Annotated in this window: 47 protein-coding genes and 1 pseudogene (1 of these 48 running past the window's edge); 23 read left to right on the top strand and 25 right to left on the bottom strand. The window is 43.9% G+C overall.

Features of this window, described 5'->3' with window-relative positions; all coding sequences use genetic code 11:
• The coding region (locus PSI23_RS04890; protein ID WP_273554023.1) for a helix-turn-helix domain-containing protein at positions 1-260 on the bottom strand (260 nt) is incomplete at its 3' end.
• Positions 261-1,884: 1,624 nt separating this feature from the next.
• Between PSI23_RS04890 and asd the strand changes: the two genes are divergently transcribed.
• Complete coding sequence (gene asd, locus PSI23_RS04885) at positions 1,885-3,003, top strand: aspartate-semialdehyde dehydrogenase (protein ID WP_273554028.1); 1,119 nt, start codon at positions 1,885-1,887, stop codon at positions 3,001-3,003.
• A gap of 115 nt (positions 3,004-3,118) precedes the next feature.
• Here asd and PSI23_RS04880 read toward each other — a convergent pair whose 3' ends face one another.
• From PSI23_RS04880 to dnaA, 5 genes are all read right to left on the bottom strand, one after another.
• On the bottom strand, positions 3,119-3,907 hold the full coding sequence (locus tag PSI23_RS04880) for a GNAT family N-acetyltransferase (RefSeq protein WP_273554022.1): 789 nt from the start codon (positions 3,905-3,907) through the stop codon (positions 3,119-3,121).
• Between the two features lie 406 nt (positions 3,908-4,313).
• On the bottom strand, positions 4,314-6,728 hold the full coding sequence (gene gyrB, locus PSI23_RS04875; protein WP_273554021.1) for a DNA topoisomerase (ATP-hydrolyzing) subunit B: 2,415 nt from the start codon (positions 6,726-6,728) through the stop codon (positions 4,314-4,316).
• A gap of 18 nt (positions 6,729-6,746) precedes the next feature.
• On the bottom strand, positions 6,747-7,838 hold the full coding sequence (recF, locus tag PSI23_RS04870) for a DNA replication/repair protein RecF (RefSeq protein WP_273554020.1): 1,092 nt from the start codon (positions 7,836-7,838) through the stop codon (positions 6,747-6,749).
• Positions 7,839-7,871: 33 nt separating this feature from the next.
• A complete protein-coding gene (dnaN, locus tag PSI23_RS04865) occupies positions 7,872-8,972 on the bottom strand; it encodes a DNA polymerase III subunit beta (protein ID WP_273554019.1) in 1,101 nt (366 codons plus the stop codon).
• 4 nt (positions 8,973-8,976) lie between these two features.
• Positions 8,977-10,365, bottom strand: a complete 1,389-nt coding sequence (gene dnaA / locus PSI23_RS04860; protein WP_273554018.1) for a chromosomal replication initiator protein DnaA — start codon at positions 10,363-10,365, stop codon at positions 8,977-8,979.
• Between the two features lie 729 nt (positions 10,366-11,094).
• Here dnaA and rpmH point away from each other — a divergent pair.
• The 5 genes from rpmH to mnmE all read left to right on the top strand — a co-directional run bounded on the left by rpmH (position 11,095) and on the right by mnmE (position 15,008).
• Positions 11,095-11,235 carry a 50S ribosomal protein L34 gene (gene rpmH / locus PSI23_RS04855; RefSeq protein ID WP_273554017.1) on the top strand — a complete coding sequence of 47 codons (141 nt, stop codon included), beginning with the start codon at positions 11,095-11,097 and terminating at the stop codon, positions 11,233-11,235.
• Positions 11,236-11,253: 18 nt separating this feature from the next.
• Positions 11,254-11,613, top strand: coding sequence for a ribonuclease P protein component (gene rnpA / locus PSI23_RS04850; RefSeq protein ID WP_273554016.1), 360 nt, complete (start codon positions 11,254-11,256; stop codon positions 11,611-11,613).
• Entirely contained in the window at positions 11,577-11,837 is a 261-nt protein-coding gene (gene yidD / locus PSI23_RS04845; RefSeq protein WP_193851887.1) for a membrane protein insertion efficiency factor YidD, read from the top strand. The genes rnpA and yidD overlap by 37 nt, the downstream gene beginning before the upstream one ends.
• A 2-nt stretch (positions 11,838-11,839) precedes the next feature.
• The gene (gene yidC / locus PSI23_RS04840) at positions 11,840-13,456 is read left to right on the top strand and encodes a membrane protein insertase YidC (protein ID WP_273554015.1); all 1,617 of its coding nucleotides are present in this window, start codon (positions 11,840-11,842) and stop codon (positions 13,454-13,456) included.
• Positions 13,457-13,643: 187 nt separating this feature from the next.
• Positions 13,644-15,008, top strand: a complete 1,365-nt coding sequence (mnmE, locus tag PSI23_RS04835; RefSeq protein WP_273554014.1) for a tRNA uridine-5-carboxymethylaminomethyl(34) synthesis GTPase MnmE — start codon at positions 13,644-13,646, stop codon at positions 15,006-15,008.
• 10 nt (positions 15,009-15,018) lie between these two features.
• On the opposite strand, the gene PSI23_RS04830 is transcribed toward mnmE, so the two are convergent.
• The 4 genes from PSI23_RS04830 to PSI23_RS04815 form a co-directional block, all read right to left on the bottom strand.
• Positions 15,019-15,846, bottom strand: a complete 828-nt coding sequence (locus PSI23_RS04830; protein ID WP_273554013.1) for an energy transducer TonB — start codon at positions 15,844-15,846, stop codon at positions 15,019-15,021.
• Positions 15,847-15,870: 24 nt separating this feature from the next.
• The gene (locus tag PSI23_RS04825) at positions 15,871-18,852 is read right to left on the bottom strand and encodes a TonB-dependent receptor domain-containing protein (RefSeq protein ID WP_273554012.1); all 2,982 of its coding nucleotides are present in this window, start codon (positions 18,850-18,852) and stop codon (positions 15,871-15,873) included.
• Positions 18,853-18,912: 60 nt separating this feature from the next.
• Positions 18,913-20,385, bottom strand: a complete 1,473-nt coding sequence (locus tag PSI23_RS04820; protein WP_273554011.1) for a porin family protein — start codon at positions 20,383-20,385, stop codon at positions 18,913-18,915.
• Positions 20,386-20,474: 89 nt separating this feature from the next.
• Positions 20,475-21,218: a Slam-dependent surface lipoprotein gene (locus PSI23_RS04815; RefSeq protein ID WP_273554010.1), complete on the bottom strand. Its 744-nt coding sequence runs from the start codon at positions 21,216-21,218 to the stop codon at positions 20,475-20,477.
• 340 nt (positions 21,219-21,558) lie between these two features.
• Between PSI23_RS04815 and PSI23_RS04810 the strand changes: the two genes are divergently transcribed.
• Complete coding sequence (locus tag PSI23_RS04810) at positions 21,559-22,323, top strand: GNAT family protein (RefSeq protein ID WP_273554009.1); 765 nt, start codon at positions 21,559-21,561, stop codon at positions 22,321-22,323.
• Here the strand turns inward: PSI23_RS04810 and PSI23_RS04805 are convergent.
• From PSI23_RS04805 to fdhD, 3 genes are all read right to left on the bottom strand, one after another.
• A complete protein-coding gene (locus PSI23_RS04805) occupies positions 22,320-23,834 on the bottom strand; it encodes a surface lipoprotein assembly modifier (RefSeq protein WP_273554008.1) in 1,515 nt (504 codons plus the stop codon). The genes PSI23_RS04810 and PSI23_RS04805 overlap by 4 nt on opposite strands.
• A 128-nt stretch (positions 23,835-23,962) precedes the next feature.
• The gene (locus tag PSI23_RS04800) at positions 23,963-24,688 is read right to left on the bottom strand and encodes a Slam-dependent surface lipoprotein (protein WP_273554007.1); all 726 of its coding nucleotides are present in this window, start codon (positions 24,686-24,688) and stop codon (positions 23,963-23,965) included.
• Between the two features lie 257 nt (positions 24,689-24,945).
• Positions 24,946-25,791: a formate dehydrogenase accessory sulfurtransferase FdhD gene (fdhD, locus tag PSI23_RS04795; protein ID WP_273554006.1), complete on the bottom strand. Its 846-nt coding sequence runs from the start codon at positions 25,789-25,791 to the stop codon at positions 24,946-24,948.
• A gap of 179 nt (positions 25,792-25,970) precedes the next feature.
• Here fdhD and fdnG point away from each other — a divergent pair, with 179 nt between their 5' ends.
• The 5 genes from fdnG (at position 25,971) to PSI23_RS04770 (ending at position 31,275) form a co-directional block, all read left to right on the top strand.
• Complete coding sequence (fdnG, locus tag PSI23_RS04790) at positions 25,971-29,018, top strand: formate dehydrogenase-N subunit alpha (protein WP_273554005.1); 3,048 nt, start codon at positions 25,971-25,973, stop codon at positions 29,016-29,018.
• A gap of 12 nt (positions 29,019-29,030) precedes the next feature.
• Positions 29,031-29,957 (top strand): formate dehydrogenase subunit beta, encoded by a 927-nt coding sequence (gene fdxH / locus PSI23_RS04785; RefSeq protein WP_273554004.1) that lies wholly within the window; start codon positions 29,031-29,033, stop codon positions 29,955-29,957.
• A gap of 2 nt (positions 29,958-29,959) precedes the next feature.
• Positions 29,960-30,601 (top strand): formate dehydrogenase cytochrome b556 subunit, encoded by a 642-nt coding sequence (gene fdoI, locus PSI23_RS04780; protein WP_273554027.1) that lies wholly within the window; start codon positions 29,960-29,962, stop codon positions 30,599-30,601.
• 143 nt (positions 30,602-30,744) lie between these two features.
• Positions 30,745-31,002, top strand: a complete 258-nt coding sequence (locus PSI23_RS04775) for a type II toxin-antitoxin system RelB/DinJ family antitoxin (protein WP_273554003.1) — start codon at positions 30,745-30,747, stop codon at positions 31,000-31,002.
• A 3-nt stretch (positions 31,003-31,005) separates the two neighbouring features.
• On the top strand, positions 31,006-31,275 hold the full coding sequence (locus tag PSI23_RS04770) for a type II toxin-antitoxin system RelE/ParE family toxin (RefSeq protein WP_273554002.1): 270 nt from the start codon (positions 31,006-31,008) through the stop codon (positions 31,273-31,275).
• A gap of 57 nt (positions 31,276-31,332) precedes the next feature.
• Here PSI23_RS04770 and PSI23_RS04765 read toward each other — a convergent pair whose 3' ends face one another.
• Positions 31,333-33,405 (bottom strand): plasmid pRiA4b ORF-3 family protein, encoded by a 2,073-nt coding sequence (locus PSI23_RS04765; RefSeq protein ID WP_273554001.1) that lies wholly within the window; start codon positions 33,403-33,405, stop codon positions 31,333-31,335.
• 295 nt (positions 33,406-33,700) lie between these two features.
• Here PSI23_RS04765 and fdhE point away from each other — a divergent pair, with 295 nt between their 5' ends.
• From fdhE to PSI23_RS04745, 4 genes are all read left to right on the top strand, one after another.
• Positions 33,701-34,636, top strand: a complete 936-nt coding sequence (fdhE, locus tag PSI23_RS04760; RefSeq protein WP_273554000.1) for a formate dehydrogenase accessory protein FdhE — start codon at positions 33,701-33,703, stop codon at positions 34,634-34,636.
• Positions 34,637-34,654: 18 nt separating this feature from the next.
• Positions 34,655-36,046 (top strand): L-seryl-tRNA(Sec) selenium transferase, encoded by a 1,392-nt coding sequence (gene selA / locus PSI23_RS04755; protein ID WP_273553999.1) that lies wholly within the window; start codon positions 34,655-34,657, stop codon positions 36,044-36,046.
• 48 nt (positions 36,047-36,094) lie between these two features.
• Entirely contained in the window at positions 36,095-38,023 is a 1,929-nt protein-coding gene (gene selB, locus PSI23_RS04750) for a selenocysteine-specific translation elongation factor (RefSeq protein ID WP_273553998.1), read from the top strand.
• Between the two features lie 199 nt (positions 38,024-38,222).
• Complete coding sequence (locus PSI23_RS04745) at positions 38,223-39,881, top strand: LTA synthase family protein (RefSeq protein ID WP_273553997.1); 1,659 nt, start codon at positions 38,223-38,225, stop codon at positions 39,879-39,881.
• Between the two features lie 565 nt (positions 39,882-40,446).
• Here the strand turns inward: PSI23_RS04745 and PSI23_RS04740 are convergent.
• On the bottom strand, positions 40,447-41,223 hold the full coding sequence (locus PSI23_RS04740) for a GntR family transcriptional regulator (protein WP_273553996.1): 777 nt from the start codon (positions 41,221-41,223) through the stop codon (positions 40,447-40,449).
• Positions 41,224-41,897: 674 nt separating this feature from the next.
• Between PSI23_RS04740 and PSI23_RS04735 the strand changes: the two genes are divergently transcribed.
• Both PSI23_RS04735 and PSI23_RS04730 read left to right on the top strand, forming a co-directional pair.
• Entirely contained in the window at positions 41,898-43,298 is a 1,401-nt protein-coding gene (locus tag PSI23_RS04735) for a purine-cytosine permease family protein (protein WP_273553995.1), read from the top strand.
• Positions 43,295-44,218 carry a PfkB family carbohydrate kinase gene (locus tag PSI23_RS04730; protein ID WP_273553994.1) on the top strand — a complete coding sequence of 308 codons (924 nt, stop codon included), beginning with the start codon at positions 43,295-43,297 and terminating at the stop codon, positions 44,216-44,218. Before PSI23_RS04735 ends, PSI23_RS04730 begins: the two co-directional genes overlap by 4 nt.
• Before the next feature lie 104 nt (positions 44,219-44,322).
• Here PSI23_RS04730 and PSI23_RS04725 read toward each other — a convergent pair whose 3' ends face one another.
• A complete protein-coding gene (locus PSI23_RS04725; RefSeq protein WP_273553993.1) occupies positions 44,323-44,985 on the bottom strand; it encodes a helix-turn-helix transcriptional regulator in 663 nt (220 codons plus the stop codon).
• A gap of 94 nt (positions 44,986-45,079) precedes the next feature.
• Between PSI23_RS04725 and PSI23_RS04720 the strand changes: the two genes are divergently transcribed.
• Together PSI23_RS04720 and PSI23_RS04715 are read left to right on the top strand one after the other, a co-directional pair.
• Positions 45,080-46,492 carry an MFS transporter gene (locus PSI23_RS04720; RefSeq protein WP_273553992.1) on the top strand — a complete coding sequence of 471 codons (1,413 nt, stop codon included), beginning with the start codon at positions 45,080-45,082 and terminating at the stop codon, positions 46,490-46,492.
• A 170-nt stretch (positions 46,493-46,662) separates the two neighbouring features.
• Complete coding sequence (locus PSI23_RS04715; RefSeq protein ID WP_273553991.1) at positions 46,663-47,703, top strand: TPM domain-containing protein; 1,041 nt, start codon at positions 46,663-46,665, stop codon at positions 47,701-47,703.
• A gap of 316 nt (positions 47,704-48,019) precedes the next feature.
• Here the strand turns inward: PSI23_RS04715 and PSI23_RS04710 are convergent.
• The 7 genes and pseudogenes from PSI23_RS04710 to PSI23_RS04680 form a co-directional block, all read right to left on the bottom strand.
• Positions 48,020-49,174: pseudogene (locus tag PSI23_RS04710) on the bottom strand (IS3 family transposase).
• 160 nt (positions 49,175-49,334) lie between these two features.
• On the bottom strand, positions 49,335-49,931 hold the full coding sequence (locus tag PSI23_RS04705) for a BRO-N domain-containing protein (protein WP_273553990.1): 597 nt from the start codon (positions 49,929-49,931) through the stop codon (positions 49,335-49,337).
• 18 nt (positions 49,932-49,949) lie between these two features.
• The gene (locus PSI23_RS04700; protein ID WP_273553989.1) at positions 49,950-50,225 is read right to left on the bottom strand and encodes an AlpA family phage regulatory protein; all 276 of its coding nucleotides are present in this window, start codon (positions 50,223-50,225) and stop codon (positions 49,950-49,952) included.
• Complete coding sequence (locus PSI23_RS04695) at positions 50,222-50,464, bottom strand: helix-turn-helix transcriptional regulator (protein WP_273553988.1); 243 nt, start codon at positions 50,462-50,464, stop codon at positions 50,222-50,224. The genes PSI23_RS04700 and PSI23_RS04695 overlap by 4 nt, the downstream gene beginning before the upstream one ends.
• A 95-nt stretch (positions 50,465-50,559) precedes the next feature.
• Positions 50,560-51,435, bottom strand: coding sequence for a hypothetical protein (locus PSI23_RS04690; RefSeq protein ID WP_273553987.1), 876 nt, complete (start codon positions 51,433-51,435; stop codon positions 50,560-50,562).
• A 93-nt stretch (positions 51,436-51,528) separates the two neighbouring features.
• Positions 51,529-52,794: a tyrosine-type recombinase/integrase gene (locus PSI23_RS04685; RefSeq protein ID WP_273553986.1), complete on the bottom strand. Its 1,266-nt coding sequence runs from the start codon at positions 52,792-52,794 to the stop codon at positions 51,529-51,531.
• Positions 52,795-52,983: 189 nt separating this feature from the next.
• Positions 52,984-53,847 carry a YicC/YloC family endoribonuclease gene (locus PSI23_RS04680; RefSeq protein WP_273553985.1) on the bottom strand — a complete coding sequence of 288 codons (864 nt, stop codon included), beginning with the start codon at positions 53,845-53,847 and terminating at the stop codon, positions 52,984-52,986.
• Positions 53,848-53,970: 123 nt separating this feature from the next.
• Here PSI23_RS04680 and rph point away from each other — a divergent pair, with 123 nt between their 5' ends.
• Positions 53,971-54,714: a ribonuclease PH gene (gene rph / locus PSI23_RS04675; protein ID WP_273553984.1), complete on the top strand. Its 744-nt coding sequence runs from the start codon at positions 53,971-53,973 to the stop codon at positions 54,712-54,714.
• Positions 54,715-54,826: 112 nt separating this feature from the next.
• Positions 54,827-55,468, top strand: coding sequence for an orotate phosphoribosyltransferase (pyrE, locus tag PSI23_RS04670; RefSeq protein WP_273553983.1), 642 nt, complete (start codon positions 54,827-54,829; stop codon positions 55,466-55,468).
• Between the two features lie 292 nt (positions 55,469-55,760).
• Here pyrE and slmA read toward each other — a convergent pair whose 3' ends face one another.
• Entirely contained in the window at positions 55,761-56,360 is a 600-nt protein-coding gene (gene slmA / locus PSI23_RS04665; RefSeq protein ID WP_273553982.1) for a nucleoid occlusion factor SlmA, read from the bottom strand.
• Between slmA and PSI23_RS04660 the strand changes: the two genes are divergently transcribed.
• Positions 56,359-56,544: a hypothetical protein gene (locus PSI23_RS04660; protein WP_273553981.1), complete on the top strand. Its 186-nt coding sequence runs from the start codon at positions 56,359-56,361 to the stop codon at positions 56,542-56,544. The two genes, slmA and PSI23_RS04660, sit on opposite strands and share 2 nt — an antisense overlap.
• On the opposite strand, the gene dut is transcribed toward PSI23_RS04660, so the two are convergent.
• A protein-coding gene (gene dut, locus PSI23_RS04655) for a dUTP diphosphatase (protein WP_273553980.1) crosses the window boundary here: on the bottom strand, positions 56,538-56,585 show its 3' end. Its footprint extends 411 nt past the window's final position; 48 of the gene's 459 nt are visible here — the last part of the coding sequence; the start codon falls outside the window, past its right edge; the stop codon is at positions 56,538-56,540. The two genes, PSI23_RS04660 and dut, sit on opposite strands and share 7 nt — an antisense overlap.

Genomic DNA, 56,585 nt, shown 5'->3' with positions numbered 1-56,585 from the left:
TGCCAAATTAACTGTTTGATCCACATTTCTATCTCTGGTTTCACTTTTACTGCTTTTGTAGCACAATGTCGGCGCGCTACGGCCTTAAGCTGAGCCTGTTCAGGAGCATATTTCTTTGCCTCCCGATTTCGTCTCAATTCCCGGCTAATCGTTGATGGATTTCGATTGAGTGACTTTGAAATCTCCCGTTGTGAAAAACCGGCTTCTTTCAAGCTGAAAATCTGATATCTTTCTGTTTCGGTCAGTTGTTTATAGGTCATAGCGCATTTTCCTTTGGCGAGAAAGATGCCTACTATAGCAACTGACCGCCTTTCTTAGAAATTGCACTTATTAGGTGAATCCACGAAATAATACTTAATTAAAACATTTTTAAAAATAACTTAATAGAAGAAAAGGGGGCTTTTTTGAATCTTATCGCAATAATTAGATAACTTTGATTTATTGAAATTACTCATAGATATTGAACTTTTAATATGGTCGTTTTTTGAATTTAGGCTGAAAGGAAATGATGAGTACCAAAATGAATGAGAAATATAAATTAATTTTCTAATCAAGTGAAAATTCTTAGAGGAAAAACCTAAAGTTGTCAGTTGAGCAAGGAAGAAGAAAAATACTATTTTATTAATTATGAACCAATAAATACTTTGTAAGTAAAATTATTTAATTGTAAATATTACCCATTATTAATATTAGGGTGATAAATTTTAGCAAACATGGATAGAGGTCTTGCTTACCGTTCAAAATCAGATAGCTTCATCTTACTGTTTGGCTGACAACCTAGAATGTGTCAGAAGACAGTTATCAGTAACTGAAAGCTGAGTTATTGTTATACTATGACATGATGGCGAGGGGATTTATGAAACCAAATATTCATCCCAAGTAGAGGTTATCGCTGTGGGAATGCCTTCATTCTCTCACGGTCACAAGAAGGATATTGTTACCGTGAACAAACATGACCGTTGAGTATACCAAAAAATAAATGATTAATCAGAATGTTATATTTTAAATAAATTACCCCATTGCAAGCAGTAGGGGATACTAGGCTCTTAGTCATCTGAAAAGAAAACAACCATATTAGAAATACCCGTATTACAAAATAATTATCAATAAATTCAGATTGTTCTTGCTTATAACGATATTATTTCCAACTCAAAGATTGTTTTTTGTCTGGATTATATCGCCAGTGATAACCCGGAGGCCACGATTGCACTGGATGATGATTTTTATCATTTGAAAAATAAAATCTCAATCAGTTTTTCACAAATATACTTAAATCCAAAAAATAATACAATTGCTATTGCTATATTATAATAATTACCACTTTGTAAAATTAACAGTGACGATTTGTTTATAAAAAATATTGAAAGGCATAAGCCAACTATATTTGAAATAGCCATTTTCTTTAATTTATTCAATTTGTTCATTTTCGACATTTAACCTTATTGATTGATTATCGTTACAACTATCCATTCATGAGTAACTACAGTGATTGAAAACACTACTTTGTTCACCCATTTACAACATTATTTGTTTTTGATTTTTTACTCCTATAATAATTAATTAAGTGAAGAATAATCCATTTCATCGCCATTTTATTCGTGCTCTTAGTATGAAGAATCGATGAATATTTTGCTTCAGAATTCTCTCAATTGGCTCCGATCACCTCAATGCGGTTCTTGAGACCTAAAGAGCGGGTAAACCGCTAAATAATTTTGATACTGGTATGGAAGGACATACCTCAATATGGTTTAAAATGGCGGGTGCATCCATGCAGAAATGCTTAGTGACATAGTTCATAAATATGCTTGCACCTTTCGTCATATTTTGTCAGCTTTAATGGGGTCAGTGTGTCTGATTAATTTCTCTCAAGACAGGGTATCCATGATGAAAAGTGTAGGTTTTATCGGCTGGCGTGGTATGGTCGGCTCAGTATTGATGCAGCGGATGTTGGAAGAACGGGATTTTGATGAGATCAATCCGGTTTTTTTCACAACTTCCCAGCATGGGCTTCCTGCCCCGCAGTTTGCAATAAATAACGCAGGAAAATCAGGTGTATTACAAGATGCTTTTGATATCGAGGCTCTGAATGCGCTGGATATTATCATTAGCTGTCAGGGTGGGGATTATACTAATGAAATCTATCCCAAACTGAAGGCAACAGGTTGGCAGGGATATTGGATCGATGCCGCTTCTGCGCTGCGTATGAATGATGATGCAGTCATTATTCTTGATCCTGTTAACCATCAGCATATTCAGAATAGCCTGAATAAAGGTATCAAAACCTTTGTTGGTGGTAACTGTACCGTTAGTTTGATGTTGATGTCGTTGGGCGGGTTGTTTGCCAATGATTTGATTGAATGGGCGTCGGTATCGACCTATCAGGCAGCTTCTGGCGGTGGTGCTCGCCATATGCGTGAGTTGTTGGTGCAAATGGGGATGCTGCATAATCAGGTTTCTGGGGAGTTACAGAACCCTGCTTCCGCAATTTTGGATATTGAAAAACGTGTAACAAATTTTACCCGCAGCGGTGCATTGCCGACGGAACAATTTGGCGTTCCTTTAGCGGGAAGTTTGATTCCGTGGATTGATAAGCAATTGGATAATGGGCAGAGCCGCGAAGAGTGGAAAGGCCAGGCAGAAACTAACAAGATCCTGAACACGGGTAACAATGTGATTCCGATTGATGGCCTGTGTGTCCGTATTGGAGCATTGCGCTGTCATAGTCAGGCTTTTACCCTGAAATTGAAAAAAGACATTCCGATTCATGAAATTGAAATGTTGTTGGCTTCCCATAATGATTGGGTTCGCGTTATCCCAAATGATCGTGAATTGACGATGCGTGAGTTAACACCAGCCGCGGTTACCGGAACATTGAATACACCAGTTGGTCGTCTGCGTAAGCTGAATATGGGGCCGGAATATCTATCCGCCTTTACTGTTGGTGATCAGCTGTTGTGGGGAGCGGCTGAGCCGTTGCGCCGGATGTTGCGTATTCTGCTGTAGAAAGAATCTAATAGTTATTTTATTGGATTTTCTGAAATCGGCCGCCAATTGAATAGGTAAATTGGCGGTTTGAGTTTTGTTATTTTTCATTGAATACTTTGTATTATCTTTAATTTCAGTAAGTTCCTGTAAATCGATAACCGCCATGACTCGGAGAGAAAATCCAGGCTTTGTTTCCATTCGGGTCTAATGTCATCTTCATATTATCTGGCTCTTTCATTTTAATAAAACCCATCTTTTCATAAACTTTTGGAGATAGTTCATCTGTTGCAATTGTTAGTTTCAATTTTCCGTGATAACCCATTTGATAAGATATATTAACTGCTTTTTCCATCAGTAAATAGGCACAATTCTGGATGCCTGGGTGGGTTATAAGGTAAATTATCTCAGGATAGTACGCTTTTACTCTGCTATGTTGAGAATGATATTTTCTAATTAGTATGACTCCGGTAGGTTTCGTATTATTGTAACAAACAAAACAAGTGTGGTTTTGAGTATCTCCCATTTTCTTCAGCAAATTTAAAAGTTTTTGCATCTTATTTAAAAGATTATATGTTATGCAGCATCTCATATTCCATAAATCTTCGCGTGTTTTTTCTTGTTTTTTGTATATCTCTTTTTCTCTTTTAGTAATATCACTAATATCACCAGTATTACTAATATGACTAATCCATCCATCTGTCTTGATTGATTGGTAAATTTGATTAACTGCAATTATTCCCTTTTCTATATTAGTTTCTCTGATTACTGGCACATATCCGTTAATCAATCTTGGATTTTGGTAATTAACGTTTATCTTCAATATATTATCAGGTGGTAAAGAATGGAAAGATTTTGAACGGGATAAAGAGTATGATGGAGTTTTGTGTATATAACTATTAAAGGAGGCAGTTCGTTTTAGCATGATGAGATCTCTTTGATTGTAAATGAATTGGCTTTTGGTGAAAATAAGTAGTTTGTTTTTCTTATGTTTTTGCGTTGGAGGAGGGGGATTGTCGTAGAGATAACTATTTTATATAGGATAAACAAAATATTTTCTTTGTCTATTTAAAATGTATATATTTTGTTTTTTTATTGATTATTTTTTAATAAATCATAGCACTATGCTTTTAGTTTTGTTTTTTCTGGATTTTCATCTTTTCTGATTATCTGGTTTTCCTACCTCATGGATTTCTCTGATTATAGTTATAAATAAAATAATAATGACATATTGAGCAGGGTTGGGAAATGAAACCTCATACATGAATCTGTATGAGGTTTTATATCCCAGATAACATGATCATCTGGGATATAAGATTTAAGCAGCAAAATCAGATATCAATATTCGCTGCTTTCAGCGCATTTTCTTCAATAAAGGCACGGCGAGGTTCAACTGCATCCCCCATCAACGTTGTGAACAGTTGGTCAGTTGCAATCGCATCCTTCACTGTTACACGCATCATACGACGTGTTTCTGGGTTCATAGTGGTTTCCCACAATTGATCAGGGTTCATTTCGCCCAGACCTTTATAACGTTGGACGGAAAGACCGCGGCGCGATTCTTTGGTCAACCACTCCAGAGCCTGTTCAAAGCTGCTTACTGCCTGACGACGTTCACCACGTTCGATATATGCATCTTCTTCAATCAAGTTCGCGAACAATTCACCCAGTTTGGTGATACGGCGATATTCGCCACCATGGATGAAGTCGAAATCCAGATTGTAGTTGGTATCAACGCCATGTGTACGAATGCACAGAACTGGTTCGAAAATTTGGCGCTCACGGTTCTCATGGATTTGATAGCTGTAAGTGCTGGCATGCTGCTCTTTGTCATTCAGACGAATAACCAAAGAACTTACCCATTCTTCCACTTTTGCCTGATTGTTCAGAGCATCTTCAGTTAGTTTTGGATGGTAAATCAGGTTGTTCAGCAGAGCCAGCGGATACATACGCTCCATACGACGGATGATTTTCTGGGTAGTATTGAATTCAGTTACCAAGTTTTCCAGTGCTTCGCCTTTCAGGGCTGGTGCATGTGGGTTGGTATACAATGCAGCACCATCCAATGCGATGGACATCTGGTAGGCTTCCATTGCATCGTCATCTTTGATGTATTGCTCTTGTTTACCTTTCTTCACTTTATACAGTGGTGGCTGGGCAATGTAGACATAGCCACGCTCAATGATTTCCGGCATCTGGCGATAGAAGAATGTCAGCAACAGGGTGCGGATGTGTGAACCATCAACGTCGGCATCGGTCATGATGATTATGCTGTGATAACGCAGCTTGTCCGGGTTATATTCATCACGACCAATCCCGCAGCCCAGAGCGGTGATCAAAGTTGCGACTTCCTGTGAAGAGAGCATTTTATCAAAGCGTGCTTTCTCAACGTTCAGGATCTTACCTTTCAATGGCAGGATAGCCTGATTCTTACGGTTGCGTCCCTGTTTTGCTGAACCACCCGCAGAATCACCTTCCACTAAGTAGAGTTCGGACAGGGCAGGATCGCGTTCCTGACAGTCAGCCAGTTTGCCCGGCAATCCAGCCAGATCCAGCGCACCTTTACGGCGGGTCATTTCACGGGCTTTACGTGCTGCTTCACGGGCACGGGCTGCATCAATGATTTTACCGACGACGGTTTTAGCATCGTTCGGGTTTTCCAGCAGGTATTCCACCAACTTCTCATTCATCAGAGTTTCGACTGCGGTCTTCACTTCGGAAGAAACCAGCTTATCTTTGGTCTGGGAAGAGAATTTAGGATCAGGTACTTTAACGGAAATTACTGCAATCAGGCCTTCACGGGCATCATCACCAGTGGCACTGACTTTAGATTTTTTGTTGTAACCCTCTTTATCCATATAGCTATTGAGGGTACGGGTCATCGCGGTACGGAAACCAACTAAATGGGTTCCTCCATCGCGCTGAGGAATGTTGTTGGTGAAGCAGTAAATGTTTTCCTGAAAACCATCATTCCATTGCATGGAAATTTCAACGCCAATACCGTCTTTTTCTGTAGAGAAATAGAAGACATTTGGGTGAATTGGGTTTTTATTACGGCTCAGGAACTCAACAAATGCTTTGATGCCTCCTTTATAGTGGAAGAGATCTTCTGCATTTGTACGTTTGTCGACTAAACGAATTGAAACACCAGAGTTCAGGAATGATAATTCACGCAGGCGTTTTGCCAGAATATCGTATTCGAATTCAGTGTTAATCTTGAACGTATCCATACTTGGCCAGAAACGGACAGTGGTTCCTGTATGTTCGGTATCGCCAACGATGTTCAGCGGAGACTGTGGAACACCATGGTGGTAGGTCTGTTCATGGACTTTCCCGTCACGACGGATAGTCAGTTCCAGTTTTTCCGATAAGGCGTTAACAACAGAAACCCCTACGCCATGCAGGCCACCAGAAACTTTATAGGAGTTGTCATCGAATTTACCCCCCGCATGCAGCACGGTCATGATAACTTCTGCTGCTGAAACACCTTCTTCTTCGTGTATGCCGGTAGGAATACCGCGGCCATCATCCAGCACAGAAACCGAGTTATCTGCATGGATAGTGACAATTATCTTGTCACAATGGCCTGCGAGGGCTTCGTCGATAGCGTTGTCAACAACCTCGAAGACCATGTGGTGCAGGCCAGTACCATCATCGGTATCACCGATATACATGCCTGGACGTTTACGGACAGCATCCAGCCCTTTTAATACCTTGATACTTGAGGAGTCATATGTATTCGACATCAACGTTTCTCGCTCATCTTAATCCTGTGGTTGAACCTCGATTTTGCCATGTTCTACGCGAAACATCCTGCTATTTACATCAATCATGTCTGTAACTTGCCCAGGTGTAATTGCACTGACAAACACTTGGGCTTGCGTAGATTTTAGACGCCCGGCTAATAGCTGACGACGGCCGGCATCCAGTTCTGAGGCAAAATCATCAAGCAGATACAGGCATTTTTGCCCGCTCTGTCGGGTGAAATATTCACCCTGTGCTAACCTCAACGCGCACATCAGTAGCTTCAACTGACCACGGGACAGCATATCTTCTACTGGTGTACTGTCCGCCCTGATCCGCAGATCAGCTTTATGCGGGCCGGAAGCCGTGTAGGTTAGCGATCTGTCGCGCTCAAATTGCCGCGCGAGCAGTTCCGCATATTCACTCTCTTTGTCCCAGCCTTGTTGGAAGCTGATGCTGAGTGTGAATTCAGGTAAAAATTGTTTACAGGTTTTTTCTATATCCTCGGAAATTCCTGCAATATATTCAGCCCGCCATTGACTGATTTCGGTTGCGAGCGGAGCAAGCTCCCGATCCCAATGCTGGATTTGGCTGTAGCGGGTGACTTGTCGCAATGCCGCATTCCGCTGCTTGAGCAGCCTTTTCAGGTTGGCCCAGGCAGTAAAAAAGCGTGGTTCATTGTGAAAGCATCCCCAATCAATAAAAGCCCGACGATATTTCGGGCCACCATTTAGTAAAGTAAAACCTTCTGGCGTAATAAGTTGCATGGGCAGCATTTTCGCCAATTCAGCAATTTTATGCCCATCACTGCCATCTATCCTGACCTTGCTATCGCCTTGACGGTTTTTGCTTAAGCCCACCGACAACATACGTTCATGGGATTGCTGATTAATTCGCCCATGAAGAATGAACTCTTCGCAGTCATGGCGAATTACTCTTCCTGCCTGAATACTGCGAAAAGCACGACCATGGCCTAATGTATAAATGGCTTCCAGTATACTTGTTTTGCCGCTACCGTTTGGCCCAACCAGAAAATTAAAACCGGTTGCCAATGACAGATCAGCATCCGCGATATTACGGAAATCGCGGATCAGCAAACGCGAGAGAATCATATTTATGAGTTAATTCTGTTATAGGCGCATTCTTTACAGACGCATCGGCATCACGACATAAGTCGCAGCTTGACTGGCTGAATTCTCAATTTTTACACTGGATGTGGCATCCGTTAGCAGGAGGCTCACTTGCTCGCATTTCAATGCGTTTAGAACATCCAATACGTAGCTGACATTGAAGCCAATTTCCATTTCAGTGCCCTGATAACTGACATCAACGATCTCTTCTGCTTCTTCCTGCTCAGGATTATTGGCGGTAATTCTAAGTTGGTTTTCACTTAAATAGATGCGAACGCCACGGAATTTTTCGTTGGATAAAATCGCTGCCCGTGAAAATGCCTGCTTAAGCGTGTCACAATTAGCTTCCAACGTTTTATCAGGATTTTTTGGCAGTACGAGGCGATAGTCAGGAAAGCGGCCATCAACCAACTTCGATGTGAAGATAAAATCACTAACATGGGCACGGATGTTGTTGCGACCAATCTGTAGTTGCAGTGGGTTGTCACCACCATCCAGCAGACGCATTAATTCAATGACCCCTTTGCGAGGTACGATCACTGAATGGGACGGCAGGTTTTGTCCGATGTTCATTGAACAAACCGCCAAACGATGACCATCGGTGGCTACGGTACGCAGTTCTTCGCCTTCAGTTTCAAACAACATACCATTCAAGTAATAGCGAACATCCTGATGCGCCATGGAAAATTGAGTGGATTCAATCAGACGTTTCAGTGTGGCCTGAGGCAGAGAAAATTCGACTTCGCTCTGCCAGTCATCAAGATTGGGAAAATCTGAAGCGGGTAGAGTCGAGAGCGAAAAACGGCTGCGACCAGAACGGACGAGAATGCGATCGCCGTCCAGTTCTACGCTGATTTCCGCTCCGTCAGGCAACCCGCGCCAGATATCAAAGAATTTACGTGCGGGGACAGTGGTTGCACCTTGTTCATGTGGCTGGGCAAGTGTAACCCGAGCCTTCATTTCCATTTCCAAATCGGTGCCCGTCAGCAGCAGGGAACCTGCTGTGACTTGTAATAATAAGTTGCCTAAAATGGGCAGAGTAGGGCGGCCGCCCAAGGGGCTGCTCACCTGCTGCAAAGGTTTTAATAATTGCTCACGTTCAATGATGAATTTCATAGCGCTAGGAAGATAATGTTCTGATTAAGTTAGAAAAATCTTCTTTGATGTCATGACTCTCTTCACGCAGTTGTTCGATTTTTCGACAGGCATGAAGTACAGTTGTATGGTCACGTCCACCAAAGGCATCCCCGATTTCAGGCAAGCTGTGATTTGTCAGCTCTTTTGCCAGCGCCATTGCCATTTGTCTCGGACGGGCAACGGAGCGTGAGCGGCGCTTGGAAAGCAGATCCGCAACCTTGATTTTGTAATATTCAGCTACAGTTTTCTGAATATTATCAATGGTTACCAGCTTTTCCTGTAGAGCCAATAAGTCACGTAATGCTTCGCGTACAAAATCAATAGTAATCGCACGGCCTGTAAAATTGGCATTGGCGATGACTCGATTCAAGGCGCCTTCGAGTTCACGAACGTTAGATCTCAGGCGCTTGGCAATAAAGAAAGCCACTTCTCCCGGTAACTGGATTTGATTCTCATCAGCTTTCTTCATCAGAATGGCAACGCGAGTCTCCAGCTCCGGTGGTTCGATGGCAACGGTTAATCCCCAGCCAAAACGGGATTTTAACCGATCTTCGACGCCATTGATCTCTTTCGGATAGCGGTCTGATGTCAGAATAATCTGTTGATTACCTTCTAACAAGGCATTGAACGTATGAAAGAATTCTTCTTGGGATCGCTCTTTATTTGCAAAAAACTGAATATCATCGATCAGTAGGGCATCCACTGAGCGATAATAACGTTTGAATTCTTCTATCGCATTATTTTGTAATGCTTTTACCATATCCTGAACGAAACGTTCAGAGTGCATGTAAACCACTTTTGCATTGGACTTGCGTGCCATGATGCTGTTGCCGACAGCATGCAAAAGGTGGGTTTTGCCCAATCCGGTTCCGCCATAGAGGAACAGGGGATTGTATGCGCCCCCTGGATTATCAGCTACTTGTCTGGCAGCAGCTCTGGCGAGTTGGTTGGATTTACCTTCAACAAAGTTATCGAATGTATGCTTGGGATTAACATTGGAACGATAAGATAACTCTGGCTGGGCTTTTGGGTTGTCCCAACTTGGGCGTACTGATGAATTGGACGGCGCAGCAGCCACTGGCATATCGGCAATGATTTTCTGAGCTGCAGACTGGTTTGGTGAAACAGGTTTATTTCCTACTTCAAAACGCAGTAACGGTACTTCAGGACCACAGAAATCATTTAATAACAAATTGATATTATTAATATATTTCTCTCTTACCCAATCCAGCACAAAACGGTTGGGGGCATAGAGAGCCAAAGTGTTATCACTTAGTTCTGCCTGAAGGGGTCGTATCCACATACTGAATTCTGTGGCAGGTAACTCATCCTGCAATCGGGCAAGACATTGCTGCCAAAGCGAAAGTGACACGGCGAACTCCCCTAAAACAAGACCAATAAAAGAAACCGGAATAAAAGATACGTTATGCTGGGCACAAGGCGTAATTCCTCAATGGAGAGGAAGGTAGCATGTACCTTGTGGCGATTTTTAACATCATCGCTCCCCAACGATCCACATATGAGAGAGGTTGGGATCGTGGCCAACGATCATAACGCAAAAGACGACATAGATCCTCATTCTTTTACACAGCTTTGACGCTTTTTATCCACAGGGAGATCACCACGCTTCGGCACTTGCAGAATATAAAGGCCCGCAAAAGATACTGTAGTGGAATCATGGCATATAGCAAACTTCATTTAGCTATCGTTTAAAATTCAACGTGAAAACAATGCGATGATCACTCATTTTAGATGCAATGATCTGTGTATGATCCTTGCGCTTTATTGCACAGTCCGTATAATCTTGCACCCTACGTGTTATACCAACGATTTTTTCCGGCTTATGTCTGGTGAGGATTTGGGGTAAGCACTTCGGGTAGCAAAAAGTCTGACCGAACGTCTGATTGAAATAGAAAATCCGACAGGAAGTCGGTTAGGCTTGTGTCATCTTGGATTGACTAAGGGTAGTACATTTTATTACAATCCTGCCTCTTTCTATATATTGATGTTGCGACTGAGGCATTGGTGTCTACTTATTTCTCACTGGTCGTCAACGCATTTGCTGAATCAGTAACAAATTTTAAGCTAGGTAGAAATCGCTATGAAACGCACTTTTCAACCGTCCGTACTGAAGCGTAACCGTTCTCACGGCTTCCGCACTCGTATGGCCACTAAAAATGGTCGTCAAGTTCTGGCCCGCCGTCGTGCAAAAGGCCGTTCTCGTTTGACCGTTTCTAAGTAATAAAGCTAACCATACCAAGTGGTTAAGCTCGCTTTTCCGAGGGAGTTACGTTTGTTAACTCCCGAGCATTTCACATATGTTTTCCAGCAGCCACAACGGGCAAGCTCTGCAGAAATAACTATTCTCGGACGCTTGAATGAGCTGGGGCATCCCCGCATCGGTCTAACCGTAGCCAAAAAAAATGTTAAACGCGCCCATGAGCGAAATCGTATCAAGCGACTGGCTCGTGAAAGTTTTCGTTTAAACCAGCATAAATTGCCTTCAATGGATTTTGTGATTTTGGTGAGAAAAGGGGTTGCTGAGCTTGATAACCGTGAGCTAACGGAAGCTTTGGGCAAATTATGGCGTCGTCACTGTCGCTTGGCTCGCGCCTCCTGATTGCTTTGATCCGAGGCTACCAGTTAGTGATTAGTCCACTGCTGGGGCCTCATTGTCGTTTCAATCCTACCTGTTCCCACTATGGCATAGAGGCATTGCGCAGGTTTGGAATGATAAAAGGCAGCTGGTTAACAGTGAAGCGCGTATTAAAATGCCATCCTTTACACGAAGGTGGTGATGATCCTGTCCCACCTAAAAAAAACGACGATAACAGAGAACATTAACGATGGATTCGCAACGCAATCTTCTTCTCATCGCCTTGCTGTTTGTTTCGTTCTTGGTCTGGCAGGCGTGGGAAAATGACAAAAACCCACAACCAACGGCCCAGATCACGCAGCAAGCAAATACTACGCTGAGTAGCGAAGCAAGCAGTGGGCAAGGTAAACTGGTCACCGTGAAAACGGATGTGCTTTCATTGCATATCAATACCCGTGGCGGTGATATCGAGGAGGCTGATCTGCTGGCCTATCCAGATACTCTGGGCTCCAAAACACCGTTCAAACTGCTGGAAACAACCCCTGAGTTCACTTATCAGGCTCAAAGTGGATTAACTGGTACCAATGGTCCAGATAAGCAAGCTGAACGTCCGCTTTATCATGCCACCCAAAATAGCTTTGTTTTGGCTGATGGTCAGGATGAATTACGTATTCCGATGACTTATACCGCACCGGATGGCGTGGTTTATGTCAAGACCTTCGTTTTAAAACGCGGTGGCTATGCAGTTTCTGTTGATTACAGCATCAATAACGTCACTGACAAACCATTACAGATGGCGTTTTTCGGTCAGTTGAAGCAGAGCATTGATTTGCCAAAACATCGTGATAATGGCAGCAGCAACTTTGCTCTGCATACTTATCGTGGTGCTGCTTACTCTTCTGATAACACAAAATACGAAAAGTACAAATTTGGTGATATTGAAAGCAAAGAGCTTTCCGTATCCACAAAAGGTGGCTGGGTAGCGATGCTCCAACAATATTTCGCTACTGCTTGGGTTCCGGGAGAAAGCAAAACCAGTACTTTCTATACCATTGACCTGAAAGACCAAAAAATGGCGATCGTCGGGTACAAGGGTGAAAACATCAATATCGCGCCGAAGAGCCAGCAGAATATTTCTTCTACTCTGTGGGTAGGCCCTGAAATTCAGGACAAAATGGCGGCGGTTGCACCACATCTGGATCTGACTGTAGATTACGGTTGGTTGTGGTTCATTTCTCAGCCATTGTTCAAGCTGTTGAAATTCCTGCATGAATTCATCGGTAACTGGGGTTTCTCCATTATTGCGATCACCTTTATCGTACGCGGTATCATGTATCCGCTGACTAAAGCGCAATACACTTCAATGGCGAAAATGCGTCTGTTGCAGCCGAAAATCACGACGATGCGGGAGCGTTTTGGTGATGATCGCCAGCGCATGAGCCAAGAAATGATGGCGTTGTACAAAACTGAGAAAGTAAACCCGCTGGGCGGTTGCTTACCTCTGTTGATTCAAATGCCAATCTTCCTTGCGTTGTACTATATGCTGATGGGTTCTGTTGAGCTGCGCCATGCACCGTTCATTGGTTGGATTAAGGATTTGTCTGCACAAGATCCTTACTACATTCTGCCATTGCTGATGGGTGTGACCATGTTTGTTATCCAGAAACTGTCACCAACTACTGTGACTGACCCAATGCAGCAGAAGATCATGACCTACATGCCTGTCGTGTTCACCGTCTTCTTCTTGTGGTTCCCATCTGGTCTGGTTCTGTACTATATCGTCAGTAACTTGGTTACCATTATCCAGCAGCAGGTTATTTTCCGCAGTCTGGAGAAACGCGGCTTGCATACCCGCGAAAAAAAGTAGCGCTTTTTAAAAGCTAGTTTTTAAGATACTTGTTTTAAAATAAGGTATTAATTTTAAAATATAAGTAGAAGGCGGTCATTGACCGCCTTTATTATTGCAGTTTATATACCCGATAGATTTCAGCTTACAGTCAATAAAGCAGCAATTTGCTTGAAGATGGCGGATATAGGTCAAAAGAGAGAATTTCATGAATACCACCGATACAATAGTCGCTCAGGCCACTCCTCCGGGACGAGGCGGTGTAGGCATTCTGCGTATTTCTGGCCGTAAGGCGGCGGAAGTCGCTCAGGTGGTATTGGGGAAACTCCCAAAACCCCGTTATGCTGATTACCTGCCCTTCCGTGATGTAGATGGTTCTGTACTTGATCAGGGGATTGCACTTTACTTTCCTGGCCCTAACTCATTTACGGGAGAAGATGTACTGGAGCTTCAAGGGCACGGCGGGCCAGTTATTCTGGATTTGCTGTTAAAGCGTATTCTGGCTATTTCCGGCGTGCGCATTGCGAATCCGGGGGAGTTTTCTGAACGTGCTTTCTTGAATGATAAACTCGATTTGGCACAAGCAGAAGCCATTGCAGATTTGATCGACGCCAGTTCCGAACAAGCGGCACGCTCCGCGATGAACTCCCTACAAGGAACGTTCTCCAACCAAGTTCATCAAATGGTAGAAGCGCTGACTAACTTGCGGATCTACGTTGAAGCAGCGATTGATTTTCCTGATGAAGAGATTGATTTCCTTTCTGATGGCAAGATAGAAGCCAAGCTGGATAAAGTGATCACAGAACTGGATCAGGTGCGTTCACAGGCGCGTCAGGGCAGCTTGTTGCGTGAAGGCATGAAAGTCGTGATTGCAGGGCGCCCGAATGCGGGTAAATCCAGCCTGCTTAATGCACTGGCAGGACGTGAAGCCGCGATTGTGACTGATATTGCAGGTACAACACGTGATGTTTTGCGTGAACATATTCATATCGATGGAATGCCGCTGCATGTGATTGATACGGCGGGATTGCGCGAAGCGAGCGATGAAGTGGAACGTATCGGCATTGAGCGGGCATGGCAGGAAATCGAGCAGGCCGATCGGGTGCTGTTTATGGTGGACAGTACAACCACGGATGCCATTGAGCCGGCACAAATCTGGCCTGAATTTATGACTAAGCTGCCTGAATCTCTGCCTATTACGGTCATTCGTAATAAGACAGATATGACCGGGGAAGAAATCGGTGTTTCAGAAATCAGCGGTTATACATTAATTCGCCTCTCTGCCCGTGATGGGAAAGGTGTCGATTCGCTGCGCGACCATCTAAAAGAGACAATCGGTTTCAACAGTAATACTGAAGGTGGTTTCCTTGCCCGTCGTCGTCATTTGCAGGCATTGAATACGGCGGCAGAACATTTACAGGAAGGCCATCAGCAACTGGTCTTTGCCCGTTCAGGAGAATTGCTGGCAGAAGAACTGCGTCTGGCACAGCAAACATTGAGTGAAATCACCGGCGAATTTACTTCCGATGATTTGTTGGGGCGAATTTTCTCGAGTTTTTGTATTGGTAAGTGAAAAACTGGTGTTAGCTCGTTTTATCCAACATAAAATCGAGTTCCAGTGTGACCACTGACGCCATATCTGCTGGCTTGGGGCCAACTGATATGGCACGATTGACGGCATCGAGTGCGGCATTATCTAATGTAGTGTTGCCTGAAGAATTAATCACTTTGGTAGCGGTTAATGTACCGTCATCCAGCAGGGTAAAGTTAACGATGACCGAGCCTTCCTGTTTCATCCTCTTTGCCTTGCGGGGATAGCGTTTATGACGCTCAATTTCCTGCCGCAATCTGGCGTGGTAATTATCCATCTCACTATTTCCCTGTCCCACCAAAGGCTGTGAAGTTGTTGCCCGGCTCATACTGCTTTCCGAATTAATCTGAGCGCTGCCGCTGGTTACCTGCTCTACCTTATTGTTTTCTTGTACCTGCGGTGATGGGGCGGGTTTCTTTTCTGCTATCTCTTGCGGTTTTTCTTTCTGCTGCTTTTTACGTTTCTTTGGTTTGTTGATTTCCAGCGGTTTTGCCACTTTGTTTTCAGTTAGGATCGCTTTATCCAGCACAATTTGAGGTTTTGTCGGTGATTCCGGCGCAGTCAAAAGCGGGGATGGTGGTGAGACGGGTTCTGGCTTATTCTCCCACGATGAGGCGGCAACCATCGTAATGGAGAGCCCCGTAGTAGAAGAATTTTTGTTGATATGATGGGCAGTGTCATCATATGAAGCATGTCGATTGAACAGCCATATCAGAATGATGTGCAATAAAATGGCAATCAGGGTGCCAACCAGTAAGCCCTTTCTAGGCATCAATGGAAAATAGGTGGCTGGATTATCTAATATGGCTGTGTTGGTCATATTATCCTCTAATAAAACAAGCCTCTAAAACTGGCTGGTCAGACTGAGCTTAAAGGTTCTGCCCGGTGCCGGTATCATTGAACGGGTCAAAGGATCGAGATAATAGCGATTGGTTAGGTTTGTGCCAGTCAGCTCTACCGATATGGCTGGGGTGACTTGATAGCTGACATAAGCATCAACCGTAAACACCGGATTCCAGCGCATCGGATTATTAGATTGTCCTTTATAACTATTCGGTAAGGCATTCATCAACCATTTTTCATCTTTGTTTTCCGCTTTGCTGTGGTAGAGCATTCGGCTGCCCAGTTCCAGTTTTTCATCAAGCAGACGACCGCCGATGGTCAGATTGGCTGAATATTTAGGCTGGATAGAGGTGCGTAAATAACCACCGGGAAAACCACCATCAATACATTCAGGAATACCATAGCGATTTTGAGAGTCCATTCTCATGACAGAGTTATGGTCACACACCTTGTTTTTCATATTGTAGACCAAACCCATATCGGTGAAGAAACTGCCGTTGTCATAACGTGCCTGTAACTCCAGACCAGCCAGTTTCTGTTTGCCCAGTTGGGAGAAACTATAGGTATTGTCCCTATCGAATACATTTTCGATCACAGTATTGTAATAAGAGAGTTTGATATCGGCATGACGTTCAGCATCAACCAACTGGCTGAAATCATAGACAAAGCCTACTTCGGCGGTTTTGGCACGCTCTGGTTTAAATTGTTGGCCTATTATTTTGCTTTTTGAACCTGAAAAACCGACCGTATCTTCAAAAATACTGGGCATTCTTACCGCTTCGGCATAGCGGGCATAGATTCGGAAATCGTCAGTGACATAGGCCGTCGCAGAGAAAGTGGGTGCCCAAGCGTGCTCCTTGTGTTTTGCAGGTGTTTCCCAAGGATCGTCAACATCAGAACCTAGTATACCATTTGCATCAACGCGTGTGCCGTATTCATATTTGAAGGTTTCCTCACCATTCATTGGGTCGATAACCTTTTCATTCATATCCAGTTGACCATTGAAATAGGGGTTATCGCTTTTATTGAGCTTGCCATTGTTGGAATCGTAAAGCCAAGTGAATGTTTCGTGAACCACCTTGCGTTTTTGTCCATCACGTGAAGTAATGCTAGTTGTCTTGATAGTAGGGTATTCAGTTCGGAGCTTCTTAAGTAACGCAATCCTCTCTGCTGAACTCATTTGCGAGGTTCTGTGTGATTTTATAAATTGCTCCCTTTTTCGTACCATATCAGCTTCTGTTTCGGTCATGGTTCGGAAATAACTCATATCATGTCCGATTATTTCTCTCCCTTTTTGATAACGCCCATCTCTTGCGGCGCGTCGTTCAGTGAGAAAATCATCTTTAGACCAATAGGAGACGCGTTTGGCTCCAGCGCTCAATGCCAGCCATGAAGTAGGGCGCCAGTCAAAGTTAAAAGCGAGATTGATTTCCTGACGTTGTCCTTTTCTGGCAGGTGACTGGAAAAAATACATATTATTAAGATGGTTGGTATCATCAGAGGAACCTAGCCGCTCACGTTGGAAATTCCCTATCAAGGTCAGATCCAGATTATGGGTGAGTTCAAATTTATTTGAGATATCCACCCCCCAACGATTATTTTGAGAATTGGTGACAGATGTATTTATCAATGTGCCATCAATATTAGGGTCCTTGCTTTTGGTACCTCGTTCCCAATAATAATCTCTATCAACCGGGCTACGGGGATATCCACCTGCGGTGTTGGTGTTGCTCGTAGTACGGGTTGCCCACAAATTCATGTCGAAATCGATATAGGGGTTATTGGTGGGATGCCATTTATAGGTCAGGTTGGCAGCTTTTTGATGGGCATTGGCGAGTGGCCATTGGGGAACAACATTGTCTTCAGCAAGTACCATTGCCAGCCTAGAAGGCATAATATCGCCGAACTCCATACGCGTATTGCGAAAACCCAGTTGTAGGGCTTGGTCATCGGTAAAGTGCCAGGTATTTTTTATTAATATTGAGCGCATTTCACTGGAAGTATTGGGAACTTCATTGCCGGGGCGATAGATACGGGCGGCAAATGGCAGATAAGGATCTAAACTGGTTAACGCTCCTGTCATGAGTTTTTCGTCGGCGGCTGTAATTGATTTATCATAACGATGGGCTCCTCCCTTGCCAGCAAAATAGTTACCCTGACGGCGGTAAGAATAGGCCAGCATCAAATCAAAATATTCCTGTCGTGTACCCATCGCGATACGGAATGCATTATCTTTGAATCCAAACAGCTTATTGTCTTTTGACGAATGTGGCATGATTCTCAATGCAGGATCGGTTTCGACATCATTGTGGATAAAACCGGGGATATCACGGTAGTCCTGCCCCAATGACAGGGAAGGAGTGCGCTCCCTCACTGAGTTACTGCTGGTTTCCAGTTTGGTATTGATGCCGAAAGTTTCCCCTTCTGGCACGACATCATCGATGGTCAATGTCTTGATGGATACTGCACCGCCAATTGATCCTTTAACTCTACGGTTCAGAGAAGGACCCTTTTCGATTTCAATGCTGCTGATTAGGTTTGGATCGATATAATTGCGGTTATTGGCTCCATGATAACCTCGTCCAACGGTAATGGCCTGTTCCGTACCATCAATGGTGACGGGAATACGCCCCTGTCCCTGAACACCACGGATATTGATATCCAGAGCGCCGCTATTGCGGGCATCACCACTGTATACGCCAACGGCACCTTTAATTAAATCGGCGGGAGATGAGCCTTTGTAGCGTTCTATCTGCTCTTTGCCGATATAAATATTGGAGATATCTTTGTCATAGACCGCATCATAACCTGCTTCATCTTTATCACTGTTATCTTTGACACGGATTTTGCCCAGATCCGTCTTGCCGCTTGCCGCTGTGACAGCAGGTTTGGATTCGGCAAACAGGGGCGGTGCAGCCAATGAAAATGCCAGTGACAATGCAATTGTGATGGGGGTGAACTGTGTTTTAACTCGGTATGCCATTGATGTCTCTGCCTCAATTTATCGATTATCATCACGCAAATAAAAAACATAAGGTTTTGATTAAAAATATTTTTCCAGCCTTATCAGCACTTCATTTTTGTTATAGCTATACAGCCAATTTACATTGCTGTGATTGCGTCGGTGGCGGAAAGTAAAAGAAGGTGTCATTCCCCATATTTCAGCGGCAGGGACTTTAATGACTGCGGTGTAAATCTGCTCATTATCCTGACGTCTGGCATTCATCATTGGGCTGTAAGCACCAAAATGGCGCTTTTTCAGCATGGCAAACAGTGAGCCATTAATACCGGGATAGATCTGTCCGGCAATCCCTGCCCGAATTCCCCATTGCTGATAGCGATCGACGGGATACTGTTCGTTATACCGATAAACCCAGTCACCGCCACCAAACAGAACAAAGTCTTTGCTGAGGGCATGGGATAAGGTGAGGTAGGTTGAGGAGAATTCACCATCTTTCCTACGGTAAAGTTGCTGATGACGTAATTTTTTATGTTCAAGTTCAATATTTAGGGCTGTTTGGGGAGTGAATGCCCATCGCCATTCTGTTTTGACACCAGTGGCGTGATAAAAGGTATCACCCGCACGTTGTTTATATTGAAACAGAGGGCCAAAAGAGAAATCGTGACTTTTGCTTTTATAGTTGTAGCCACCAACCAGCAGAAACGTATTTTCGTTTTCATCTTGGTTATCACGGTAGTTTTCGCCATAAATCAGGCCACGACCAAAAATGCCATGATGGCCGGCAAGTTGATAGCGCCGGCTTAATGTTGCGTCATAAGACATGCCCCATGCTTTGATCGCTTTGGGTACTTGCCGCTTCTGATAGCATTGAATGTCTAAGTGTGGCTGACAGGTGGTTTCCTGATCAGGAGACATATTTACATTATCGTTATAGGTGTAACCAGCAGAGAAAGAGCCGCGCCAGCCATTTCTCAGGTCTATCGCTTCCAGATAGCTGTTAATATTTTTCAACACGATTTCTGGTAACTGCTGCTCTTTATTTAACCCAGCAAACAGTTGTTCGGCTTCCCGATTTTTATGATCTTCAAAATAAACGCGGGCCAGTTCCAGTTTGATACGTGTGAAATCAGGCTGTTGATTCAGAATTTGTTGATAATGATAGGCGGCGAGATCTAAATCTCCTTCAAGACGCGCTAAACCACCCTGAGCAAAATTAACCAACATAACATCATGCCCCGGCAATTTTTGGTAAGCCGTGAGAAAGCGTCTGACGTCCGGCCACTGTCGATGGTTAGTGGCAAGGTAGAGTGCCTGACCAATATCGTTCAGATTATTCTCGACTTGAAATGTCAGCCCATTAATCACAATCTGTGAAGCGTTATTTTCCATGAAAACCGGATCTGGCATAATCAGATTGGTTTCATTTTCCTGCTGGTTATGTTGTGCTTCCTGCCAGATTTTTCGTGGAGTATCTTCATCGGCATAAGCAGGCAAGGAGAGGCATAAGGCCATCAGTGCCACTGATAATATTGGCGTTGTTCTATTGTCAGACATCGGGAAACCAGCTTACAAAGCTTACGTTATTAGAAATAAAAACAGAGAACAGCGCTAAAAGTGGGCGCTGTTCTCTGAAAAATTAATGCTTACTGTTTAGAACCACCGAAAGCGGTATCTTTAGATCTGTCATCAGAAAATGTGGTATATCCAGCCAGACTGGAAGCACTGTCACCGAAGAAGTGGCCAGTGGTTGTTCCAATCAAATCATCAGTTGCGGCTATACCCTCAAATTTAGCATCAGAGCCGATATTGGCATCAATATCTATTGTCATCGCGGTATTTGCCATAGAACCAATCAGGGTTTTCTCACCAAAATCTGCGGTAAATGTACCAGACAGAGTATTGTCACCGCTGTACTGGTTAATGCCTGTTATCGTATAAGTTGCTGTACCGTCGGTCGGAATATTGGTGGTAATATCCTTACCTGCATAATAAACGGTGTGGGTACTATCCGATGCTTTACCGGTTTCTGACCATTCACCAAAGTAAATATCTGCATTGGCAACTTTGCTGAAATGGAATACTCCCATCCCGCCATGAGATCCCGGCGCACCTGCTCTTGAAATATTATGAATACCATTACTGTCTGCTTGTGCCATGCGGGTCAATCCAGCAAAACCGATGAGTTTTCCTTCACCGATTGAACTAACCCCAATGCCGGGTTCACCATCCGCCCCTTCGTGTGAATTTGAACCAGCTTTAGTTGCACCAACCGTAATATGTGGTGTAGTTTCTTTCTGGCTTTGACCAAAACCTACTGCTGCCTGAGCCTGTGCCATAAATCCCAATGTGCCTAAAGCGGCGACTAATACCTTAATTGTTTTCATCATTATCCTCGTTTGGAATGGGGGATCCCTCGTTACCCAATCATAAAAACGGCCTGATTTATTGCGCGTGGAAAACGTACACCGATCAAATGATAATGTAAATGATAATTATTTTTATTTGCTTCTATTTTTGTGGGGTTTATTAGATATTGTTTTTGTTTAATTTATTGATTGTTAGTTATTTTTTTGTGTTTTGTGGAGATTTAAACTATCTGCTTTTTTGTTGAAAATGTGAGGTGGGTCGATTTAATTTACAAAGTTCTAATCTTTTAATTATTAGCAAGTTAAATTTACTGGTTTTATATATCTATCTGGCTGAGAAAGGCTGAATGGGAGATATATTATGGAAGCAGAAATCATTATTCAATCTGCTGAAGAAAGAACAGATCTTGATGATGCAATAGGGGAGCTTATTAGTAACAATTGGCCCTTGTTTATGAATTATAATGCTGTAGCTGAAAAACATTGGGACAAATTATATGAGCCTGGTTTCAGCCGTTTTCAAAAATTTGCCATCTTGCAACAAGGTAAAGAAGAACGTCTTATTGGTATGCTGAACTCAATTCCTTTTCCTTGGAAAAATCCTTCATTAGATCAATTGCCTGATGAGGGATGGGATGCTGTATTAGAGGCTGGTGGGGCAGCTAAAGGAAAGGAACAAGCCAATATGGTATCTGCTCTTAGTGTGACGGTTGATCCTGAGTTCAGGGGGCAAAACATTCCTGCCTTATTGATCAATAGCTTGAAACAGACTGCGCGGAATGAGGGGTTACAAGGGCTTGTGGTTCCTGTCAGGCCGAGTCTGAAAAGCAAATATCCTCTGCAAGATTTTATCGAATACTGTCGTTGGAAAAATGACAAAGGCGAGCCGTTTGATCCGTGGCTCCGTACACATTATCGTTTGGGAGCAAAAATCATCAAGCCTGCCCTCCGCTCTATGGATATTTACGGCACACTGGAACAGTGGCAGGAATGGACTGATATGAAGTTTCCACAAAGCGGTGAATATATCATTCCGGGTGGTTTAGTGCCGTTAGTGGTGGATGTTGAAAAACAGATGGCTTATTACATTGAACCTAATTTGTGGATGTATCACAGCCTTGATTAAAAATATTTCTCTAGCTGTATCTGTACTTCGTTTTTATCATAATTGTACAGCCAGTTCACATTGCTGCGATTGTGTCGATGGCGGAAAGTTAAAGATGGTGTCATTCCCAATATCTTAGTGGCAGGGAATTTAATGGAAGCAGTATAGATTTGTTCGTTATCTTTACGTCTGGCACCCAATAATGGGCTGTAGGCTCCGAATTGTTGTTTTTTCAGTGTGAAAAACAGTGAGCCATTAATATGGGAATAGAGTTGCCCGGCTATTCCCGCGTTCACTTTCCATTGCTGATAGCGCATTGCTGGCTGTTGATTGTTTTGATAGCTCCAACTGCCGCTGCCAAACAGAACTAATTTTTCACTGATGGCATGAGACAGGTTGAAATAGGATGAGGAATGTTCACCGTCTTTCTTGCGGTAACGCGGCTGATAACTCAATTTTTTATGTTCAAGTTCAATATTGAGTGTGGTTTTATTGGTGATAAACCACTGCCATTCCATTTTGGCACCAATGGCATGGTATTCGGTATTCCCTGCATGTTGTTGATATTCAAACAGGGGGCCAAAGGCGAAATTTTGAGTTCTGCTTTTATAGTTGTAGCCACCGACCAGCAGAAGCATATTTTTGTTTTCGTCGTGGTAATGACGATAATTTTCACCATAAATCAGGCTGCGGCCAAAAATGCCGTGATGACCGATAAGTTGGTAATGTCGGCTTAAGGTAGCGCTATAAGTGACCCCCCAATCTTTGATAGGTTTCGGTGATTTCCGCTCAATCACGCACTTTCCTTCTTTGGAAAGCAGGCAGATCGGTTTCTGATTTGGGGACATATTGATATTATCGCCATAGGTATAACCGAATGAGAACGAGCCGTGCCAGCCATTTCTTCGGGTTATTGCTTCCAGATAGCTGTCGATATTCTTCAGGACCATTTTTGGTAACTGATGTTGTTTACTGACCTCTTCAAATAACAGCCCGGACTCCCGATTTTTGTGATCTTCAAAATAAGTACGGGCCAGTTCCAGTTTGATGCGTGTAAAATTTGGTTTTTGACGTAGAATTTTTTGATAATAAGAAGCAGCAAGTGCCAAATTTCCTTCAAAATGTGCCAGACCACCCCGAGCAAAATCGATGAGTAACGGATCGTGCGCGGGTAGTTTTTGATAAGCGATCAGAAAGCGTCTTACGTCTTGCCACTGTCGATAGTTAATGGCAAGGTACAGGGCTTGACCGATATCCTTTATATTGTTTTCTACCTTGAATTTTTTCCCATAAATTACGATCGATGAAGTGCCACTCTTTGTAGAAGTGGTATTTGATATTATTAAGTCGGCTTCATTTTTTTGTTGATTGTGCTGTTGATTGTATCGTGCGTCTTGCCAAATCTTGTGGCTACTATTTTCATTTGCCTGAGCTTCATTGGCTTGAGCCACTGGAAAGATGAGTGGGATCAGCAGTGATGTCAGTAATATAGGCGCTTTTCTCTTGCCAGTTACTTTTCTTTTGTCAGACATAGAAAGAACTCGCTTACAGAACCCATCTTATTGGGAACAAACAGTAATAGAAGACCGTCATTAGGCAACGAAGATGAAAGGGAAAAGTGGAGATAACAGTACCAAAAATGGCACTGTTATCCGGAAAATTACTTTTTATTGCCCCCGAAAGCCGTATCTTTGTTCCTGTCACTATCAAATTTGGCAATCCCTGCCAGAGAGGAAGCGGAATCACCATAGAATTTCCCATCGGTGGTTCCATTGATACTGCCATTGGCTGTGGCTTTGCCTGAAAATCCGGCATCATCATTTATATTGGCATCAATACCTATATTTAGTGAATTATTGCTCAGTGAGCCATTCAGTTTTTGGGAATCAAAGTCTGCGACTAATTCACCGGAGAGAAGATTGCTACCGTTATATTGGCTAAGGCCTTTCACCGAGTAGGTCGCAGTGCCGTTTTTTGGCATATTGGTTGTTACATCTTTGCCTAGATAAAAAACAGTATGGGTGACGTCTGATTTATCGGGTTTTTTTTGTGCCCATTCACCGAAGTAAACTTCCGCATTTGGAACCTGGCCGATATCGATATATTGATTCTCGATACCAAACGGCTTTAATCCCTCTTTTTTGACATCATAGATGTTGTTTTTGTCGAAAGTGGTGAATTTTTTCAGTTCAGAGGCGGTGAAGAGCTTATCCCCAATCATAGGTATAGAAGAAATACCTATGGCAGGATCACCATCTTTCTCTCCGAGTAGAATATGTGGTTTGGTTTCTTGTTGGCTTATACCATAGCCAACTTTTGCTTGAGCCTGTGTTATAAATCCCAAAACGCCTAACACAGTGATTAATATATTGACCTTTCTCATCATTAGCCCCACTGAGTATTAAGTATCTTGTTATCCTGTTATAAGAGCGTCCTGAATTTTTTTGTGCAGCAAACATATGAATTAAGAATGTACACAGAGTAAAAATATGATTAATAAATAACCAAGTAAACTATAAATAATATTACGTTTTTAATCTGTTGATTTTAATTACTTATACTGGATTTAATTTATTGAAATTAAAGACATTTTATATATTTAAAAAGGATATGAGCGAATTTGAGGATATTTCACCGCCTCAATTAATCCAAAATTCGCTGCGGATGGGTATACACGGTTGCCCGTCCCGGCTTGCAAAATCCGACCAACGTTAGATTGCATTTTTGTGCGACTTCAATGGCGAGCGAGGTTGCAGCAGAAACGGCAAATAAAATTTCTGCTCCACAATTAGCTGATTTTTGCACCATTTCATAACTGGCGCGGCTGGAAACCAACACAGCACCTTGCTGCCACCCCGTTTTGGCCCGCATTCCGAGTAACTTATCCAACGCAACATGGCGGCCGACATCTTCACAACCACCAAGCAATTTCCCCTCAGGGTCAATCCAACCCGCCGCATGGGTACAGCCAGTGAGTGAACCGATGTCTTGAACACGGGGTAATTGGGCAAGTGCAGTATCAAGGTGAGAGAGGGAAAAGGTTTGGGTGAAAGGCAGGGGCGTAATTGGGCGAAAGATCTCTGTCAGTTGCTCAGTGCCGCAGGTACCGCAGCCAGTTCTCCCCGCCATATTACGTCGGCGTTCTTTTAATCCCGTAAAACGGCGGCTGGAAAGTTCAATGTGCAGTTCAATGCCGCCATGACAGCTAACTACTGAGTCAATACCCCGAATTTCTTGCGGAGATGCGATAATCCCTTCCGACAATGAAAACCCGATGGCGAAATAGTCGAGATCCTTCGGGCTGGCCATCATCACGACATGGGAAATGCCGTTATAAACCAATGCAACAGGAACTTCCTCGGCTACCCAATCCAGCTTTGCTCTGCTTAGCTGATTGCTTTGTTTTGCGTTTTTTTGTTGCACATTGATACGGAAAGCACCATTGATTCCTTCCATGGTTAACTCATTTTCTGGCCTTGCATCATCCATAGTGAATTCCCCACTAGATTGATTCATAATACTGTTTGTGTGGATTTATAGCAGACAGTGCCCAGAATCAAAAATGATTCATCAAATTATTACCGACTGATGTTTTATCACCCAAGAAAATCTTGATAAGAAGCAAGTATTAACAAGTATTAATAAGCAATGTGAGTAAGGAGATCCCCATGCAAGTCAGCAGAAGGAAGTTCTTTAAGATCTGCGCTGGCGGTATGGCGGGTACGACGGCAGCCGCGCTGGGGTTTGCCCCAACCGCCGCGATTGCACAAACACGTAATTACAAATTGCTGCGTGCGCGTGAAACCCGAAATACCTGCACATACTGCTCTGTCGGCTGTGGATTATTGATGTACAGCCTTGGTGATGGCGCCAAAAATGCCAAATCTACTATTTTTCATATCGAAGGAGACCCGGACCATCCTGTAAACCGTGGTGCTCTATGTCCTAAAGGGGCTGGTTTGGTGGATTTTGTTCACAGCAAAAATCGTCTGCACTATCCAGAATATCGTACCCCTGGCTCCAATCAATGGCAGCGAATAAGCTGGAATGAAGCCTTCAATCGTATCGCGAGATTGATAAAACAAGACCGCGATGCCAATTTCGTCAAAACCAATCAAGATGGTGTGACGGTTAACCGTTGGTTGACCACGGGCATGTTGTGTGCCTCTGCGGCCAGTAACGAAACCGGCTTTTTATCGCAGAAATTTAGTCGCGCTCTCGGCATGCTTGCCGTAGACAACCAGGCGCGTGTCTGACACGGACCAACGGTAGCAAGTCTTGCTCCAACATTTGGTCGCGGTGCGATGACCAACCACTGGGTGGATATTAAGAATGCGAACTTGATTGTCGTGATGGGCGGGAATGCTGCTGAGGCACATCCTGTCGGTTTCCGTTGGGCGATGGAAGCCAAAATTCACAACAAGGCCAAATTGATTGTTATCGATCCCCGTTTTACCCGAACGGCATCCGTGGCGGATTTCTACACGCCTATCCGTTCCGGTACGGACATTGTTTTTCTATCAGGTGTGATTTTATACCTGATGACCAATGAAAAGATTAACCGTGAATATGTCGAGGCTTACACCAATGCCAGCCTGATTGTGCGGGAAGATTTCTCGTTCGATGATGGCCTGTTCAGCGGCTATGATGCTGAAAATCGTAAGTACGATAAAACGACATGGAACTATGAACTGGATGAAAATGGTTTTGCCAAACGTGATAAAACTCTGGTCCATCCACGTTGTGTCTGGAATCTGTTGAAGGCCCATGTCAGCCGTTATACTCCGGATGTCGTGACCGATATTTGTGGTACGCCAAAGGAAGATTTCCTCAAGGTGTGTGAATATCTGGCGGAAACCAGTGTGAAAGACAAAACCACTTCTTTCCTGTATGCACTGGGTTGGACGCAACACTCCACCGGCGCGCAGAATATCCGCACGATGGCGATGATCCAATTGCTGCTCGGCAATATGGGTATGGCTGGGGGCGGTATTAACGCGCTGCGCGGCCACTCCAATATTCAGGGACTGACAGATTTGGGGTTACTGTCTCAGAGCCTGCCGGGTTATCTCTCTCTGCCATCGGAAAAACAGACCGATTTGCAAACCTATTTGCAGGCCAATACACCAAAAGCCACCGTTTCAGGGCAGGTTAATTATTGGGGAAATTATCCGAAGTTCTTTGTCAGCCTGATGAAGAGTTTCTATGGTGATAATGCCCGTAAAGAGAATGATTGGGGCTTTGATCTGTTGCCGAAGTGGGATAAACCTTACGATGTCCTGCAATATTTTGAAATGATGTCGAAAGGGGAAGTCAATGGCTATATCTGTCAGGGCTTCAACCCAATAGCGTCATTCCCGAACAAGAACAAAGTTGTTACTGCGTTATCGAAGCTGAAGTTCTTGGTCACGGTTGATCCTCTCAGTACTGAAACGTCGTCATTCTGGCAAAATCATGGTGAATTCAACGATGTTGATCCTGCAACTATCCAGACCGAAGTCTTCCGTCTGCCATGCTGCTGTTTTGCGGAAGAAAATGGCTCGATAGTCAATTCAGCCCGCTGGCTTCAATGGCACTGGAAAGGCGCAGATGCACCAGGGGAAGCGATTGGGGATGGTGAAATTCTGTCGGGTATCTTCAAGCGCTTGCGTGATCTGTATCGCGAGGAAGGTGGTGCGGCTCCAGAACAAGTGTTGAGCATGACATGGGATTACTTTGATCCGTATGCTCCAACACCGGAAGAGGTGGCACAGGAAAATAACGGTCGCGCTTTGGCCGACTTGCTGGATGCCAGCGGCAATGTGTTGGTGAAAAAGGGACAGCAATTATCCTCTTTCGCACAACTGCGCGATGATGGCACAACCGCCAGTGGTTGCTGGGTTTTCGCCGGAAGCTGGACACCGGAAGGTAACCAAATGGCACGCCGCGATAATGCTGATCCATCCGGCATGGGTAATACACTGGGTTGGGCATGGGCGTGGCCTTTGAACCGCCGCATTCTGTATAACCGTGCATCTGCCGATCCACAGGGCAATCCGTGGGACCCTAAACGTCAATTAATTGCATGGGATGGCAATAAATGGAGCGGGGTGGATATTCCTGATTACAGCAATGCGGCTCCCGGGACTGATGTCGGGCCATTTATCATGCAGCCAGAAGGCATGGGACGTCTGTTTGCCATCGACAAAATGGCAGAAGGGCCGTTCCCTGAGCATTACGAACCATTTGAAACGCCGTTGGGAACCAATCCGCTGCATCCGAGTGTAGTTTCCAATCCGGCCGCCCGGGTGTTCAAAAGCGATTTTGAAGCAATGGGCAAGGCCGATAAATTTCCTTATGTGGGAACTACTTACCGCCTGACTGAACATTTCCATTTCTGGACAAAACATGCGTTGCTGAACGCTATTGCCCAACCAGAGCAGTTTGTGGAAATTGGTGAACGGTTGGCGGCAAAGAAAGGCATCAAACAGGGTGATACCGTCAAAGTCAGCTCCAATCGTGGCTATATCAAGGCCAAAGCGGTAGTGACTAAACGTATTCGTACCTTGAATGTTCACGGCCGTGAAGTGGACACCATCGGTATTCCGATTCACTGGGGCTTTGAAGGAGCGGCGAAGAAAGGGTTTCTTGCTAATACCCTGACGCCGTTTGTCGGTGATGCCAATACGCAAACACCGGAATTCAAAGCGTTTCTGGTTAATGTGGAAAAGGTGTAGAGGAGAAAAATCATGTCATTGCAATCTCAGGACATTATTCGTCGATCTGCCACCAATTCACTGACTCCCGCGCCTCGTGTGCGGGATCACCAGCAAGAAGTGGCAAAACTGATCGATGTGACGACCTGTATCGGCTGTAAAGCGTGTCAGGTGGCATGTTCAGAATGGAACGACATCCGTGATGAAATTGGGAACAACATTGGTGTTTATGACAATCCTGCTGATCTGACGGCGAAGTCATGGACGGTGATGCGATTTTCCGAAGTGGAGGAGAATGGCAAGCTGGAATGGCTGATCCGTAAGGATGGCTGTATGCACTGCTCTGATCCGGGTTGCTTGAAAGCCTGCCCGGCGGAAGGGGCGATTATTCAGTATGCCAATGGCATCGTTGATTTTCAGTCCGAGCACTGCATTGGCTGCGGCTATTGCATTGTGGGCTGTCCATTCAATGTTCCGCGTATCAACAAAGAAGATAATCGCGCCTACAAATGTACTCTGTGCGTTGACCGTGTTGGTGTGGGACAGGAACCGGCCTGTGTAAAAACTTGCCCAACCGGCGCGATTCATTTTGGTAGCAAACAGGACATGAAAGCACTGGCGGCAGAGCGGGTTGAGGAACTTAACGGGCGTGGCTATGAAAATGCGGGTTTGTATGATCCCGAAGGCGTAGGCGGAACTCATGTTATGTATGTGCTGCACCATGCCAACAAACCTCAGCTCTATCATGGTTTGCCGGATAATCCTGGCATCAGCCCGACCGTCACCTTCTGGAAAGGCATCTGGAAGCCATTGGCCGCAATTGGCTTTGCCGCTACTTTTGCTGCTTCGATTTTCCATTATGTGGGGATTGGCCCGAACCGCGTTTCCAAAGAAGAGGAAGAGAACGCACTTAAGGATATTGATTCGAACAATGTAAACAATGAGGAGGTGAAGAAATGAAAATGAAAAAGCGTAACGATGTCATTATTCGCCATTCTCCGGTTGAACGAATCAATCATTGGGCGGTTGTGATTTGCTTCCTGTTTACCGCCATCAGCGGATTGGGATTTTTCTTTCCTTCTCTGAACTGGATGATGAATATCTTTGGTACACCACAGCTCTCACGGATATTGCACCCGTTTGCGGGCTCGGTGATGTTCTTCCTGTTTGTCTTTATGTTTTTCAGGTACTTCAAACATAACATGATCGACAGAGATGACATCGAATGGGCGAAGAATATTCACAAAGTACTGCGTAATGAAGAAACGGGGGACATAGGGCAGTATAACCTCGGTCAGAAAGGCATTTACTGGTCAGTGAGCGTCTGCCTGTTTCTGTTGTTGATCAGCGGAATTATTATCTGGCGTCCTTACTTTGCGGAGTATTTCCCCATTCCATTGATTCGAGTTGCTTTACTGGTTCACTCACTGGCAGCGATTGGCCTGATCCTAATTATTATCGTTCATGCTTATGCTGCGTTTTGGGTGAAGGGATCAGTGCGGGCAATGGTAGAAGGTTGGGTAACACGTGGTTGGGCGAAAAAACATCATCCTCGCTGGTATCGTCAAATTGTGAAACAAGAACGGCAAAAAGAGAAAAAATAAATTTGAGGCAGGGTATTTTGTGTGCCCTGCCTTGTTCCTGCCGTTCTTGTTTCCTCGGTTATTGTCACAATTGATAAGCTTTGCTTTATAGCTACAATATGGCTACAATGTTTATTATTTGTACATTTAATGGGAGCGATTGTATGGTTGATACCGTAGTGAGAGCCAGAGTGTCCTCAGCTTCTAAAGAAGCAGCTATGGCGAATGCCAAAGCCTTAGGACTCGATTTGTCTACTGTGATCCGTATGCTTGTTAATAGACTGGCTGTTGAAGGGCAACTTCCTGATGGATTTCTTCAGCCAAATAGCGAAACGCTACAAGCTATTCGTGATTTGGAAAATGGTAAGGGAGTTCACCGAGTCAATACAATTGATGAGTTAAAACATGAGTTAGGTTGGTAGATCATGCTGACAATTGTTTACCAGAGTCGGTTTAAAAAGGATGCTAAAAAGTATGCCAACAACAAAAAAGCGCAAGGGATTATCCTCGAAACTCTTGCGCTTTTACAGACAGGCCAGCCATTACCTCCGAAATATAAAGAGCACCGACTGATTGGTAACTATATTGGTTACTTGGAGTGTCACGGCACCCCAGATTTACTCTTGATTTACCAACGCACTGACACGGAATTGATCGTGTATCGCGTTGGGAGCCATGCTGATTTATTCAATTAGCCGTTAGCGAAGAAAACTGGGGTTATTCTCCTCCTTCGGTTTTATTGACTGAGACTTTTATTGGTTAAATAGTGCCTTTAACCGCTTATTAGCCTGCTGTTTATCAAAAGGCTCTAACGATTCACTTGGCGACAAGCCCACAAACTCTAATTGTTCAGCTTCATCTTCCGTCAGGACTTTCTGTTTTCTCAGTTTGAGTAAATAATTCCAACTCCAAATGCCACCAGAATCTTCTGCCGGACATATACCGTTACCTGCGGTTATTTCAGGCTGGATAATATCTTTTGGCAGCACTTTCTCTACTGTTATCTGATGGAGCCAATCATCACCAAAGTCGTATTGGTAGCTGAGTTCATCTCCAATTTCATCCAGAAATACGCCGATACACGTTTGGTCATAATGTTCTTCCGGGATATCGATCCCTGAAATATTAAACCTGAATAAATGCTCGTTTTCCCAGCCCATGACATTTTGTATCACATCATGAAATTCAATCAGCGTGAGCTGATTGCTGACACGGATTCGGCGCCATACGGCTGGGCTGGCATCAAGTAAACTTACTTTGAGAACCAATCCTTGAGGTAGGATCTCCTCATCTTGTTCCATGTAAAAATATTCAAAACTGATCTCAGCCAAAGTGTCAAATAAAGCAAATCTTTTGCGATTTAACGCGGGATCTCTGAGGGTATAGGCCAAATCTAAATATTGATTCACCAAATGTGGTGCTGGTGATGGCAGCCTATATTGCTCGATTGCAGCGGAGTAAGTTAGCCGCCCAGCAAACAGCTCCCGGTTTGCATAGTAATAGAGCTTTAATAAATCTTTGGGCTTTTTCGCCTTTGACAAGCATTCTTCTGGTGCTAACCAGCTTAGGATTAATGGTGAACCCATGGTGATGCTAAGGCGGTTCCGCTCTTGTCGTTTTGGATCAGCTTGATAACCCAGTTTCTGACTCCAATGCTCGAGTTCAAACTCTTCTGGTTGTGTCCATTCGAAGGGAAGTCGCGACAACCAATAAAGTGAGTAAAGTTCGATAGGCGTTTTTTTGTTTATCTGAACTGAAAGTATCCACGGTAAAATTTGTTGTAGCCAGTCAGAAGAGACGGGGACAAAGTCAATATGAGCGTCATGAGTGCTCAACTCTTTAATCAGATCGAGGGTGGTCAGGTCAGGCTCACTATTCAGTAAGCTCTCGCGGATACCAGATTTAAAATCCAGCATCATATTCATTTGGTATTCTTGACCATCCAGTGTGATTGTCATCATCATGCTGGCGCAATCATTTCCATCAACATGGGTGGCGTATAATTCTTGTATCTCCGCGGGTTCCCGAACAATATGATGCGCCATCGCCCTTTTTTTCCAGCGTTTAAAACAAGAGTGAATGGAAGGATGGCGGTTAAATCGGGCACACAGATTGACCAGTTGCAGATAGGATAAGTTTTTCCATGCAGAGGAGTGACAATTGTCCAACGCTTGCGCACTGGCAAGGGCTATCGGTTCCTCAAAGTACTGGGTCAACAGAAGCAGGGCATCTATGCCCCATGAATACCGGGCCACTTCTGAAAAGAGATGGCTTAAGCCATCATGGGGAATCACGGAAAAACCGTTTTCAAAAAATTCGAGGAATTCAAGGCCGGACTGAATTCTGACTTGCTCAAACAGTTGGCTTAAATTAGGGGGAGTTGAAGGAAAGATGGCAATGTTAGTGTCATCATCATATTTTGGAGCACCCAATAGTTGGGTGATGTCAGTTTTGATATGAAACTGATGTCTTTTCAAGCTCGATATACATAACAGCACACATTCACGATTAAGCTCGAAATTTTCGTTGGCATGAACCAGAATCTGCTCAATGATCTCTTCAAGCAGTTGTTTGTCCTCAACAGGCAATTTGTTTGCGGTTAATGCAAGTTCCGCTACTGCAGCGTTAACCCAATTGTTAATGCTGTCTCCCATCTCGGTCATCATATCTTCAGATAAGGTCAACGTTAGGCTGAGCAATAAGAAGACGTTCTCAGGATCGGAAAACCACAGTATTTGTTTTTGGGTTAGGGATTGTTGTTTCTCAGGGGCATGAGCGTATTTTTCTATTGCAGATAGCAATTTTTCGGGTGTAAGTTTCATCATCAATCTCTTCAATTATCAATATATTAACCAAGAAGAGTGCTCATTATCATGCTGTCAAATCCACCCTTCCCTCTTTATGACTACATTAATAGTCTAACCTGAATTTTTGTAAGGTCAGTAAACTTGTGTTGAAATTTCCAATTTGCTGTTTTGTAGGATGCAATTTGAAACCTATTGGATGTATGGCAATGCCATTCCGCGGCCCGGCAAGGTAAGATGGTTGAATACTTATGTGTCAATATAACGGACGTATCAATATAACGGGCATATCAACATAACAGGAAAGGTTTAGATAATGAGTATTCGCATTGTTCCTAAAGAGCAGCTGATTAAAGAGCGGGTAAATGAAAGATCTGTTAGTTTTATTCCCCCATTGTTATTTGCCAACCTGAAAAAATTGTACCAACAGCGTGCTGAACGTCTGAAAACGTTGGCAACAGACAGCAATCCATTTTCAAGTTACCTGAATTTTGGGGCGGAAATTGCACAAGCACAGCAAAAGGCGTTGTATGACAACCCGCTGGATGTGGAATTGGACGAGCTGCTTCGTCATTCTTCCCAACAAGAGGGGTTTGTTCCTCTGGATTGCAGAACGTTGCGGCGTACTCAGCACTGGCAAAATATCCTGCATTCTTTGATTGCGGAATTACAACCTACTGTACCCGAACATGTGAAACCTGTCCTCGAAAATCTGGCAAAAAATTCAGCACAAGAATTAGAAAAGATGGCGAGCGCGCTGCTCAATAGCGAGTTCAACAAGGTTAGTGCGGATCAGGCGGTGTTTGTCTGGGCTGCCTTATCTGTGTATTGGGTACAAATGGCCAGTTTAATCCCCGGCAAGGCACGCGCGGAATATGGAGAACATCGCCAATTTTGCCCAGTATGCGGCAGTATGCCGGTGGCCAGTGTGGTGCAAATCGGTACTAGCCAAGGGCTGCGTTACTTGCACTGTAATCTGTGTGAAAGCGAATGGCATGTTGTTCGAATCAAATGCAGTAACTGTGAACAGACCCGAGACCTGAATTATTGGTCATTGGAGAGTGAGCAGGCGGCAATTAAGGCGGAAAGTTGTGGTGATTGTGGTAGTTATCTCAAAATTCTGTATCAGGAAAAAGATCCGAATGTAGATGCTGTGGCAGATGATCTGGCGTCATTGATTCTGGATGCCAAAATGGAAGAAGAAGGTTTTGTCCGCAGTAGCCTGAACCCTTTTCTGTTTCCCAACGAATAAAGGGGGATGGGTGACGCGATGACACAAGTAATAAATTCGTTGTACCGTCAGTTACCATCCATTGACAGGTTATTACGGCAGCCGGAAATCACCTCGCTGATTGCGTCTCATGGGCAGACGCAAGTGGTAGATATATTGCGGGAAATGCAGGAACAGGCGCGGTTCAATATTCGTGAGCATCAAGCCTTGCCAGAATGGAGTGACGATTGGGCCGCATCATTGCACCGAAGATTGGACTGGGGTCAGACATCAGCACTTAAGCCAGTATTTAACCTGAGCGGAACAGTGCTCCATACCAATCTGGGGCGTGCACTGTTGGCTGAAACGGCAATTGATGCCGTGACACAGGCCATGCGCTCGTCGGTTACATTGGAATACTCCCTTGATGGTGCCAGCCGGGGGCATCGTGATCGCGCACTGGCCGATTTACTCTGTACATTAACTGGTGCAGAAGATGCTTGCATCGTTAACAATAATGCTGCCGCGGTTTTACTGGTGCTGACAACAGTGGCACAAGGAAAAGAGGTTGTCGTTTCCCGTGGTGAATTGGTTGAGATTGGCGGAGCCTTCCGTATTCCTGACGTTATGGTGCAGGCGGGTTGTCGTTTGGTGGAAGTGGGGACAACAAACCGAACGCATCTGAAAGATTACCAGCGGGCAATCAATTCTGATACTGGCATGCTGATGAAGGTGCATACCAGTAATTACAGTATTGAGGGCTTCACGGCTGAAGTGTCGGGAAAGGAGCTGGCGAAACTGGGAGTGGTATCCCAAATCCCGACAGCTATTGATCTTGGCAGTGGTTCCATGATAGACATGACACAATATGGTTTGCCAGCAGAACCGATGCCTGGGGATTATCTGAATCACGGCATCGATCTGGTGACTTTCTCCGGCGATAAATTATTGGGTGGCCCACAAGCTGGCATCATTGTTGGTAAAAAACAGTGGATAGAGGCTATTCAGCAGCATCCCCTGAAACGTGCATTACGGGCAGACAAAATGACGCTGGCTGCACTGGAAGCAACTTTGCGCCTTTATCAACATCCTGAGCAGCTTCGCCAGAAATTACCGACTTTACGTTTGTTGACCCGTCCGCAAGGCGAAATCCGTGATATGGCGCAACAGCTACTTCTCCAAATGCAGGCATATTACAGCGAAAAACTCATTGTTCGTGATGAACCTTGCTATTCCCAAATCGGCAGTGGTTCCTTGCCTGTGGATCGATTGCCCAGTTGGGCGCTGACTTTTACTGCCATTGATGGACGTGGCAGCACATTGGAAAACTTGGCTCACCAATGGCGCAATTTGGAAAAACCAGTGATTGGACGCCTATATGATGGTCGGTTATGGCTGGATCTCCGTTGCCTCGAAGATAGAAATGAATTATTGCGGGCATTGCTGTTATAGAAATTGCTGTTATAGAAATTGTCGCTATAAAAAATAGGTTCAATAACTATGATTTTTGCCACTGCAGGACATGTTGATCACGGTAAAACGACTCTGATTCAAGCAATCACGGGTGTTGATACGACCCATTTACCGGAAGAGAAAAAACGCGGGATGACTATCGATCTCGGTTATGCCTACTGGCCGCAACCAGATGGATCTTCGGTGGGGTTTGTCGATGTACCGGGACATGAAAAATTTCTGTCCAATATGTTGGCGGGGATTGGTGGCATCGATCATATCCTGTTGGTTGTAGCCTGTGATGATGGTGTGATGGCTCAGACGCGGGAACATTTGGCTATTTTGCGTTTAATCGGGCGACCTGCCATCACGATTGTGCTGACTAAAGCGGATAGTGTCGCACAAGCACGGATTGAGGAAGTCCGGCAACAGTCTGTGCAATTATTGGCATCACAAGGTTGGCAATCAGTGCCTCTGTTTGTAACGGCAGCGACTACGGAGGATGGCATCATTCCATTGCGGGAGCATTTGCTGTCTATTCATCAGATTAATTCTGTCCATCAATTTTGCCACCCTTCTTCTTTGCAAAATTTGCAGCATGAAAAATTGAAGCAACGTTTCCGTTTGGCTATCGATCGTGTTTTTACCGTTAAAGGTGCTGGATTGGTTGTCACTGGGACGGCGTTGGCGGGAAGTATCGATATCGGTGAAACTTTATGGCTGACTGGCAGTGAGCAAGCCGTGAGAATACGTGGCTTGCATGCCCAGAATCAACCCGCCCAGAGCGCTAAAGCGGGACAGCGTATTGCATTGAATATCGTTGGTGATATCAGCAAAGAGCAAATTTCCCGTGGCGACTGGTTGTTATTGCAGAAACCAATATTACAAAAACCAGTATCACAAGGCCTATTGCTTGCTGCTGAAAAAGTGTTAGTAGAAATTGAAGCCGATTCACCACTGCAAAACTGGCAACCTATCCATATTCATCATGCCGCCAGCCATATCACCGGGCGAATTTCTATATTGAACTCGCTGGCTGATGCGCCAATATTGGCTGAATTGACGCTGGATCGCCCGTTGTGGCTGGTAGAAAATGATCGCTTGATATTGCGTGATATCAGTGCCAAGAGAACGCTGGCAGGAGCGAGGGTCGTTAGCTTAAATTCCCCACGCAGGGGTAAGCGTCGGCCTGAATTTCTTGATTGGTTATCTCAACTGGCCCGAACGTACAGCCATGCGGAAAGTCTCGCCTTATATTTAACCCGTGGTGCGTTGTCACTCAGCCATTTTGCCTGGGCGCGTCAGTTGACAGAAAGTCAGCTCAACAGCTTGCTGGCCGAGATGAAGGTGATTATTGCAGGTGATTGGGCACTATCGCAGCATCATGCCGCTTTGGCAGAACAAAAACTATTGCAGGCTATGGTGGGATACCATGAAAAACACCCCGATCAACTGGGAGTAGGCAAAGCACGTTTGAAACGAATGGCTCTGCCAACACTGGATGACATGCTGGCTTATAAACTGATCAACTGGCTACTAGAGATAAAATTACTAAAACAAACAAATGGTTGGCTGCATTCGCCTGAGCATGGATTGATGTTTACTGCAGAGCAGGAGTGCTTGTGGTTAAACGTAGAACCATATTTTAAAACGGAAGTGTGGTGGGTACGCGATTTGGCAATGGAAATGGGGGAAGATGAAGAAACCATGCGTTGTCTTTTGCGAAAAGCTGCGCAATTAGGGCTGATCATCGCTATTGTGTCTGATCGTTATTACCATCGTCAGTGCATTCAGCAGTTTGCTGATTTAATCCGTAGCTATTCCCAGGATAAGGGAGGCATAACGGCAATAGAGTTTCGGGATGAGTTGGGAATTGGCCGGAAATTAGCGATCCAAATACTGGAATACTTTGATCGCACGGGGTTTACCCGCAGGAAAGCGGATTTGCATGTTTTGCGGGATGAGGGCATTTTTTAGCACTTGGTTATGAACCTGTTCAATATCTGTTTTAAATAAAGACTAACTACTTGTTTTCAATAGCCGCAGTTGAACTCCTTTGAATTCATGCTGTCTTCACTGAGCGCATCCGCTGTATTTTATTTGCGGTATATTTTACAACCTGTGCTATTTTTCAATGAGTTGTCAAACTAAACTCATGTGTGGAATTCAATAGAGTATGAAAAAAAAGATAATCTCGAAGATTTATCTGGGATTGCTGTTGATTGCTTCCTTGATATTAGTGTTTGAAAAGGGCGGAGATATTTATCCTGCACTGGTGTCTGTCGGCGTATTTGGCGTCATCTTTGGCCTGGCTTTTTTAATTTCAGCGCGCTGGTTATTTTCGGCGGTGTTAACTGGAACTTTGTTTATCATCCTCAAATTTCTCAACCAGATAAAAGTTCATTACTATAAAGAGCAATTACTGTTTTCTGATTTAAATGTCATGTTGGATCCTTCAAATCAGGAGACTTTACACCATTATTGGCTGGCAGGTATCGCTGTAGTAGCGATGCTTATCTGGTTGATATTCAACATGATATTGAGTTGGAAATCGGCACCTTCTGTACGTGGGATCAAATGGCGACTCGCCAGTATCGTTTTGATGGCAGTAAGTATCTGGGGAATTAATCTGACGGTTAATGCTTACCATACTGAATGGCAAAGTGAATTACCGAAAGGACGGGGAACGATGACCAATATGGTGATGTCTGCCTCGGATTCTCGATATCAGCCGCCGCAATTTGGCTCATCTGCTGATTATTTCTTACAACAGGCGAAAAAAGTGACGTTGCCTGAACCCCAGTCAGACGTTAAACCCGATGTCGTTGTATTGTTACAGGAATCCACCGTTAATCCCCATATTTACCAGTTACCCGCCAACGTGCAATTACCAGATCTTTATATGTTCCAGCGTGATGCGGGTGTCAGTACCCAAAGTCCACTCAGGGTACAGACCTTTGGGGGCGGAACATGGTTATCTGAATTCTCCGTTTTAACCGGATTGAATACAGAGGATTTTGAACCCAATAAAAATTCGGTGTTTTACATTGTCGTTGATCACCTTAAAAATAGCCTGTTCCGCGTAATGAAAGACAATGGTTATTACACGGTTGTTCTGACACCATTTAATAAGTCTGCTTATCATGCGGGACATGCTTACAAAACTCTGGGCGTTGATCGGATTATCCAACCGCAGGAGCTGGGCTATCCGGCAGACATGGAAGAAAATTTATGGAAAATCTCGACACAAGATATGTTGTCGTATGTGAAAACCATCTTGACGAAGGAAACAGATAAGCCGATTTTTATTTTTTCTCTGACAATGTATGAACATGGCCCTTATGAAGAGAGCCATGATGATGATTATGGTTTGGCTGGCAAAGTTGAGCCTTCAACGGTGGTAGGTAAATTTAGTCATTATATGGAAAAAATCGTGGCTTCTGATCCGGCTATCAAGGATTTCAGTGAATTCGTTGCTCATCGCGGTAAACCCACCGTTTTCCTCTATTTTGGAGATCATCAACCGAACATCCACTTTGAGCACTATAATTCTTCGCTATTTGATCCCGCACATGTGACTCAATTTACCCTGCGGGATAACCTGAAACAGGGAGCGTCAATAACAACGGGCAAATTGACTGATATCTCCTTTCTTGGCGGAATGATTCTGGAGCGTGCTCGTTTGCAAGCTCCTGAGTTTTACCAAGCCAATATGCTCATGCGTCATTTATGTGATGGTGCGCTGGATGATTGTCAGGACAATGCGCTGGTGGAGAGTTATAAGCATTATATTTACCAGCAGTTGGAGGCGGCATCAGTTGGAATCAGTAAGTAAGCAATAACTTTTGCTGTTTCCCTTGCTTTCATTGTTACTTTCCCTCACTGCCCCTTCTGTCGATGATGTTGTTTGACAGAAGGGATGTTGAAGAGGTGTCTTGAAAAGATGCATTACTCTGTGAATATCTAGCTGGCCCGGCCATGAATTCTAAAACGGCATCATAGAATTTAAATATAATTCACTAATATCTTTCACAAATAATCCCCCTAGTAAAAGATGATATATCACTTATCGTTCAGTTGACTGTTTTTATTTTGTTCCGATGAATTGAAATCTCCGAAATATTGACACCTAATTAATATAACTGATTGTTTTATTGAATATTTAATGAATGTGCAAATGATGTTTTTGCTAAGGATGTATTTTATAAAAACTAAAGTAATATTTTTATTTAAAAACAATATATTGGTCTTTTATTGATCTGTAAATGTTGTTTTTTGTGCAAAAATGTCATTTTTTAATGACAGGGTGTAGGTGATTAACTAGAAATTATAAGCGGATTTTAAGGCTGAATTGCTCCCTTCAAGAGAAGGGAGGGATGATTTGCAAATAGTCATATGTATTAATTATTTTTATGTATGTAACTGATATCGATATTTTGAGGAGAATTGAAATCTAGCCCATAAATATCACCACGACACAAAATTTCACTGAACTCAATGATATCATTTTGGTTATTCAGGCTTATTTGGTGAATTTGTAGCAATGGCGAGCTTTCAGCGATATTGAGTAATATCGCCAGATTTGCAGGGCAGGAAATGGCTTTGATTTTGTGATTCACGTTGGTGAGGTGGATGTCTTGCTCCTCCCAATGTACATACAGGGAACCTTCCAATAGCTCAGGATGAGGCAGATAGTGCTGGGGAATATAGGTATTCTCAAGGGAAACCGGCGTACCGTTGGCAAGGCGGATACGACGTAGCTCAGCGATCGGCTCACCCGTGTTAATCGACAGTTTTTTCGCAATCTCTTCCGGTGCGGGAATGATATTTCTCGATAGCCAGTAATTAGATACCGTTCCTCCTTCTTTAATAATCTGAGAGGTGAAACCAACAGCTTGATTAAGTGAAGAACATCCCGGTTTGGCAACCTGAGTACCAATACCTTGCTGGCGTATGATGACCCTTTTTTCTTCCAGAATCTGCATTGCCTTACTGACTGTTACTCGAGATATATTGAGAAGTTCAGCTAATCGGCGTTCTGGTGGTAAAAAATCACCCACATGCAATAACCGCTTTTCAATTGCCATTTCAATGGCTTTCTGTAGTTGTATATAACGAGGACTATTGCTTTTCTTTTCAAGTTGTTCGTATACCCAGTCAACAAAGTGATTCAGCATTTTTTTAACCCCAGTTATTTGATGGCCTAAGTGTACATTAGCCTGTACAGCAAGGTATAGAGTGTATTGGAATTAGATTGGCATCACATAATGACGAAATTGGACTTTCATTGGCCTTAATTGATCGATAAAGTATAAATCCTGCTTATATAAGAAGTCAGGAGTTTGGGAACTTTTTTCTAGAGCGTTTTTCTAAAACTGTTTTCTGAAACTACCTGATCTATTTGCTAAGGCTGTATATCCAATATGTTTCGCATTACATCCAACAGCGCTGTAGCTCGAAAGATGAAGGATATACAGAAACGTTATGTGTTCTTCAATCTTAGGGCGGATGTCTGACATCCGCCCTAGCGTGGCGTGGTAAGTCAGGCGTCCTGTTGCCAGTTGTGCTTGAAGAAACACCGGCTTAATTGACTTCTTTGCTGGGTCAATCAAGCCGGAACGTAGTGCTCCGGTCATGGCGCTATTTTTTGGTACTCCGGTAAAGTGTGTGATTGCGCCAACCTAGGGAAAGAGAACCATTGTAGCCATGACCAGAGCCATTTTTCAGGACGTCATCCGATATTTTCATATTCCCTGCTGAGGTAAATGGTATAAGTTAGTGAAGTTCAACTCAGATAGGGTTTTTCGCCTTGTGTCTTAAGCCTGGCCTTAAGACAGTGATGGAAAACATAATGGGTACACAACAAAAGCGTCATCGGTTCTGGAAGGTAGAACGCACTGGTATAAATATTGTCCCTCCTTCAGAACGCACAGGTTCACCGCTGGATCTATTCTGGGTCTGGTCAGCCGCCAATATTGGCATCCTCGGCATTGTTTACGGTGCCATTATCGTTTCTTTTAAACTCTCTTTTCTACAATCTGTACTCGCAGCACTGATTGGCCTTTCCAGCTTTGCGTTAGTTGGCTATATCAGTTTCAGTGGCAAATTGGGAAGAACCACGACTCTCACCCTCTCCCGGACTATTTTTGGTATTAAGGGAAATATTGCGCCGACGGTGATTTTCTGGTTCATATCCATGGGATGGGAATCCATCAATATTGTTACCGGTACCTTGACGCTTTCTGCGCTATTTCAGGCTTGCGGGCTCAGTGAAAGTACACTTTTGACTGTGATTAGCATGGTATTGTTTGCTGGGCTGTCAATTGGTGTCACTTTATTGGGAAAAGAGATGGTCATCACCATGCAGCGGTGGGTTACCAAAATTTTCGGCGTAATGACGCTTGTTGTCGTGTTCTATATTCTGTTCACAACAGAATGGGAAGCTGTATTAACCATGCCATCAGGCAGTTGGCTAACGGGTTTCCTGCCCGCTGTTTCGGTGGTTGCTGCCGGTAGTGGTATTGCATGGGCAGCTACGAGCGCTGATTATAGTCGCTATCAAAATGACAATTCCTCCAAAGTAAAAATTTTTACGGCGGTAACCGCAGGCGGAATGATCCCCCTGGTATTGCTATTGTTTACGGGGATCCTGCTCTCCGTTCAATTGCCTGACCTTCCTAAATCAGAGAATCCGATTGCTCATATTGGCTCTATCTTGCCGGATTGGATGGTGATCCCTTACTTAATGACGGCAATTGCGGGGATAGTCACAATGGCAGTCATGAGTCTCTATTCTGCCAGTTTGAATTTGTTGACATTGGGAATAAAAATTAAACGAGTTCATGCTGTTACCATTGATTCCGTTATTGTGTTGACCGTTGCGATTTATACTCTTTTTGTTACCGGTGATTTCATGGGGCCGTTTGTCGCATTCTTGATATTCTGCGGCGTGTTTTTGGCATCGTGGGAAGCGGTATTCTTGCTTGATTACATCGTGATCCGCCGCAAACAGGGGTATTGTTCGGATAAGTTATTTAACTATATTGGCCCGAATGGTGGCATCCAATGGATCCCCATTTTGTGCTGGCTGCTGGGAGCATTGGCTGGTGTTCTGGTGACGCAAAATGACTTTATAAGTGGCCCGTGGGCAGTGGGAATTTTTGCCAATTCCAGCCTTGGGCTATTCCTGTCATTTTTCGTCAGTTTTATCTGTTATGGTCTGTATTTGATGCTGAATAGGTACAAAAAATGAAGGAGCCTCTACTACCCATTGTTGTATTGGGGTCGGCGACAGGAGATATTGTTCTCAGGTTACCCGAATTATTTCATGATGGTGAATATTGGGAAGCTGAGGAAGTTGATCGGCAAGTCGGTGGCTGTGCATTTAATGTGGCGCGTGCTCTGTGCCGTCTTCAAACGCCAGTTATCAATGGAATATTTGTAGGTAATGGCGTTTGGGGTAAATGTGTAGCAACAGAAATGGAAAACCTTGGGTTGAAGGTAACTCTACGTCATCCCACAAAAGACAATAGTTGGTGTTTTGCCATGATGCAGCCTGATGGCAAGCGCGTTTATGTCTCCGTTCCTGGTTGTGACGACGCTTGGCATAAAGATATATTAGCGACGATCCCTCTTCCTGAGCAGGGATATCTCTATTCCAGCGGCTATGAACTGGCCAATCTAAAAGCAGGGGATTTGCGTGAATGGCTGCTGGCCTCTCCGGCAGGGCTGACTTTGGTATTGGATTTTGGCCCTCGCTTGCTTGATATAGACCCTGAATTTATTCAAGCGTTACCTGTGGAAAGAACAATACTCAGCTTAAACAAAGATGAGATTGCCTTACTGTGTGGTGCAGGGGATTCAATGACACAGGCCAGCCGTTATGCCAATGAACATGGTTTCACGATTATTGCTCGGATAGGCATTGAAGGGGCATGGATATGCCAGCCCAAGCGCGAACCAGAATATGTTCCTGCTTATAAGGTCAAGGCTGAGGATCGAATTGGCGCAGGTGATGCACATTGTGGTGGAATGTTGGCGGGATTATCGCAGGGCATGTCTTTACACGATGCTGTAGATCTCGGAAACCGCGTTGCCGCTGTTGTTGTCAGCCGCTCTGGTGCCAATGGTGCGCCGACCAAGGATGAACTGGTAGATTTTAGCTTTGGTTAAATGGCCTGAAAACTGATCAATAAAAAGATCTATATCGACAAAAACCTACACAACTGAAATGTTGCGTAGGTTTTTGTCAAGGTTTATACCAAGCAGCAGGCTCTTTATTGAGAACGTGCGGCGGTGATGCGATAAGTGCAGCGTCGGTGTCCACTGAGGATATATTCGGTTCTTTCCACATTGGCTTGCAGAACCTCCCTAAATAGTTTCAGCTCTGTCCGACAAAATCCCTGACACATCTTGGCGGCGGCACAAATTGGGCAATGGTTTTCAAAAAACATAATAGCGCCATTTTCCTCAACGGAATAATGAGCCATATAACCTTCTCGGCAGCGAATTGAAACCAGACGCTCAACCTTCTCCTGTAGCTCTGTAGCCCCCTCCATCGCCTTTTTATAATTGGAAAAAGCCTCTTGTTCACGGGCGCTGATAATCAAATCCATGGCAGTTTCACCCAATTGACTACGAATAATTGAGATCAGTTGTGTTGTTAGCTCTGCATGGGTATCAGGAAATTTGGCATGGCCTTTCTCTGTGATATGCCAAAGCTGTATTGGACGCCCGACTCCCCTTGTTTCCGATTTTGCTTCAACTAATCCCTCTTTAGCCAGTTTCACAAATTGCTGGCGGGCTGCTTCTCCCGTTGTTCCCAATAATTTGCCGGCATCAGAGGCTTGTAAGGCACCTTGAGTTTTCAGCAGCATTAATAGCTTCTCACTCACTGTTTGCCCTACGATTACATCATTTTCCAAGTAAGTGCTTGACATATTATTGATTCCGACATTAATTTATTCCAAGTTTTATCTTGTTTAATTTAACGTAAGACTTTCCGCAACTCAACCTATGTTCAGGATAACAACCATGATGATGAATGGAGAAAGCCGCTGGAGGGATCTGTTTTCCAGCAAAAATGCGCCAAGTGCGATAGCACTTTCACTGGGCGTAGGATTGATGGCAGCTAATACCTTAATTGCGATTACTATTCTGCCTTCTGTCGTAAATGATATTGGAGGATTGAACCTCTACGCCTGGAATACGACATTATTTGTCGTGGCATCAATTGTTGGCTCTGTTCTCTCTGCAAGATTGTTGAGTTCATCGGGTGCAAGGAATGCTTATCTGGTTGCATCGCTAATCTTTTTCACCGGTAGTTTAATTTGTACCCTTGCACCGACGATGACCGTTATGTTGATTGGCAGAACCGTTCAAGGACTTGGCGGCGGGTTTTTGTTTGCGCTTTCCTATGCGATGGTTAATCTCGTCTTTTCCCAATCACTTTGGCCTCGGGCCATCGCGCTGATCTCGGGAATGTGGGGGGTAGCGACTTTGATCGGGCCAGCTATTGGCGGAATTTTTGCTGAAATGAACGCATGGCGTTACGCTTTTGGCATTATGCTCCCAATTACCCTGTGTTATGCCGTATTCACCTACCTGATTTTACCTAAAACAACAGCGCAGAATAAAACCAAAACATCATTGCCCATTGTGCAATTGATCCTGTTATCAACCGCAGTACTGGCGGTTTCCTCAGGCAGTTTGTCACAGGATGTTCGGTTTAACATTATCGGCATTGTCGCAGCTGTTCTATTGATCGCTTTGTTGGTCATTCATGAACGCCGGGCTTCAGCAAGATTATTGCCTGAAAATGCCCTGAGTTTGCGTTCTCCTCATCTGATTCTATTCACTACTATTTCTCTATTAGTGATTGGTTTGGCGGGGGATGTTTTTATTCCCTATTTTCTGCAAATTCTGCATGGGCAATCCCCCTTAGCTTCTGGCTATATGGTTGCCTCCGCAGCAGTGGGTTGGACAATAGGAGAAATGCTCAGTGCTAGTTGGCAAGGGGCAAAGATGCGGTTTGCGATTGTCAGCGGCCCGATTTTTATGTCAGCCGGGATGTTGCTGCTACTTGTATTATTGCCATCTCAATCGGCAGGTGAGTGGCAGATAATGTTACCGATAATTTTGGGGTTAGGATTGTTTGGCTTCGGGGTTGGATTCGGTTGGCCTCATCTCTTGACCCGCATTTTGCAGGTTTCCAGTGATGCGGATAAAAATATCTCTGGTTCATCCATTACTACCGTGCAGTTATTTGCCTCTGCATTTGGTTCTGCATTGGGTGGTATGGTCGTTAATTTATTTGGATTTTATCAGCCCGGTGGAGTAGCGGGAGCCGCGTCTTCTTCTTATTGGTTATTTTTACTCTTCTCCATTGCACCAATATTGGCATTATTAACAGCATACAAATCAGCTCAAATTAAAGTGGATAACTAATCTCTCGCAAAGACTAATGTGTGGTTGCGATTTTAATACAATTATATTTATCTGATTCGACTATCAACGGCATTATTGTAAAAATAATGCCGTTTTCTTGATTACGCATAATGAGATATATCCATATAATAGTAATGATTGATCTCATAAATAAGTGCTAAGGATATTTGATGTTAGTAATTTCCCATATACCAAAGGATGGTTGTAGTACCCGAATGACACCATCGAGAATAAGCCATGCCTTTATAATAAAACACCTTGTTATCCTGTTTTTATTGTTTATTGGAATGAGCAATGTATCGGCTGGAGAGCTAAAAAAAGAAACCACAGTTGTTGATGTTCCTGCATTAAGTAAACGTGTGACAGATATCGCTAAAGTTCTTACGAAAGCAGAAAACCAGCGCCTGACCCGTCAACTGAAAAAGCTGCAATCTGAAAGAAAGGTACAGATGGCAGTTCTGATTATCCCGACTACTGGCAGCGATACTGTTGAGGCTTTTTCTTCCCGTGTATTTGATAAATGGAAATTGGGCAATAAAGAGCACAATGATGGAATTTTGTTTTTGATCGCTTCTGATGACCATAAAATGCGTATTGCAGTCGGTTCCGGTTTAGATCGGAAATTAACTGATGGTCAGGTTGAATTCATTTTATTTAAAGATGTGAAACCGGCTTTCAAAGAAGAAGCTTATTATAAGGGAATTAGTGATGCAATTGATTCAATTGGCACATTGCTGAAAAAGACCGAACAAACGGAAACAAAGAAAGACGCGGAAAAGATTGCTAAGGTTTTTGAAGAGGACAGTGGTGTATTCAATCAGATCTCCGGTAAGGACATCTTTATGCTATTAGGATTTTGGTTGGTGAGTATATTCCTCTTGCCACTGAAAGTTTTCCGTACAGGGCACTGGTTTAAGCGTTTCCTCAAATCTGCCCTGACGATAGCTGTAGGAACTTATGTGCTGAACCTTGTTGGATTATTCTCTTCCATTCCGGCAGAATTTTACCTGCTCATCATAATGTTGCCTGTGATTCTGGTGTTTTTTGTGATCTCTTCGGTATTGTCATTATTGAAAAACCTATTTGGCAGCCTTTTTGGTGGTTTATTTGGTGGCTCTGGCTCTGATCGTACAAAAAGTGATAACGATGATGATAGCTTTTCCGGTGGCGGTGGTAGCAGTGCCGGTGGTGGCGCGTCAGGCGATTGGTAATTGGTTTTTGGTATATAGATGGGGGATTTTATTCCCCACCTATAGTTTAGCTATTTAATTTTTAAAAATAGAAATAATTTCAGTAATTAACTAGTTTAACGCTATGAAAAATAATAAAAAATCACTCAAAACATGAGAGCTAAACAGGTGGAAACGTGAGGACGGATTATTTACAAATCTTTTCATTTATACAGTGGTCGTTTTTCGTATAAATTGATTATGGTCATTTAGGCAGTTATTGAAATGAAATCTCCCGACGCTAGCAGCGAAGGGCAAACTTAAGTCCACTCCAGAGAGCCATCTTCAAGTGTTCTGCTCAAGAAAAATCGGACACTTTTACGAAGGCCATTTCATATTCCACGGGCGTTAAATCATTATTGGCCGTGTGCAATCGTGTTAAATTGTAATAATGCAGATAATCCAATACATCTTTTTTCATCTCTGCCTGGTTTTCATGATGGGTTTTGAATAGCCAATCATGTTTCAAACTGCCAAAGAAACGTTCGACAACAGCGTTATCCCAACACGCCCCGACATCCCCCTGGCCTGCTCTCATGTCATAACTGCTGAGTAAGTCCCGGTATTGCTGGCTTGTATATTGGCTCCCTCTGATCACTATGAAAAACACAGCCTTGTGACGGCTGACGTAAGTGATACGCTTTCATTAAGGCCTGGCTGCTCAAGGTCGTATCTATTTCCGTTGCGATCTGCCATCCCACTATCCGACGTGAGTACAAATCCATCACAATAGCCAGATATAACCAACCTTCGGGCGTCTTCAAATAGGTGATATCTCCTGCCCAAACTTCATTCGGCGCCAACGGATTAAAGTTCCGGTTAAGTAGATTACAGGCTGTTGATATCGCTTTACCTTTGCGCGGAGCCCGGTAGCGCTGCCGCTGTCGGACGGATAATCCGAGCTGATTCATGAGCTTTCGGGTCCGATAGTCACTGATGGTAAAGCCTTCTTTGCGTAATTTTTTCGCCAACATCCGATAGCCTAAACTTTCCCGGCTTTCTTTAAAGAGCGCCGTCGCTTTTCGGTGTAATGCTTGTTGCTCATCAGAAAGTAACCGAACGGGTTTTGCCTGCCAGGCATAAAACGTGGAACGACTGACTTTCATCACGCGACATCATTGGCAAATGGGAAATTGCTCTGCATGTTCTTTTATGAACCAACATCTTACAGCAGTTCTCTCGCAAAGAAGGCGCTCGCCTTCTTTAAGATCTCCTTCTCCATTTTCAGCTGTTTGTTTTCTTTACGAAGCTGCAACAATTCCTGTCGCTCATCGGGGGTTAAAGTACCGAGTTTAGATTGCTCAACATAATGTTTCCGCCACGTATACAGGAGTTTTGTTGGAATACCTAAGGTTTCAGCTGCCTGTGGGACGGTATAGCCCTGTTCAACAATCAGGTTGACCGCTTCTCTTTTAAAATTATCGGTAAATTTTTGGGGTGATTTTCGTTTCATAAAGACACCTTAATTAAAGTCATTCTATTCCTTTACCAAAGTGTCCGAATTTATTAAAGCACAACAGGTAACTGACCCGAAATTATCGGGGCAGCCAAAGTGAGGACTTCGAAAGCAGGACTCCTTAACCTCAAGGAATCCCAATAGTTAATAATTCCCATCACAGTACCTCTTCCAAAAGGTCAGGCTGGTATGTTCTCCACAGTTCCCGTCTTTCTTTATTTAAGCTGGCTAGTTCTCCTTTGCATGATTGAAGATCGCGCCCACGTTGAGACGCAATTGCTTTGTATTCGTTCTGTCGCCGGGTGAAATCGTTCAGCGCAGCAAATGGCACACCGTAAGAACCCGTTTTACGGATAGACGGGATAACCTCACGGAATACCCAATTAGCGAATCGATGGGCAAACGTTCCTTGCTTGGTAGCCTTGCGACTGCGGGTAATTAGTTTGTAAAAGCCAGATTCTGAAATGGCATTAAAAATAGGGTTCCCAGCATCAGTAATACCCTTTATTGAACATAGGGTATTTTCATCATCATCTAATGCTTTCATAGAATTGGTGACGTTAGATATTTCTAACGCCTTGCACACATCAGCAGCAATAAACCACGGATCGTTGTTATTTTTGAAAATTCGAACCTGTACGCCCTCAAATTTAATAAACGAGATATCCGCTGAGTCGATATTCAAAATAGGTTCTTGACTGTTTTCAGCGTGAGCGAGTCCCTGACCGGATAAGGCCATATTTTTGGATGTCATATTTTTACCCTGTCTTAATTAATTTGATTTTCGGCTATACGGGTTATTCACATTGTCTACTGTTGGCGGGTTGCGTACCCACCATAAAATATCACTTAAAAGCCAAGCGCAGGAATTGCGGCCAAAATGACAACGGGGAGGAAATAAGCCCAATTCTTCCAATTTATGGCAATGGCTGCGAGAAATACCGGACATTCTTTCTCGTTCCCGTTCTCTTATTCGCCTTTCATTTTCACCATAAGCAGAAAGAATATATTTACGCTGTTCGTCGGTCGGTAATATAAATTTTTTCATTGAGCTACCTTGCGTCCTAGCAGCTTTTTGCTTTCTACCCACGCACGGATCTCGGCTGCGTCAAAGACAGAAAAACCCTCTTCAAGCTCAAATGGTAATGGCAGTTTTCTGGCTTTAATCCATCGGTTAAGGGTTGCGTCAGATATGCCTAAAAAATCAGCTGTATGGCGTTTTCTAGCATTACCATTGGTAGGGTATGGGGTATTGCTTTTAGTACGTGGATTGCGTTGCTGCTTCATGTTATGCCTAGCTCCGTTCTGTTGGTTACTAGGCATATTTAAGAATGATTCTATAAAATTGTCATCGCAACGAAAAATGAGTTTTCGGTGCGAAATTAATTTATTGATTTTAAACGTTTATTTGCTTCTGCAAAATATTTATCCAGAGTTCTAGCGCCAATAGGACAAGTTTTTTCTAACTCTCCCTTTAGTGCGTCTTGAGTCCAGCGTTTTGATTCTGGTTTAGCTTTCTTTAAGGCTGATAACATTGATCCAATAACCAGTAAGCCATCATCTAATGTAAGCTCTGCTTCTCCATCATTCAGGGCTGATTGCTCAAATTTTTCTATATTCTCCCTACGGAATACAAATTCAACATCACCTAACCCATCATCAGGGTAAAAAAAACTGAAATAGTCGTTATAATCTACAAATTCATTTTTAACAGCATCAAATACACCCATTTCTTTACCGTTATATTTAATTGTAAGCTGGTTAAAACTTGCCAATATATTAACCATGCCAAATTTTGTATTTAGAAATGCTCCCTCTATGTTTGCATATTCACGTGGTTTCCGATTTTGCGCCAAATCAAATTGATGCATAACATCAAGTTCTTCTGCTCCAATCATGGGTAAGTCGTATATCCCACTATCTAGACGAAATGCGCCTCCAATCCTTTCTATCTTTTCATACTCACAATCAAGCTGTTCATTTGTATAAAATCGCTCCCCAGTCAGCATTTTTAGAAAAGCACCGTTACTAGTAGTAGATTTAATACAATAGCTAAACTGATCACGCATTGTTGTTGTTTTTACTTTACTTTTTACTGCGTATGATGATTTATCCAATAGAGCAGATATAGTTAGTCGCTTATCCAGTGCTAAAGAAAGGCAATCAGCCACAGATATTTCTTCCTCAAAGGAACTGGTTAATCTTCGGGCTGTTTCTTCTAAAGTAAACCATTCCTTTAGTTTAAATAATTTCTTCATCACGTCACCTTTTACGCGCCTTAAGGATTGCCGTATCAGGTGAGTAAGGCTTCCTCACTTTTCGCCCCGTCGGGCTAGATACGGCTAATTCGGTTATTTTGCTTTTCGTGTACCTAGCGGGATTACGTTGTAATTTTCGCCTTTCTCCAGCGCCACCAGCAAATCGCACCATTGAGTTAATGCGGCTTTGCGTTCATCAAAGTAATCATGCCTGTTATAAATGCCCTCAACGCCTTTTATACGATGATTTAAACAACGTTCAGCCACAAAGGGATCAACACCTAACGCGGCTAAGTGGGTTCTGGCAGTGCGTCTAAAATCATGAATTGTGAAGTTAGGGATGCTAGCAGGTAATGTACGTCTTACTTTGGCAAGTGCAACGGGTAGGGTGGTTTCCTGAATATGTGGGATCATGCGGTGTTGCATTTTTCTTGCTGGTAGAACGTACTGGCTACCACAAGCCATTGGTTTTAATTCCATAAACCAATCGATAACTTGTGGACACAGCGGAATATCTACCGCATCACCGTTTTTGCTTCGGTCTGCCGGAAAGTGCCATACAGCCTTTTTAAAGTTGAATTCTTCCCATCGTGCGCCGCATAGTTCCATTTTCCGCAAGCATAGAGCTAACAGTATTTTAAAGCTGATTTCATTCTGACGGCTGATCGTAGACGTTCTAAACGTCCTCAGCACAATGATTAATTCTTCTCTGGTTAGCCATCTATCGCGTGATACTTCTTTCCCGCCAGCGTCCGCAACCTCGAAAGCTGAACACGGGTTAATCTCTATCATCTGCCGCTTAATGGCATAGTCGAACATGCGCCTTAGCCATCGTAAAACATCGGTCGCCATAGTTGGTGCGCCTCTGTCTACTATGCTCTTGAGCATTTCATCAATATGGCGGGGTTTCACGTCCTCCAGCTTCATATGACCAATGCGAGGATTAATGTCTTTGTCTATTCTTCTGCGGAGTATGTCAGGGTGTTTCCAGCGTGGGAGTATCTGGCGTTCAAAATATTCAGCCGCTAGGTCTGATACCTTTATGGCTGCTTTTTCTGCCTCAATCTTTGCCAGTGCTTCGGCTTTGCGTTCCTGCTTTTCGCCAGCAACGTCATAGCCCAAAGCAACACGGGCTGATAGTTCTCTGGTGAGTTCTCGTGCTTTGGCTAGCGATAAGTCAGCATATGTTCCCAAATTCATAGTCCTAGACTTTCCAGCCAATTTATATCTGAAACGCCATGATGGAATTCGGTCAATTTCTCTAAAACGTAAATATAGTCCGTTACCGTCCGCTTTCCCTTCGAACCTTTCACCTGACTTAATCCACGCCCTGATCTCTTTATCTGTGAGTTTAGGCATTGTGCAATCTCCAATGAAAAAGTAGGGGGTGTACCCAAAATGGTTTTCTTAATGCGCTATGGGTACACCTTTGGGTACACGCCAATCATGCGCTACTGTGATTCACTCCGCAATGCTATGATAGTAAAAAAGCCAGCTATAACAATGTACATACTGGCTTTGTGATTTTCTCTGAATTGCTAAGAAACGTTACTCAATATTTTGAATCTGCTCGCGCATTTGTTCAATCAGCACTTTCAACTCAATTGCAGAGTTCGTCACGTCGGCATTAATTGATTTTGAAGCCAATGTATTCGATTCGCGGTTAAATTCCTGCATCATAAAATCCAGTCGGCGGCCGACGGCTTCTTTTTTCTTCAGGATATTACGTGTCTCTTTAATGTGGGCATCCAGACGATCTAATTCTTCTGCTACATCAATACGCTGAGCCAATAAAAGAAGTTCCTGCTCCAGACGATTATTCTCCAACTGAATTTGTGCTTCTTCCAGCTTGGTCTGTAAGCGCTCTCGCTGCCATTGCAGGATTGCTGGCATTTGTTGACGAACTTTAACCACTTCCACGGTTACTGCATCCAAACGCTGTTCAATCAGTGCCTTGAGCGCTTGTCCTTCAGTTTCACGGCTCTGGATAAAGGCATCTAGTGCCAGATCCAATTCCGCCAGCAATTGTGTGCTGATGGCATCCAAATCCTGATCTTCGGCAGACATCACGCCCGGCCAGCGTAGGATATCCACCGGATTAATTTCACCTTCACTGCTTTGTTGTTTAACCCAATTTGCTGACTCAACCAGTTGTTTTGCCAACTTTTCATTCAGAATCAAGGAGCTTTGGGCACGGGCATCCAGCTCAAAACGCAGGTTGCATTCCACTTTGCCGCGCGTCAGGCGGGAACGAATGCGCTCACGGATGACAGGCTCAAGGCTTCTGAATTGCTCTGGCAGGCGAATATAGGTTTCCAAGTAACGCTGATTGACGGAACGCAGCTCCCATGCTGCACTTCCCCAATCTCCCTTGATATCTCGCCGTGCAAAAGCGGTCATACTACGGATCATAATTCGTTCCCAATTTACAAAATGATGGACGGATTATAACGCCCCATGTAGATGCAGGATAGGCATTCGCCGCTTTAGGCCGTATAATGCGCGCCCAATAATGTATTAACAACGGAGATCACAATGAGCTTAGTAGGAAAGCGTCCGGCAGGAAGAACAGCGGCGCAGATGCGTCCTATTAAAATGACCCGTCATTACACCAAACACGCAGAAGGATCTGTTTTGGTGGAATTTGGGGATACCAAAGTGTTATGTAATGCCTCCGTTGACGAAGGAATTCCACGTTTTCTGAAAGGTCAGGGGCAGGGTTGGATCACGGCTGAATATGGCATGTTGCCACGGGCAACCAATAGCCGTAATGCCCGTGAAGCTGCCAGAGGCAAGCAAACGGGCCGTACGATGGAAATCCAGCGCCTGATTGCACGTTCATTGCGTGCCGCCGTCGATTTGAAAAAGCTGGGTGAATTTACCATTACGCTGGATTGTGATGTGATTCAAGCGGATGGTGGTACCCGTACCGCAGCCATTTCAGGTGCTTGTGTGGCATTGGTTGATGCCCTGAATAAGTTGGTTGCAGATGGCAAACTGAAAGTAAGTCCACTGAAAGCGATGGTTGCGGCAGTGTCTGTTGGAATCGTTGAGGGTGAAGGACGTTGCGATCTGGAGTACGTTGAAGACTCTGTGGCTGAAACTGACATGAATATCGTCATGATGGATGACGGCAGAATGATTGAAGTGCAGGGCACGGCAGAAGGTGAACCCTTCAGTCATGATGAATTGCTTTCACTGCTCTCATTGGCGAAAGAGGGATTGGATACTATTTTCGAAGCGCAGCGAGATGCGTTAGAACAAGATCCATTAACATAATAAATGAAGCAGGCGACTTAATAAGTCGCCTTTTTTATGTCTGCAATATATCTGCAATCAATATACCTGCAATATCGTAATGAATGACAAGAATCAAAGAGGAGAAACTCCAATGAAAGCCTATCAGCGCGAATTTATTGAGCTGGCACTGAAAAAACAGGTGCTGAAATTTGGCGAATTTACGCTGAAATCTGGTCGCAAAAGCCCGTACTTTTTCAATGCAGGTCTGTTTAATACTGGACGTGATTTGGCGTTGATTGGTCGTTTCTATGCGGCAGCATTGCTGGATAGCGGAATTAAGTGTGATTTGCTGTTTGGGCCGGCTTACAAGGGTATTCCGATTGCGACGACTACTGCTGTGGCACTGGCTGACCGTCATGATATAGATATGCCTTATTGCTTTAATCGCAAGGAAGCTAAAGATCATGGTGAAGGTGGATTGCTGGTTGGTAGCCATTTGCAAGGTAATGTCGTGGTTGTGGATGATGTTATTACAGCAGGTACGGCGATTCGTGAATCGATGGAAATCATTAAGCAGCACGGAGCAACTCTATCTGGGGTGATTTTGTGTCTGGATCGTCAGGAACGTGGACGTGAAACACTTTCTGCCATTCAAGAAGTCGAACGTGACTACGATTGCCAGGTTTTCTCCATTATTACTTTGAATGATTTGGTGAGCTATTTGCGTGAAAATCCAGAGATGCAATCCCATCTGGAAGCTGTGGAAGGTTATCGCAAAGAATACGGTATTTGATGGTCAGTAAACGTTGCTAGTTGGTAACGAACGATAGGTTGATAAAAAAATCCCTCGCCCAAGAGTGGGCGGGGTGAGTAGTAGAAATGGCATCCACATACTGGTAAGGATTGCGATAAGGATGCCATTATTGAGCCACTTAATAGTGAACTCAATGAGTTGGAACATGCTAACACAATTTAATAGAAAATAATTTAATAAAAAATCCGCACGTTATCATTTACCGTATGCGAGGCATGCTATATGCAATGCGCGAGTTTACGATGCTGCGATGATCTATTGCCGTGGTAGCTTATTGCAGCTGGGTCAATATCAATGGCCAGCGTATTTCAAATTCAGTTGTCGGGCGATAGCGAAACTCAGAGCGAACAAAACGGGAGAGCATCCCTTCACAAAACGCCAGTAACTGTGATGCCAACACGGTCTCGTCATAATTGAATCCCTGTCCATCACGGATTTTTTTCTCTTTTAAAATTTGACGAAGTTGCATTTCAATTCGCTCAAATAGTTGGTTGATGCGATTTTGCAATCTGTCTTGTTCGAACATGAGAGCATGACCGGTCATTATACGGGTTAGCCCCGGATTTTTTTCCGCAAAACCTAAAAGAAGGACGAGGATTAACCGAATGCGCGTGATAGTGTCCTTTTCATCTTGCAGGATCAGATTGATACGTGAAATTAAGGAATCTTCAATAAACTCAATCAAGCTGTCAAACATCCGGGTTTTGCTCGGAAAATGACGGTAAAGAGCTGCTTCAGAAACGCCAACGTTTGCGGCGAGTTTTGCAGTAGTAATGCGCTGACTGCCATCACTGGATTCCAGCATATGCGCCAGTACCTGCAAGATTTCCTCGCGTCTATTTTTCTTTTTTGTACGTTCTTTTTCTGCCATGTCTGATAAGACCCCTGCTAAAACAGCAAAACAAATCGAGCTACTTTTTGCCACAACGTTATTGCTGACAAAAACAATGTTTTTGTCAGTCACTATGTTAGGCGAGAACATGTTAGGCAAAAACATTGTGGGCAAAAAATATGAAAATCGGTTGACGGTATCAGGCTTTATGGAAAATTATTGACGACCGGAATGACCGAAACCACCACTGCCGCGCTGGCTCGT

It is taken from the genome of Xenorhabdus yunnanensis (genome assembly GCF_028598805.1).
GTDB classification, from domain to species: domain Bacteria; phylum Pseudomonadota; class Gammaproteobacteria; order Enterobacterales; family Enterobacteriaceae; genus Xenorhabdus; species Xenorhabdus yunnanensis.
This window is presented reverse-complemented; position numbering and strand designations above follow the sequence as displayed.

What these genes read in the sequence shown, in the direction of transcription:
- asd (WP_273554028.1), top strand. Translation starts at nt 1,885, where the DNA reads ATGAAAAGTGTAGGTTTTATCGGCTGGCGTGGTATGGTCGGCTCAGTA.
- PSI23_RS04880 (WP_273554022.1), bottom strand. Translation starts at nt 3,907, where the DNA reads ATGCTAAAACGAACTGCCTCCTTTAATAGTTATATACACAAAACTCCA.
- gyrB (WP_273554021.1), bottom strand. Translation starts at nt 6,728, where the DNA reads ATGTCGAATACATATGACTCCTCAAGTATCAAGGTATTAAAAGGGCTG.
- recF (WP_273554020.1), bottom strand. Translation starts at nt 7,838, where the DNA reads ATGATTCTCTCGCGTTTGCTGATCCGCGATTTCCGTAATATCGCGGAT.
- dnaN (WP_273554019.1), bottom strand. Translation starts at nt 8,972, where the DNA reads ATGAAATTCATCATTGAACGTGAGCAATTATTAAAACCTTTGCAGCAG.
- rpmH (WP_273554017.1), top strand. Translation starts at nt 11,095, where the DNA reads ATGAAACGCACTTTTCAACCGTCCGTACTGAAGCGTAACCGTTCTCAC.
- yidD (WP_193851887.1), top strand. Translation starts at nt 11,577, where the DNA reads ATGGCGTCGTCACTGTCGCTTGGCTCGCGCCTCCTGATTGCTTTGATC.
- yidC (WP_273554015.1), top strand. Translation starts at nt 11,840, where the DNA reads ATGGATTCGCAACGCAATCTTCTTCTCATCGCCTTGCTGTTTGTTTCG.
- mnmE (WP_273554014.1), top strand. Translation starts at nt 13,644, where the DNA reads ATGAATACCACCGATACAATAGTCGCTCAGGCCACTCCTCCGGGACGA.
- PSI23_RS04830 (WP_273554013.1), bottom strand. Translation starts at nt 15,846, where the DNA reads ATGACCAACACAGCCATATTAGATAATCCAGCCACCTATTTTCCATTG.
- PSI23_RS04825 (WP_273554012.1), bottom strand. Translation starts at nt 18,852, where the DNA reads ATGGCATACCGAGTTAAAACACAGTTCACCCCCATCACAATTGCATTG.
- PSI23_RS04820 (WP_273554011.1), bottom strand. Translation starts at nt 20,385, where the DNA reads ATGTCTGACAATAGAACAACGCCAATATTATCAGTGGCACTGATGGCC.
- PSI23_RS04815 (WP_273554010.1), bottom strand. Translation starts at nt 21,218, where the DNA reads ATGATGAAAACAATTAAGGTATTAGTCGCCGCTTTAGGCACATTGGGA.
- PSI23_RS04810 (WP_273554009.1), top strand. Translation starts at nt 21,559, where the DNA reads ATGGAAGCAGAAATCATTATTCAATCTGCTGAAGAAAGAACAGATCTT.
- PSI23_RS04805 (WP_273554008.1), bottom strand. Translation starts at nt 23,834, where the DNA reads ATGTCTGACAAAAGAAAAGTAACTGGCAAGAGAAAAGCGCCTATATTA.
- PSI23_RS04800 (WP_273554007.1), bottom strand. Translation starts at nt 24,688, where the DNA reads ATGATGAGAAAGGTCAATATATTAATCACTGTGTTAGGCGTTTTGGGA.
- fdhD (WP_273554006.1), bottom strand. Translation starts at nt 25,791, where the DNA reads ATGGATGATGCAAGGCCAGAAAATGAGTTAACCATGGAAGGAATCAAT.
- fdxH (WP_273554004.1), top strand. Translation starts at nt 29,031, where the DNA reads ATGTCATTGCAATCTCAGGACATTATTCGTCGATCTGCCACCAATTCA.
- fdoI (WP_273554027.1), top strand. Translation starts at nt 29,960, where the DNA reads ATGAAAAAGCGTAACGATGTCATTATTCGCCATTCTCCGGTTGAACGA.
- PSI23_RS04775 (WP_273554003.1), top strand. Translation starts at nt 30,745, where the DNA reads ATGGTTGATACCGTAGTGAGAGCCAGAGTGTCCTCAGCTTCTAAAGAA.
- PSI23_RS04770 (WP_273554002.1), top strand. Translation starts at nt 31,006, where the DNA reads ATGCTGACAATTGTTTACCAGAGTCGGTTTAAAAAGGATGCTAAAAAG.
- PSI23_RS04765 (WP_273554001.1), bottom strand. Translation starts at nt 33,405, where the DNA reads ATGATGAAACTTACACCCGAAAAATTGCTATCTGCAATAGAAAAATAC.
- fdhE (WP_273554000.1), top strand. Translation starts at nt 33,701, where the DNA reads ATGAGTATTCGCATTGTTCCTAAAGAGCAGCTGATTAAAGAGCGGGTA.
- selA (WP_273553999.1), top strand. Translation starts at nt 34,655, where the DNA reads ATGACACAAGTAATAAATTCGTTGTACCGTCAGTTACCATCCATTGAC.
- selB (WP_273553998.1), top strand. Translation starts at nt 36,095, where the DNA reads ATGATTTTTGCCACTGCAGGACATGTTGATCACGGTAAAACGACTCTG.
- PSI23_RS04745 (WP_273553997.1), top strand. Translation starts at nt 38,223, where the DNA reads ATGAAAAAAAAGATAATCTCGAAGATTTATCTGGGATTGCTGTTGATT.
- PSI23_RS04740 (WP_273553996.1), bottom strand. Translation starts at nt 41,223, where the DNA reads ATGCTGAATCACTTTGTTGACTGGGTATACGAACAACTTGAAAAGAAA.
- PSI23_RS04735 (WP_273553995.1), top strand. Translation starts at nt 41,898, where the DNA reads ATGGGTACACAACAAAAGCGTCATCGGTTCTGGAAGGTAGAACGCACT.
- PSI23_RS04730 (WP_273553994.1), top strand. Translation starts at nt 43,295, where the DNA reads ATGAAGGAGCCTCTACTACCCATTGTTGTATTGGGGTCGGCGACAGGA.
- PSI23_RS04725 (WP_273553993.1), bottom strand. Translation starts at nt 44,985, where the DNA reads ATGTCAAGCACTTACTTGGAAAATGATGTAATCGTAGGGCAAACAGTG.
- PSI23_RS04720 (WP_273553992.1), top strand. Translation starts at nt 45,080, where the DNA reads ATGATGATGAATGGAGAAAGCCGCTGGAGGGATCTGTTTTCCAGCAAA.
- PSI23_RS04715 (WP_273553991.1), top strand. Translation starts at nt 46,663, where the DNA reads ATGTTAGTAATTTCCCATATACCAAAGGATGGTTGTAGTACCCGAATG.
- PSI23_RS04705 (WP_273553990.1), bottom strand. Translation starts at nt 49,931, where the DNA reads ATGACATCCAAAAATATGGCCTTATCCGGTCAGGGACTCGCTCACGCT.
- PSI23_RS04700 (WP_273553989.1), bottom strand. Translation starts at nt 50,225, where the DNA reads ATGAAAAAATTTATATTACCGACCGACGAACAGCGTAAATATATTCTT.
- PSI23_RS04695 (WP_273553988.1), bottom strand. Translation starts at nt 50,464, where the DNA reads ATGAAGCAGCAACGCAATCCACGTACTAAAAGCAATACCCCATACCCT.
- PSI23_RS04690 (WP_273553987.1), bottom strand. Translation starts at nt 51,435, where the DNA reads ATGAAGAAATTATTTAAACTAAAGGAATGGTTTACTTTAGAAGAAACA.
- PSI23_RS04685 (WP_273553986.1), bottom strand. Translation starts at nt 52,794, where the DNA reads ATGCCTAAACTCACAGATAAAGAGATCAGGGCGTGGATTAAGTCAGGT.
- PSI23_RS04680 (WP_273553985.1), bottom strand. Translation starts at nt 53,847, where the DNA reads ATGATCCGTAGTATGACCGCTTTTGCACGGCGAGATATCAAGGGAGAT.
- rph (WP_273553984.1), top strand. Translation starts at nt 53,971, where the DNA reads ATGAGCTTAGTAGGAAAGCGTCCGGCAGGAAGAACAGCGGCGCAGATG.
- pyrE (WP_273553983.1), top strand. Translation starts at nt 54,827, where the DNA reads ATGAAAGCCTATCAGCGCGAATTTATTGAGCTGGCACTGAAAAAACAG.
- PSI23_RS04660 (WP_273553981.1), top strand. Translation starts at nt 56,359, where the DNA reads ATGTCTGATAAGACCCCTGCTAAAACAGCAAAACAAATCGAGCTACTT.
- slmA (WP_273553982.1), bottom strand. Translation starts at nt 56,360, where the DNA reads ATGGCAGAAAAAGAACGTACAAAAAAGAAAAATAGACGCGAGGAAATC.